The sequence below is a fragment of the Streptomyces sp. NPDC018000 genome (assembly GCF_044328025.1).
Taxonomy (GTDB): Bacteria; Actinomycetota; Actinomycetes; order Streptomycetales; family Streptomycetaceae; genus Streptomyces.
Map to the genome: position 1 here is coordinate 1 of NZ_JBIRGM010000010.1, position 56,190 is coordinate 56,190.

Annotated in this window: 51 protein-coding genes and 3 pseudogenes (1 of these 54 only partly in view); 23 read left to right on the forward strand and 31 right to left on the reverse strand. The window is 69.5% G+C overall.

Going from position 1 to position 56,190, the window contains the following annotated elements:
- Positions 1-111: pseudogene (locus tag ACH4EW_RS20835) on the forward strand (RNA-guided endonuclease TnpB family protein); the annotation flags it as partial.
- Between the two features lie 190 nt (positions 112-301).
- Positions 302-1,213, forward strand: a complete 912-nt coding sequence (locus tag ACH4EW_RS20840) for a Gfo/Idh/MocA family protein (protein WP_398258913.1) — start codon at positions 302-304, stop codon at positions 1,211-1,213.
- 94 nt (positions 1,214-1,307) lie between these two features.
- On the opposite strand, the gene ACH4EW_RS20845 is transcribed toward ACH4EW_RS20840, so the two are convergent.
- Positions 1,308-1,667 carry an arsenate reductase family protein gene (locus ACH4EW_RS20845; RefSeq protein ID WP_398258915.1) on the reverse strand — a complete coding sequence of 120 codons (360 nt, stop codon included), beginning with the start codon at positions 1,665-1,667 and terminating at the stop codon, positions 1,308-1,310.
- Positions 1,668-1,787: 120 nt separating this feature from the next.
- Between ACH4EW_RS20845 and ACH4EW_RS20850 the strand changes: the two genes are divergently transcribed.
- The 3 genes from ACH4EW_RS20850 (at position 1,788) to ACH4EW_RS20860 (ending at position 4,178) form a co-directional block, all read left to right on the forward strand.
- Positions 1,788-2,057 (forward strand): hypothetical protein, encoded by a 270-nt coding sequence (locus ACH4EW_RS20850; protein WP_398258917.1) that lies wholly within the window; start codon positions 1,788-1,790, stop codon positions 2,055-2,057.
- A gap of 210 nt (positions 2,058-2,267) precedes the next feature.
- Positions 2,268-2,753: a hypothetical protein gene (locus tag ACH4EW_RS20855; RefSeq protein WP_398258919.1), complete on the forward strand. Its 486-nt coding sequence runs from the start codon at positions 2,268-2,270 to the stop codon at positions 2,751-2,753.
- A gap of 225 nt (positions 2,754-2,978) precedes the next feature.
- Positions 2,979-4,178, forward strand: a complete 1,200-nt coding sequence (locus tag ACH4EW_RS20860) for a hypothetical protein (RefSeq protein WP_398258921.1) — start codon at positions 2,979-2,981, stop codon at positions 4,176-4,178.
- On the opposite strand, the gene ACH4EW_RS20865 is transcribed toward ACH4EW_RS20860, so the two are convergent.
- The 5 genes from ACH4EW_RS20865 to glnA all read right to left on the reverse strand — a co-directional run bounded on the left by ACH4EW_RS20865 (position 4,162) and on the right by glnA (position 10,369).
- Complete coding sequence (locus tag ACH4EW_RS20865; protein ID WP_398258923.1) at positions 4,162-5,979, reverse strand: asparagine synthase-related protein; 1,818 nt, start codon at positions 5,977-5,979, stop codon at positions 4,162-4,164. The genes ACH4EW_RS20860 and ACH4EW_RS20865 overlap by 17 nt on opposite strands.
- A 1-nt stretch (position 5,980) precedes the next feature.
- Entirely contained in the window at positions 5,981-6,604 is a 624-nt protein-coding gene (locus tag ACH4EW_RS20870) for a lasso peptide biosynthesis B2 protein (RefSeq protein WP_398258925.1), read from the reverse strand.
- 275 nt (positions 6,605-6,879) lie between these two features.
- Positions 6,880-7,146 carry a hypothetical protein gene (locus ACH4EW_RS20875; protein ID WP_398258927.1) on the reverse strand — a complete coding sequence of 89 codons (267 nt, stop codon included), beginning with the start codon at positions 7,144-7,146 and terminating at the stop codon, positions 6,880-6,882.
- Between the two features lie 22 nt (positions 7,147-7,168).
- A complete protein-coding gene (locus ACH4EW_RS20880) occupies positions 7,169-8,578 on the reverse strand; it encodes a hypothetical protein (protein WP_398258929.1) in 1,410 nt (469 codons plus the stop codon).
- Positions 8,579-8,959: 381 nt separating this feature from the next.
- A complete protein-coding gene (glnA, locus tag ACH4EW_RS20885; protein ID WP_398258931.1) occupies positions 8,960-10,369 on the reverse strand; it encodes a type I glutamate--ammonia ligase in 1,410 nt (469 codons plus the stop codon).
- A 255-nt stretch (positions 10,370-10,624) separates the two neighbouring features.
- Here glnA and ACH4EW_RS20890 point away from each other — a divergent pair, with 255 nt between their 5' ends.
- Positions 10,625-11,092 carry an RDD family protein gene (locus ACH4EW_RS20890; protein ID WP_398258933.1) on the forward strand — a complete coding sequence of 156 codons (468 nt, stop codon included), beginning with the start codon at positions 10,625-10,627 and terminating at the stop codon, positions 11,090-11,092.
- A gap of 123 nt (positions 11,093-11,215) precedes the next feature.
- Here the strand turns inward: ACH4EW_RS20890 and ACH4EW_RS20895 are convergent, their stop codons facing one another.
- The 4 genes from ACH4EW_RS20895 to lipB form a co-directional block, all read right to left on the reverse strand.
- On the reverse strand, positions 11,216-11,923 hold the full coding sequence (locus ACH4EW_RS20895; RefSeq protein WP_398258935.1) for a DUF4191 domain-containing protein: 708 nt from the start codon (positions 11,921-11,923) through the stop codon (positions 11,216-11,218).
- A 19-nt stretch (positions 11,924-11,942) separates the two neighbouring features.
- On the reverse strand, positions 11,943-12,143 hold the full coding sequence (locus ACH4EW_RS20900; protein WP_398258937.1) for a hypothetical protein: 201 nt from the start codon (positions 12,141-12,143) through the stop codon (positions 11,943-11,945).
- Positions 12,144-12,473: 330 nt separating this feature from the next.
- A complete protein-coding gene (lipA, locus tag ACH4EW_RS20905) occupies positions 12,474-13,439 on the reverse strand; it encodes a lipoyl synthase (protein ID WP_398258939.1) in 966 nt (321 codons plus the stop codon).
- Between the two features lie 132 nt (positions 13,440-13,571).
- Complete coding sequence (gene lipB, locus ACH4EW_RS20910; protein WP_398258941.1) at positions 13,572-14,384, reverse strand: lipoyl(octanoyl) transferase LipB; 813 nt, start codon at positions 14,382-14,384, stop codon at positions 13,572-13,574.
- Between the two features lie 263 nt (positions 14,385-14,647).
- On the opposite strand from lipB, the gene ACH4EW_RS20915 reads away from it, so the two are divergent.
- A complete protein-coding gene (locus tag ACH4EW_RS20915) occupies positions 14,648-16,354 on the forward strand; it encodes a regulator (RefSeq protein ID WP_398258943.1) in 1,707 nt (568 codons plus the stop codon).
- 37 nt (positions 16,355-16,391) lie between these two features.
- On the opposite strand, the gene ACH4EW_RS20920 is transcribed toward ACH4EW_RS20915, so the two are convergent.
- On the reverse strand, positions 16,392-17,699 hold the full coding sequence (locus ACH4EW_RS20920) for an NAD(P)/FAD-dependent oxidoreductase (protein WP_398258944.1): 1,308 nt from the start codon (positions 17,697-17,699) through the stop codon (positions 16,392-16,394).
- A gap of 218 nt (positions 17,700-17,917) precedes the next feature.
- Entirely contained in the window at positions 17,918-18,817 is a 900-nt protein-coding gene (locus ACH4EW_RS20925) for a TIGR01777 family oxidoreductase (RefSeq protein ID WP_398258946.1), read from the reverse strand.
- 156 nt (positions 18,818-18,973) lie between these two features.
- Between ACH4EW_RS20925 and ACH4EW_RS20930 the strand changes: the two genes are divergently transcribed.
- Entirely contained in the window at positions 18,974-19,501 is a 528-nt protein-coding gene (locus ACH4EW_RS20930) for a GNAT family N-acetyltransferase (protein WP_398258948.1), read from the forward strand.
- 67 nt (positions 19,502-19,568) lie between these two features.
- On the opposite strand, the gene ACH4EW_RS20935 is transcribed toward ACH4EW_RS20930, so the two are convergent.
- The 7 genes from ACH4EW_RS20935 to ACH4EW_RS20965 all read right to left on the reverse strand — a co-directional run bounded on the left by ACH4EW_RS20935 (position 19,569) and on the right by ACH4EW_RS20965 (position 30,412).
- Complete coding sequence (locus ACH4EW_RS20935) at positions 19,569-20,090, reverse strand: DUF4240 domain-containing protein (protein ID WP_398259245.1); 522 nt, start codon at positions 20,088-20,090, stop codon at positions 19,569-19,571.
- 61 nt (positions 20,091-20,151) lie between these two features.
- Positions 20,152-21,123, reverse strand: coding sequence for a helix-turn-helix transcriptional regulator (locus ACH4EW_RS20940; RefSeq protein WP_398258950.1), 972 nt, complete (start codon positions 21,121-21,123; stop codon positions 20,152-20,154).
- Between the two features lie 313 nt (positions 21,124-21,436).
- Positions 21,437-24,106, reverse strand: a complete 2,670-nt coding sequence (gene aceE, locus ACH4EW_RS20945; RefSeq protein WP_398258952.1) for a pyruvate dehydrogenase (acetyl-transferring), homodimeric type — start codon at positions 24,104-24,106, stop codon at positions 21,437-21,439.
- Positions 24,107-24,381: 275 nt separating this feature from the next.
- Positions 24,382-25,005, reverse strand: coding sequence for a GntR family transcriptional regulator (locus ACH4EW_RS20950; RefSeq protein WP_398258954.1), 624 nt, complete (start codon positions 25,003-25,005; stop codon positions 24,382-24,384).
- A 147-nt stretch (positions 25,006-25,152) separates the two neighbouring features.
- On the reverse strand, positions 25,153-27,030 hold the full coding sequence (sucB, locus tag ACH4EW_RS20955) for a 2-oxoglutarate dehydrogenase, E2 component, dihydrolipoamide succinyltransferase (RefSeq protein WP_398258956.1): 1,878 nt from the start codon (positions 27,028-27,030) through the stop codon (positions 25,153-25,155).
- 61 nt (positions 27,031-27,091) lie between these two features.
- The gene (lpdA, locus tag ACH4EW_RS20960; protein WP_093893552.1) at positions 27,092-28,480 is read right to left on the reverse strand and encodes a dihydrolipoyl dehydrogenase; all 1,389 of its coding nucleotides are present in this window, start codon (positions 28,478-28,480) and stop codon (positions 27,092-27,094) included.
- Between the two features lie 387 nt (positions 28,481-28,867).
- The gene (locus tag ACH4EW_RS20965) at positions 28,868-30,412 is read right to left on the reverse strand and encodes a leucyl aminopeptidase (RefSeq protein WP_398258958.1); all 1,545 of its coding nucleotides are present in this window, start codon (positions 30,410-30,412) and stop codon (positions 28,868-28,870) included.
- 273 nt (positions 30,413-30,685) lie between these two features.
- Here ACH4EW_RS20965 and ACH4EW_RS20970 point away from each other — a divergent pair, with 273 nt between their 5' ends.
- Complete coding sequence (locus ACH4EW_RS20970) at positions 30,686-31,516, forward strand: endo alpha-1,4 polygalactosaminidase (RefSeq protein WP_398258960.1); 831 nt, start codon at positions 30,686-30,688, stop codon at positions 31,514-31,516.
- Positions 31,517-31,713: 197 nt separating this feature from the next.
- Here the strand turns inward: ACH4EW_RS20970 and ACH4EW_RS20975 are convergent, their stop codons facing one another.
- Positions 31,714-32,493 (reverse strand): adenosylcobinamide-GDP ribazoletransferase, encoded by a 780-nt coding sequence (locus tag ACH4EW_RS20975; RefSeq protein ID WP_398258962.1) that lies wholly within the window; start codon positions 32,491-32,493, stop codon positions 31,714-31,716.
- A gap of 88 nt (positions 32,494-32,581) precedes the next feature.
- On the opposite strand from ACH4EW_RS20975, the gene ACH4EW_RS20980 reads away from it, so the two are divergent.
- Positions 32,582-33,343, forward strand: a complete 762-nt coding sequence (locus tag ACH4EW_RS20980) for a hypothetical protein (RefSeq protein ID WP_398258964.1) — start codon at positions 32,582-32,584, stop codon at positions 33,341-33,343.
- On the opposite strand, the gene ACH4EW_RS20985 is transcribed toward ACH4EW_RS20980, so the two are convergent.
- The 5 genes from ACH4EW_RS20985 to ACH4EW_RS21005 all read right to left on the reverse strand — a co-directional run bounded on the left by ACH4EW_RS20985 (position 33,244) and on the right by ACH4EW_RS21005 (position 39,241).
- The gene (locus tag ACH4EW_RS20985; protein WP_398258966.1) at positions 33,244-34,020 is read right to left on the reverse strand and encodes a hypothetical protein; all 777 of its coding nucleotides are present in this window, start codon (positions 34,018-34,020) and stop codon (positions 33,244-33,246) included. The two genes, ACH4EW_RS20980 and ACH4EW_RS20985, sit on opposite strands and share 100 nt — an antisense overlap.
- The gene (locus ACH4EW_RS20990; RefSeq protein WP_398258968.1) at positions 34,017-35,822 is read right to left on the reverse strand and encodes a phosphatidylglycerol lysyltransferase domain-containing protein; all 1,806 of its coding nucleotides are present in this window, start codon (positions 35,820-35,822) and stop codon (positions 34,017-34,019) included. The genes ACH4EW_RS20985 and ACH4EW_RS20990 overlap by 4 nt, the downstream gene beginning before the upstream one ends.
- Before the next feature lie 84 nt (positions 35,823-35,906).
- A complete protein-coding gene (gene cobT / locus ACH4EW_RS20995; RefSeq protein ID WP_398258970.1) occupies positions 35,907-37,019 on the reverse strand; it encodes a nicotinate-nucleotide--dimethylbenzimidazole phosphoribosyltransferase in 1,113 nt (370 codons plus the stop codon).
- A gap of 95 nt (positions 37,020-37,114) precedes the next feature.
- The gene (locus ACH4EW_RS21000) at positions 37,115-37,954 is read right to left on the reverse strand and encodes a class I SAM-dependent methyltransferase (RefSeq protein ID WP_398258972.1); all 840 of its coding nucleotides are present in this window, start codon (positions 37,952-37,954) and stop codon (positions 37,115-37,117) included.
- A gap of 84 nt (positions 37,955-38,038) precedes the next feature.
- Positions 38,039-39,241: a bifunctional adenosylcobinamide kinase/adenosylcobinamide-phosphate guanylyltransferase gene (locus tag ACH4EW_RS21005; RefSeq protein ID WP_398258974.1), complete on the reverse strand. Its 1,203-nt coding sequence runs from the start codon at positions 39,239-39,241 to the stop codon at positions 38,039-38,041.
- 224 nt (positions 39,242-39,465) lie between these two features.
- Between ACH4EW_RS21005 and ACH4EW_RS21010 the strand changes: the two are divergent.
- Positions 39,466-39,898 (forward strand): annotated as a pseudogene (locus tag ACH4EW_RS21010) (IS200/IS605 family accessory protein TnpB-related protein); the annotation flags it as partial.
- Between the two features lie 66 nt (positions 39,899-39,964).
- A complete protein-coding gene (locus ACH4EW_RS21015) occupies positions 39,965-40,174 on the forward strand; it encodes a hypothetical protein (protein WP_398258976.1) in 210 nt (69 codons plus the stop codon).
- A 237-nt stretch (positions 40,175-40,411) separates the two neighbouring features.
- Here ACH4EW_RS21015 and ACH4EW_RS21020 read toward each other — a convergent pair whose 3' ends face one another.
- The 3 genes from ACH4EW_RS21020 to ACH4EW_RS21030 all read right to left on the reverse strand — a co-directional run bounded on the left by ACH4EW_RS21020 (position 40,412) and on the right by ACH4EW_RS21030 (position 43,292).
- On the reverse strand, positions 40,412-41,494 hold the full coding sequence (locus ACH4EW_RS21020) for a S1C family serine protease (protein ID WP_398258978.1): 1,083 nt from the start codon (positions 41,492-41,494) through the stop codon (positions 40,412-40,414).
- Positions 41,495-41,838: 344 nt separating this feature from the next.
- Complete coding sequence (locus ACH4EW_RS21025; RefSeq protein ID WP_398259247.1) at positions 41,839-42,591, reverse strand: class I SAM-dependent methyltransferase; 753 nt, start codon at positions 42,589-42,591, stop codon at positions 41,839-41,841.
- A 101-nt stretch (positions 42,592-42,692) separates the two neighbouring features.
- Complete coding sequence (locus tag ACH4EW_RS21030) at positions 42,693-43,292, reverse strand: DUF3043 domain-containing protein (protein WP_398258980.1); 600 nt, start codon at positions 43,290-43,292, stop codon at positions 42,693-42,695.
- Positions 43,293-43,588: 296 nt separating this feature from the next.
- Between ACH4EW_RS21030 and ACH4EW_RS21035 the strand changes: the two genes are divergently transcribed.
- From ACH4EW_RS21035 to ACH4EW_RS21055, 5 genes are all read left to right on the forward strand, one after another.
- Positions 43,589-44,371 (forward strand): PspA/IM30 family protein, encoded by a 783-nt coding sequence (locus ACH4EW_RS21035; RefSeq protein WP_093893567.1) that lies wholly within the window; start codon positions 43,589-43,591, stop codon positions 44,369-44,371.
- Positions 44,372-44,380: 9 nt separating this feature from the next.
- A complete protein-coding gene (locus tag ACH4EW_RS21040; protein WP_398258982.1) occupies positions 44,381-44,659 on the forward strand; it encodes a hypothetical protein in 279 nt (92 codons plus the stop codon).
- Between the two features lie 148 nt (positions 44,660-44,807).
- Entirely contained in the window at positions 44,808-46,067 is a 1,260-nt protein-coding gene (locus ACH4EW_RS21045; protein ID WP_398258984.1) for a sensor histidine kinase, read from the forward strand.
- Entirely contained in the window at positions 46,064-46,762 is a 699-nt protein-coding gene (locus ACH4EW_RS21050) for a response regulator (RefSeq protein WP_398258986.1), read from the forward strand. Before ACH4EW_RS21045 ends, ACH4EW_RS21050 begins: the two co-directional genes overlap by 4 nt.
- A 164-nt stretch (positions 46,763-46,926) precedes the next feature.
- A complete protein-coding gene (locus ACH4EW_RS21055) occupies positions 46,927-50,070 on the forward strand; it encodes an efflux RND transporter permease subunit (protein WP_398258988.1) in 3,144 nt (1,047 codons plus the stop codon).
- Positions 50,071-50,159: 89 nt separating this feature from the next.
- Here the strand turns inward: ACH4EW_RS21055 and ACH4EW_RS21060 are convergent, their stop codons facing one another.
- Complete coding sequence (locus ACH4EW_RS21060; RefSeq protein ID WP_398258990.1) at positions 50,160-51,050, reverse strand: Scr1 family TA system antitoxin-like transcriptional regulator; 891 nt, start codon at positions 51,048-51,050, stop codon at positions 50,160-50,162.
- Between the two features lie 150 nt (positions 51,051-51,200).
- Here ACH4EW_RS21060 and ACH4EW_RS21065 point away from each other — a divergent pair, with 150 nt between their 5' ends.
- Positions 51,201-51,566: a hypothetical protein gene (locus ACH4EW_RS21065; protein WP_398258992.1), complete on the forward strand. Its 366-nt coding sequence runs from the start codon at positions 51,201-51,203 to the stop codon at positions 51,564-51,566.
- Between the two features lie 144 nt (positions 51,567-51,710).
- Here ACH4EW_RS21065 and ACH4EW_RS21070 read toward each other — a convergent pair whose 3' ends face one another.
- Entirely contained in the window at positions 51,711-52,106 is a 396-nt protein-coding gene (locus tag ACH4EW_RS21070) for a hypothetical protein (protein ID WP_398258994.1), read from the reverse strand.
- A gap of 241 nt (positions 52,107-52,347) precedes the next feature.
- Entirely contained in the window at positions 52,348-52,980 is a 633-nt protein-coding gene (locus tag ACH4EW_RS21075; protein WP_398258996.1) for a DUF6368 family protein, read from the reverse strand.
- On the opposite strand from ACH4EW_RS21075, the pseudogene ACH4EW_RS21080 reads away from it, so the two are divergent.
- The 5 genes and pseudogenes from ACH4EW_RS21080 to ACH4EW_RS21100 all read left to right on the forward strand — a co-directional run.
- Positions 52,956-53,783, forward strand: a pseudogene (locus ACH4EW_RS21080) (IS701 family transposase); the annotation flags it as partial. The gene ACH4EW_RS21075 and the pseudogene ACH4EW_RS21080 sit on opposite strands and share 25 nt — an antisense overlap.
- Positions 53,784-54,055: 272 nt before the next feature.
- Positions 54,056-54,955, forward strand: a complete 900-nt coding sequence (locus ACH4EW_RS21085) for a GNAT family N-acetyltransferase (RefSeq protein ID WP_398258998.1) — start codon at positions 54,056-54,058, stop codon at positions 54,953-54,955.
- A gap of 140 nt (positions 54,956-55,095) precedes the next feature.
- Positions 55,096-55,224 carry a hypothetical protein gene (locus ACH4EW_RS21090; protein ID WP_398259000.1) on the forward strand — a complete coding sequence of 43 codons (129 nt, stop codon included), beginning with the start codon at positions 55,096-55,098 and terminating at the stop codon, positions 55,222-55,224.
- 256 nt (positions 55,225-55,480) lie between these two features.
- Positions 55,481-55,699: a reverse transcriptase domain-containing protein gene (locus ACH4EW_RS21095; protein WP_398259002.1), complete on the forward strand. Its 219-nt coding sequence runs from the start codon at positions 55,481-55,483 to the stop codon at positions 55,697-55,699.
- Positions 55,700-55,734: 35 nt separating this feature from the next.
- Positions 55,735-56,190, forward strand: partial view of a reverse transcriptase domain-containing protein gene (locus tag ACH4EW_RS21100; RefSeq protein ID WP_398259249.1) — the 5' portion only. Its footprint extends 312 nt past the window's final position; 456 of the gene's 768 nt are visible here — the first part of the coding sequence; it begins with the start codon at positions 55,735-55,737; its stop codon lies off the right edge, out of view.

Here is a 56,190-nt window from a genome sequence, read left to right on the forward strand (position 1 = left end):
TCCCCGAGGGACAAGAACTCCGCAGGTGTGATGCTTGTCCGGGCTGGTCTGGACCCGGCTGGTGCTGATCGTGGAAGACCTGACCAGGCGCTGCCCGGCCAGGCAGCGTGAGCTAGAAATCCCCACTCAGCCCCGAAGGAGGGAATCCCCTTCCTTCAGGGAGGGGAGCAGTCAATGCTTTATAGGCAAGTCCCGGAAGTCGCGCCGGAGTCCCGCGGCCGACACCGCAAACGTAGCCAGGAAGCTCACTCCGCGCCAACTCAATACGGGAGCGGGCCGGCGGACCCGGCAGACTTGCCCCATGACGACACTTCACCCGAGCCCCCTGCGCATCGGCCTCGTCGGTACGGGCCCCTGGGCCCGGAACACCCAGGCCCCCGCCCTCGCCGCCCACCCCGGTGTCGCACTGAGCGGCGTATGGGGCCGACGCCCCGAGGCGGCGAACGCGCTGGCCGCCGCCCACGGCACCACGGCGTACACCGATGAGGAGGGCATCGACGAGCTCTTCGCGGCCAGTGACGCCATCGCGTTCGCCGTGCCGCCGGACGTCCAGGCCCCGCTCGCCGCCCGCGCCGCGGCCACCGGCCGCCATCTGCTGATGGACAAGCCCGTAGCGACCACCGTCGCCGGAGCCCGCGAGGTCGCCCGCGCCGTCGAGCAGAACGGGGTCGCGTCCATCGTCTTCTGCACCCTGCGATTCGCGACGGAGACATCCGCCTGGATCACCGAACAGGCCGCCCTGGAAGGCTGGTTCACCGCCCGCGCCGAGTGGATCGGAGCGCTGTTCGCCCCCGGCGCGATCAGCGAGTACGCCGCCTCGCCCTGGCGCCGTGAGAAGGGAGGCCTGTGGGACATCGGCCCGCACGTCCTGTCGGTCCTGATCCCGGTCCTGGGCGACGTGACGCAACTGACCGCGGCCTGCGGCCCGTCCGACACCACCCACCTGATCCTCCGTCACACCTCCGGCGCATCCAGCACGGTGACGCTCGCCCTGGATGCCCCGTTGGGCGCGGTAGGCACGCAGATCGAACTCAAAGGCGAACAGGGAACCGCCACACTGCCGCGGTGGAGCGACGCGGTCGGTTCCTTCCGGGCAGCGGTGGACGCGCTGATCGACTCGGTACGCACGGGGGAGCCGCACCCCTGCGACGTCCGGTTCGGCCTGCGCCTGACAGAACTGCTGGCCGAGGCGGAGAAGCAGGCGGGGGAGTAGGGGAGCGGGGCATGGGGGCGGGGCTCGGACGGGGAGGGCCGCCGGTACGCCTACGTGCGGCTTGATGACCCGGTAGCTCCTGCCGTGCGGGTGCTCAGCGCCCCATGGCGTCCCGTACAGCCTCGTCCGTGCGGGCCACGACGGCGGTCCCGTCGTCCGCCGTGATGATCGGCCGCTGGATCAGCTTCGGATGCCCGGCGAGCGCCGAGATCCACCGCTCCCGCGAACCGGCCTCGCGCGGCCACTCCTTGAGCCCGAGCTCCTTCGCGTCCGCTTCCTGCGTCCGCGTGATGTCCCACGGCTCCAGCCCGAGCCGGTCGAGCACGGCCCGGATCTCCTCCGGCGACGGCACATCCTCCAGATAGCGGCGGACGGTGTACTCGGCACCCTCCATGTCGAGCAGCTGCACCGCGCTGCGGCACTTGGAACAGGCGGGATTGATCCAGATCTCCATGGGGGCAACGGTACGGGAGGGACGCTGCGAAAGCCCGTCTGGCCAGCGCCGATTGTCAGTGGTGGGCCGTAAAATGGAGGTAGTTCGTGAGGGTTTCACGACCGTGCCAGGAGGTTGCCCATGGCCGTTGCCGCAGTCACGACCAAGCCGCTCCACAAGCCCCTGCAGAAGAAGCCGCTCCCCGCGGGGCGGCCCCGCGAGTGGTACGTCTCCCACAACCGCCGCCTGAAGGCCATGCGCCTGGCGATCGCCCTGCTCGACACGGGCGTCTACTATCCGTCGACCGCGACCAACGACAAGATACGTACGACTGCCGAGCATGTCGGCATCCACCCGCCGTCCGACACGACCTGCCGCATGGTCCGCGCCCTGATCCGCTACGGCCGCTGACGGCCGACGGCCTACGACCGACTGCTCGCGCACCCGAAGCCTGTGCCCCCGGTGCCCCCGGGGGCACAGGCGCCTACGACCGCACCCGGTGTTCCGCCGCTGCTTGACGCGCGACCTCCGCTCCGGCCCCTCACCCGTCCGGCGCGCACGGCATGCGGCCCCGGCCGCCGTCCGTTTGACTGAGGCGATGGGCCAGTACCGGGAGGCACGATGACGAGGAAGGCCGCGCGAGGTGTGTGGGCCGCACTGCTGACGGCGGCCGTGATGTCGTCGGCCGCCGCCTGTTCCCACGGCGGGGGCAACGCCTCCAGCACGGCTTCCAAAGCCGCGTCCGCCGCGGCGTCGGCGGCATCCAGGGGTTCTGAGGTGGTGGCCTCGGCGACAGCCGCCGCAGGCGAGAAGCTGAAGGGCTTCAAGAACGGCGTGAACGCCAGGAGCGACGTCAAGCTGGGCACACCGAGCACCGGCCACGACGGCCGCGCCACCACGAAGGTCACCGTGACGAACAGCGCCGACTCGGCGAAGTCGTACGCCGTGCAGGTCAACTTCCGCGACCCGAGCGGCAATCTCCTCGACACGGTGGTGGTAACGATCGACGACGTCGGTCCGAAGGCGTCCAAGGACGCCACCGCCCGCAGCAACCGCAAGCTGTCGGGCCATGTCAAGGCCGAGGTGGGAACTGCCCTGCGACACTGACGGCCGAAGGAGACACCTTGTGGGTCAGGTCCTGTTGGGGGACGGGGGTGCCGACCGGCGGGACTCTTCCCGGCCGGCTTTGGGCGTGTCCGGTCGCAGTCACCGTCGGTGCATCGCGCACGGTTTACGACGCCAAGAGGTGATCATGTGAGGACTCCGCCCAGGCCGGGTGCCGGCTCGCACCCACGGGCGCGACGGGTACCAACGAGAAGCAGACGGTCACGGGTGGCCGCGGTATTGATCCTGCTGGTCCTTCTCCTGACGACGCTGGTGCTGGGTTCGTTCGGCATCGAAGACCTCGGGAAGGCCCTGACTTTCCCGGGACGCGTCACCGGTGCCGTTCTCCTCGTGGTCTCGCTCAGCACGTTGTCGGGCGCTGCCGCGGTCGTGGACCACTGGTTCTGGAACAGCTTTGCCTACTCCGGCGTGGTCGCGCTGATCGGCGCGGTCGCGGCATTCCTGACCAACGCCATGCTCCTGGTCGAGACATGGAAGAACGGCGATTCCCTGTTCTACTCGGTGGTGCTGGGCGTGCTCACGGCGGGTTCGGCATGGGCTGTCTTCGCGGTGTGGCGGACATCGGTCGTGATTCCCGCTCCGAAGCGGGTGGCCGCGGCACTGATCGTCTCGTCGGTTATCGCGATCGCCAATTTCGGCTACCAGAACCTCTATCAGCCGTCCCATCGCGGGGCCAGGCCTCTCATCAGGTTGACCGTGGGGACGCCTGTGCTGAGTCAGGACCGTAAGGCATTCGCCGTTCCGGTCGACATCAGGCTCGAGAACCACAACGATGTGGGTTTCTACGTGCTCGGTACCGAAATCCACGCCATGGGGGAACAGGTGCGGCTGAGCGCGAAGGACCGGCTCCGCCGGCAGTGGCGTGCTGATGCTGAGCAATGGACCAAGTTCGGGGAGATGAACCCGCTCTCCCGCAGGGAGATCCACCAGCCGGGCGAGTTGGTGGAGGCGCAACCATGGATGCAATACGGAGGGTGGATCGAGGCAAACGACGCCTTCGCCACCCGAGTGGTTGTGCAAATGCCCATGGACACGCCGTACGACCAGGTGGCGTTTTACGCCACGGCCAGCTTCGCGCGCAAGGACCGGCTCGGCCTGGAGTCGCTCAAATTCCATGGGTACTCCTGGGATGGCGGCAAGGTGCCCCGATGGAATCAGAAGGACGTCGACTTCATCATCTACCGTGCCAGGGTGCACGAGAACAATGCGATCGACGAGCGTACGAGGGCCCCCCGCTACGTGACTGTCTATTGGAATTTCGGCACGCATGGCGCATACGTGGCGCCAGTCATTGCGCGAATGGGCGAGGAAGACACCTCGTCAGAGTCGGTGGGCCGGTACGGTCTTGTCGACGCCGTAACGGGCCCGATCGAACGGACGCTGTGGGACGTCAAGAGCCGGCGATGACCCGCATGTCCGCACCGCGCGGGCGCAAGCGCTGGTCCAGTTGCTCCAGCCACACCACGAGGGCGAGAGAGCTGTTCATACGATCCCAGGAGTAGGGGTCCCCGATGCCGAACTGCGCCTCCCTCACCGCCCGGCACAGTGTCTCGACGTCGAACATCTCCGCAATCAGCGGATGCGTCGCGGAGCGGCAGAGATCGATGAGTTCGTTGCCGTGTGTCCGCAGGCCGCGGGCATAGAGCTGATTGAAGGGGATCTTGACCGCTCGGCTGCGGATCCTGGACGGAAGCAGATCTGCCATGGCCTCGCGCAGAACGGCCTTCGGACGCCCCGGATGGAACGTGGTTCCGGCGGGGAGGCGGCGCATCGTGGCGATGACCTCCGGGTCGAGGAAGGGGTGCGAGAGGAAGAATCCGTCCTGCCGTGCGCGGCGCCAGGACAGCGGGTCGGGAGCGGCGATGTAGTTGGCCGCGTCGTAGAGGGACTGTTCCGGCCTGCGCCCGAACATGAAGCGGCTTTCCTCGATGCCGGCCTCACGGTAGCCGTGAGCCCGCGCGAATCCTGATCGCAGCCATTGGGGGCGAGCGAAGTTGCCGAGGCCGCCGAGCACCGTTCCACGGCGGCGGAGCGCTGTGATCCGTTCGGCTGTCAGCGGAAGAGTCGGCCGCACTACGCAGGCGGAGATGACGTCCCACAAGCCCCGCTCGCTGCCCGCGGCCCAGGCACGCGCCTGCTTCGTCATCTGCCGGAGCTGTCCTTGGCGTGCCAGCCTGTGCAGGTGAAACGGGTTGGCGTCCGCGATCGGATCCGCCCCGCAGCCGGTCATGAGGATGTCACAGCCCAGTTCCGCCGCAGCGGCATGAAGCCTGCTCCAGAACGGGGCGCGGAAGGCATGCGCATGAGGCTCGTCCGCGTCACTCGCATGGTGCTGGAAGTCGTCGAAGTCGGCCACGTCGTCGGCATCGACGATCACCGGGCGGGCTGCGGGTGCGTGACGGCGGATCTCCCCCATCGCTTCGTCGAGGTACGACTGCTCTCCAGCCAGTTCTCCCGTGCTGAAGCGCCCGGCGAGGAGGACAAGGTCCCCTGGGTGGTTCCGTCCTGCGGCCAGCAGACGTGCTGCGAGCAACGCGATGCTGGTGGAGTCGGTTCCGCCGGAGACGTGGCATGCCGTCATCCTGCCCATACGACGACCGACAGCGTTCTCCAGTGCGAGGCGCAGGTCCTTCGCGGCGCCGCTGAGGCGGAGGCCGTCTGCTGCCGGTACCGACGGGTCGTGGGCCTGGCGGACGTGTCGCACTACCCGACCACGCATCTGCCCAGTGACCGAAAGTTCCACCACCTCGCCGCCAAGGATCCGGTGTACCCCGGCGAAAGGGGTGAGCTCCGAGTGCTGTTGCGCCATGTTCCCGGTCAGGTACCGGCAGAAGTAGCGACGTTCCAGCTCTGCTGCACCGCCCAGGCGGTGCGCCGAGGTACTCACCGCGCTCACACGGCCACCGGACTTCCTGAAGAACAGGGGGATGCGCGCATGCTCGTCCCGCATCAGCAGGATACGGTCGCGGCACACCAGGACAGCGGCAAAGTCGCCGGTCGGCAGGCGCGGTGTGGCTCCCGGTCGGCTGAAATCCTCGAGGAGGCTGCGCGCGCCCGCCACGCGGTCACGGACCGAGCCGACCCAGCCGACGACCGCCGCGGTGCCGGCTCGTGAGGAGACCGTTGTCACGAGTCCTTGCTGCGCCATGGCCCCGGCCGCCGAGAGCCTCGGCGTGCCCCCGGCCCACTCAAGGCGGAGTGCTTCCACGTCACTGCCCTCCCCCGTTGATCGAGAGAACCGGCGCGAACGCGTGCCCGCGCGGATCGGCGTCAGGGATGCACAGGCCGGCGGAAGACGTCCAGGCGTGCAAGGCGAACGGGTGCTCGCGCACACCGACGTGCAGAACGGCCTCCAGGCCACACCGTCGCAGCAGGACGAAAGCCGTCACGGCCTCGGCCTTGCAGTCGTCGTTGACGAACCAGCTTCTGCGGCTGTGTGATTGCACCGCTCGTTTAAGCCGTGCGACGTCCTGCGCGGAAGGCGGGTCTGCACGAATGTAATCCGGGACTGCCAAAGACAGGAGCCGCAGGACACGCCCGAATCCCATGGCCCGGATGAGCAGGTGCACTGCGCGCAGCCAGAGTCCGACCTCGACGTTCGAATGCTGCTTTCGGCGGGCTGTCGCGCACCCGGCACGGATGAGACCGGTGACGAGTTCGGCGCGTTTCTCGGAGCTTCCGTCAGCGAACTCCTGGATGTCTGCCTTCGCCATTCCAAGAAAACGCGTCCGCCTCCAGTCGGCAATCAGTGCTCCGCTGGACATCCTGATGACACGGCAGTGCGGTGACAGGATCCGCGTCATGGCTACCAGGGCATCGGCTTCCTCTGCCACCGCGCGTCCTCCAAAGTCGGCCTGCCGCAGCGACTCTGCGGCAGGCCCGGTTCGACTTGTGGACGGTGTCAGGACATGTACCCGTGACCGTCGTACTGGCCGCCGCTGAAGCCCCGGATCAGACGGCTGTTGCCGAGAAGGACAAGCCCATGCGGCATACGGCGCCGAAACAGTCGGAGAAACATTTCCTACCTCCAGGATCAGGCAGCGTCGGTCAATTTCAGGCTACTCCGGCCCGAATGCCCCGCAACCGGACTGCCACCGAACCGCGCGTGTCACTCCTTGCTCGGTGGGTGGTGCCCGGCGAAGCGCACACGGCGTACGGTTCGCCGGCCTTCCTCGTCGTAGCTGATGACGTGTGTGGCGCGGGGTGGGAGCTCCTCGCCTTCGGGAACGGCCGCTCCGCACGCGATGAGGTCGTCGATGAAGTGCTCTTCGGCCTGCCTCGCGTACTCCGCCTCGTCGGTGCCGGGGGGCTTCTGGCGGGCGCCCTCGTCGTCGCCGGAGGCTGTGGGTTTCTCGTCGTGATCTTCCGTGGCCATCGCAGGAGCCTGTCCGCTCTGGTCAGATGAAGAGCAGCCGGTCGAGGACCAGGGCGCCGGAGGATTCGCGGGTGATCGCGTGGGTCCGTGTCCTGGTGGTGTCGACCACGGCGGCGTTCGGGGTGAGCAATTCTTCGGCCACGGCCACACGGCCCTGCCGGAAGAGGTCCTCGACGAAGGTCTCCGCGGCCCGCTCGGGATCCACCGGGGTCAGTGAGCCGATGGCAGGATCGGCGCCGGCCACGGCGAACCGCGGTTGCTCCGCCGGTGTGCTCACCGCGAAGGACTCGGTGAGTCCGTAGCGTTCGGCGGGCACCGTGATGGTGGCGAGTTGTGCGCCGCGCCCGGGGGTCGCGCCGGTGATTGCTGCCATGTGCTGCGGCGCCGCCTCGGCGGCAGTGACCGCGTCCGAGGGCGAGAGGATCCCGTGCCGGATGAACGCCGAGCGCAGTGCCATGCCGTAGGCCCCGTCGTAGTCGGCCTTGTCGGCGGCGAGTGTGTGAGCGGCTACTTGCGCGTACATGGCGGGTACCACGGGGGTGGCGAGCAGGGCGTCCACGAGGAGCCTGCCCATGATGTGGCCGGCCTCCACCAGTGCTTTGCCGTCGCGGCTCGGCTGCTGGAAGAAGATTCCTGCCAGCGCTTCGAGGAATGCTCCGGTGAACACCCTTGAGAAGGAGTGCACTTCGCTTGACAGCAGGCTCGCGGGTTCGTTGGGCCGCAGGGTGACCGGATCGCGGTAGAAGTAGTTGTTGGCTGCGTTGCGCAGGCAGTCCGGATCAACGGCGGTCGGAGCGATTTGGCGGATCGCCCATCCCAACTGCTCAGCCAGCCGAGACAGCCGCGAGGAGCGCGTCGGGTTGCCCTGGGTCTCGATGAGCACCTCGTCCGCCAGGGCCCCCACGCTGAGCGAGGCCAGGATGGCGCTCATGTCTCCGAACGACTCATGGAGCGCGCCGACTTCCGCGCTCAGCACACCCCAGAACTGCGGTCGGAGCGCGTCGAGGACGGCGTGGCCCACCTCGTGGCAGACCACGTCGGGGCTCTCGCCGGAGTGCACGGTCACGCCCGCGACGGTCTGCTTGAAGAAGCGAACCCCTTGCCCGTCATAGTAGGCGTTGAGATCGTCACCACTGTCCAGCTGTGCCGTCAGAACCTTGTCGACGTTGCGGTTCCAGGTGGTGCCGGCCGGCATCAGCGGGCCCCAGAATTCGGAGGCTCGGCTCATGGCGTCCGCGGCCACCCAGTAGCGGAACTCGGTGCTGCCAGGGTAGTCCCCGCTCTCTGCGGGCACTTCTCCTGCGACGGCGACAGGCAGTGGTGGCCGGCCCATCTCGGGTGTCTGCCGCTGGATCGGGGTGCGCTCGATCGGCGGCTCGCCGGGATCTTCCTGCCACGTTTGGACATTGGCCAGTTTGGTCTTCAATTTCATGGTGACTCCATCGGACCCTGCCTCCGGCCGTCGGGTGTCCTGGATGCTTCCCGCCGGTTTGAGTTGTGCCGCTTTCGGCGATGCGGGAGGGGCGATTCGGGAGCCGGGGTGGTCGCCGGAGGCTTCGGCCTGATTGCGGCCCGAGGCGTCATGACTGTCCCTCATTCCGCCGGCACGCCTGCCAGCGGTCCGCTCCGTCGGCGGGCCTTGGGGGGAGAAGGCCCGGTGCGCTGTTGTCCAGGCCTTCTTCCAGTACGCGCCGCTGCGCAGGGCCTGTCAAACCGGGCGGTGCTCCGACGGAGCGGCAGCATGACGAGGGCCGCTGCCCCCAGGTACGGGGCAGCGGCCCTCACTGCTGTTTGCGTTGTGAGACCAAGCTTCCTAGAGGTCGAAGTACAGCTCGAACTCGTGCGGGTGCGGGCGCAGCTGGATCGGGGCGATCTCGTTGGTGCGCTTGAAGTCGATCCACGTCTCGATCAGGTCGGACGTGAAGACGCCACCGGCCTGCAGGTACTCGTTGTCCGCTTCCAGCGCATCCAGGACGGCCGGGAGGGAGGTCGGGACCTGCTGGACGTTCGCGTGCTCCTCGGGAGCCAGCTCGTACAGGTCCTTGTCGATCGGCTCGGCCGGCTCGATCTTGTTCTTGATGCCGTCGAGGCCTGCCATCAGCAGAGCGGAGAAGGCGAGGTACGGGTTCGACGACGGGTCCGGGGCGCGGAACTCGACGCGCTTGGCCTTCGGGTTCGAGCCCGTGATCGGGATACGCATCGCGGCCGAGCGGTTGCGCTGCGAGTACACCATGTTGACCGGGGCCTCGAAGCCGGGGACCAGGCGGTGGTACGAGTTCACCGTCGGGTTGGTGAAGGCCAGCAGCGACGGGGCGTGCTTGAGGATGCCGCCGATGTAGTAGCGGGCGAGGTCCGAGAGGCCCGCGTAGCCCTGCTCGTCGTAGAACAGCGGGTCGCCGCCCGCCCACAGGGACTGGTGGACGTGCATGCCCGAGCCGTTGTCGCCGAAGATCGGCTTCGGCATGAAGGTCGCGGTCTTGCCGTTGCGCCAGGCGACGTTCTTCACGATGTACTTGAAGAGCATCAGGTCGTCGGCCGCGGCGAGCAGCGTGTTGAACTTGTAGTTGATCTCGGCCTGGCCGGCGGTGCCGACCTCGTGGTGCTGGCGCTCGATCTGGAGGCCGCTCTTCTCCAGCTCGAGGGACATCTCGGCACGCAGGTCGGCGAAGTGGTCGACCGGCGGGACCGGGAAGTAGCCGCCCTTGTAGCGGACCTTGTAGCCGCGGTTGTTCACCTCCGACCCGGTGTTCCAGGCGCCGGCCTCGGAGTCGATGTGGTAGAAGCTCTCGTTCGCCGACGTCTGGAAGCGGACGTTGTCGAAGACGTAGAACTCGGCCTCGGGGCCGAAGTACGCGGTGTCGGCGATGCCGGTGGAGGCGAGGTACGCCTCGGCCTTCCTGGCCACGTTCCGCGGGTCACGGCTGTACTGCTCGCCGGTGATCGGGTCGTGGATGAAGAAGTTGATGTTGACGGTCTTGTCGCGGCGGAACGGGTCGACGCGGGCGGTCGACAGGTCCGCGCGCAGCGCCATGTCGGACTCGTGGATGGCCTGGAAGCCGCGGATCGACGAGCCGTCGAAGGCAAGCTCGTCGGCCGGGTCGAAGGTCGCTGCCGGGACGGTGACGTGCTGCATCACACCGGGCAGGTCGCAGAACCGGACATCGATGAACTTGACGTCTTCGTCGGCGATGTACTTCTTCGCGTCGTCGGCGTTCTGGAACATCCAATTCCTCCTACTCCCGGCCCGGGAGGGACGGGGTTGTAGCTCGTGGTGCGGCCAGTGCGGTGGCCCACGCTGGACCCGACCATAGGCAGACCGGATTTCTCAAGCATGACCCATTTGTTTCGCAGAAGTTAACCGGGCCGGGTGTGAGCGGCACCTCATGGCCGGTTCGGGGGCCTCGTCCCTGCTGGGCGGGGAGCCCGCAGCGGCCCCCCGCCCGGCAGGGCGCGCGGGCGGGCGCAGTACCGTGGTCGGGTGGACAACAGGGAAGCAATCGGATCGTGGCTCTCCGGGCCACGCGCGGCCGCCGAGGAGATGGGGGTCGATTTCGGCCACCGGGGCAAGCGGCTCGGTCTGCCCGAGCACGGGCCGGGATCCGTGGCGCCGCTCGGCTGGCGCTTCGGTGCGCTCTTCATCGACTGGGCCCTGTGCCTGCTGATCGCATACGGGCTGTTCGCCCACGGTGACCAGCAGACGGCCGGGAACTGGGCGCTCGGCATCTTTTTCGTGCTGAGTGTGCTCACCGTCGGGACCATCGGCTGCACGCCGGGCAAGCGCATCCTGGGCATCAGGGTCATCGCCGAGAACGGTGGCCGGCTCACTTTCGGGCGGGTGATCGTCCGTAGTGTTCTGCTGTGCCTGGCGATTCCGGCCCTGGTCTGGGACCGCGACGGCCGCGGCCTGCACGACAGGCTGGCCCGCGCAGTCCAGGTCCGTATCTGAGCCGAGGACGGACGCCGGAGACGGGTATGAGACCGGAGACGGTATGAGAAGAGGGCGGGTTGCGAACCGGTTCGGTTCGCAACCCGCCCTCTTCGTACGTGCAGCGGATGCTTACGGCGAAGGTCAACGCATCTTTCCGCCGCGCGGCATCCGCATGCCCTTCGGCATCGGGCCCTTGGGCAGCGGCATGTTGCTCATCAGGTCGCCCATCGCGCGCAGCCGGTCGTTGGCGGCCGTCACCTGCGGGCCGGTCAGGATGCGCGGCAGCTTCAGCATCTTGGTGCGCACCTTCTTGAGCGGCACCTGGCCCTCGTCGTTGCCGATGATGATGTCGTGCACCGGTACGTCGATCAGGATGCGCGCCATCTTCTTCTTCTCGGCCGCGAGCAGCATCTTCACCCGGTTCGGGTTGCCCTCGCCGACCAGCACGATGCCCGCCTTGCTCACGGCGCGGTGGACGACGTCCTGGCTGCGGTTCATCGCGACCGCGGGGGTCGTGGTCCAGCCACGGCCCACCCGGTCCAGCACTGCCGCCGCGGCGCCCGGCTGTCCTTCCATCTGCCCGAAGGCCGCGCGCTCGGCACGCCGTCCGAAGATGATCGCCATCGCGAGGAGGGCCAGCACGAAGCCGAGGATGCCCAGGTAGACCGCGTGGCCGATCAGGAAACCGACCCCGAGGAGGACACCGAAGGTGACGATTCCCACACCCGCGACGACAAGACCGATCTTGGGGTCGGTCCGCCGGGTCATCTTGTAGGTCAGGGCGATCTGCTTGAGCCGCCCCGCGTTCTCGGCGCTGTTCGCGCCTTCAGTGTTTGCCTTCCTCGCCATGCGCAGAAGTTTACGTGGCCTAGGAACGGTGGTCGGCCGCGGCCTCCAGTACGTACTGGGTCTCGACCCGGTCCTTGGCCCGGCGCCGGTCCTCCAGGACGGCAGTCCAGGCGTTGCGGCGGGCGGTGCGCTGGCCGCTGCTCAGCAGCAGCGACTCGACGGCGCGGAGGGCATCGGTGACGGAAGGGATGGCGGTGGCGCGTACCGGCACGGCCTGCATCGTGGAAATCTCCTCGGAGCGGATGTGCGGACTGAGCTGCGTGGACTCAGTTGCCCGGGCCGGTCTGCCCGGGACTGCGTTGCGCGAAGTAGCTGGCGTGCGCTGGGTGCGGGAAGCAGGTGTGGCAGCCGCCCGCAGAGTCGCAGCGCCGTATGCACCCAGCGTCATTGCTTGGTGTTACCAGCGCATGACCGGTCGGTCAAACACCAATGAAACCTTGATATGGACGCCGCGCACGTCGACGCGGCCCATACGCGCCCCCGACCTGCGGGGAGCGTACGGGCCGCGTCGACTCGGTTATTACTGTTCGGTAGCCTCTTGTGCTCGGATTCACACGGCGGGCGCCGCCGTGGCGGCGCCGCGACGCTCGATCGCCTGCTGGAAAAGACGGCCCGCGCGGTACGAGGAACGGACCAGCGGCCCGGACATCACGCCGGAGTAGCCGATCTCGTCGGCCTCCTCCTTCAGCTCCACGAACTCCTGCGGCTTCACCCAGCGCTCGACCGGGTGGTGGCGCACGGACGGTCGCAGGTACTGCGTGATCGTGATGAGCTCGCAACCCGCGTCGTACAGATCCTGGAGCGCCTCGCTGACTTCCTCGCGGGTCTCGCCCATGCCGAGGATCAGATTGGACTTGGTCACCATGCCGGCCTCGCGGGCCCGCGTGATGACCTCCAGGGAGCGTTCGTAACGGAAACCGGGGCGGATCCGCTTGAAGATCCGAGGCACCGTCTCGACGTTGTGGGCGAGCACCTCGGGGCGCGAGGAGAAGACCTCGGCGAGCTGCTCGGGCACCGCGTTGAAGTCGGGGATCAGCAGCTCGACCTTGGTGCGGCCGGCCTCCCGCTCCGCGGTCAGCGTGTGGATCCGGCGCACGGTCTCCGCGTAGAGCCAGGCACCGCCGTCCTCCAGGTCGTCGCGTGCGACGCCGGTGATGGTGGCGTAGTTCAGGTCCATCGTGACCACGGACTCGCCGACCCTGCGGGGCTCGTCCCGGTCCAGTGCCTGCGGCTTGCCCGTGTCGATCTGGCAGAAGTCGCAGCGCCGGGTGCACTGGTCGCCGCCGATGAGGAACGTGGCCTCGCGGTCCTCCCAGCACTCGAAGATGTTGGGGCAGCCGGCTTCCTGGCACACCGTGTGCAGACCCTCGCTCTTCACGAGCTTCTGCAGCTGGTTGTACTCGGGGCCCATCTTCGCCCGGGTCTTGATCCACTCGGGCTTGCGCTCGATGGGGGTCTGGCTGTTCCGGACCTCAAGGCGCAGCATCTTGCGCCCGTCGGGTGCGACAGCGGACACTCCGGCACTCCCCTTTGCTTTCACTGCATTGGATTCTTCGGCGAACACCAGGGTACGCCCGTAGTTCAAACGGCTTTACGTCTGGCCAACCTGTGGCCGGCAGGGCCTATTCCCCGCCGGATGTCAAGGCTGTCATGCCGTGGCCACGGCATCGGCCGGGCGCTCGATGGTGCGCGGGGCGAGCTCCGCGTTCTCCAGGACGTCCCTGAGGTGCTTCTCGACGACCGGGAGCACGTCCGCGATCCCGATGTCGCGACCCAGTTCGTACGCGAGTGACGTGACGCCCGCGTCCCGGATGCCGCACGGCACGATGCGGTCGAACCAGGTGTTGTCCGGGTTCACATTGAGCGCGAAGCCGTGCATGGTCACACCCTTGGCGACCCGGATGCCGATCGCGGCCAGCTTGCGGTCCTCGCGGCGCTGCCCGGCGTTGGACGGGGCGTACTCGGGGCCGTTCAGCCGCGGGTCGAACTCCTCGTCCTGCAGGCGCGGGTCGAAGTCGAGACTGAGGCCGCCTATCGAGGGACGGTCCTCGACCGGGTCGCCGAGGACCCAGACCCCGCTGCGGCCCTCGACCCTGGAGGTCTCCAGACCGAATTCGGCGGCGGTACGGATCAGCGCGTCCTCCAGCCGGCGGACATGCGCGACGACATCCACCGGGCGGGGCAGCTTCTGGATCGGGTAGCCGACCAGCTGTCCGGGACCGTGCCAGGTGATCTTGCCACCGCGGTCCACATCGATGACCGGGGTGCCGTCCAGCGGGCGCTCGCTTTCGGTCGTGCGCCGCCCCGCCGTGTAGACGGGCGGGTGCTCCAGCAGCAGACAGGTGTCCGGGACGGTGTCCTCGAACCTGGCCGCGTGCACCTCGCGCTGCTTCTGCCAGGCCTCCTGGTAGTCGACGGCTTCCTCGCCGAATCCCAGCCGGACGAACCGAAGCTCAGCCACGACAGATGCCTCCCTACTCGCGGTGCCGGGAGCCCGGGGGGCCCGGAACCACGTCACCATGCACTGAATCAGCCCCGAGCCACTGTACGACCGGACCCCGGGCGGTGGCCCAGCAGGTCATTCCCGTCAGCGCCACCATCAATCCTCACACGATCGGATGAAAGTGAAGCAAAGGTGACTGTGACCGCCGCAGAGGCCGCTAAATTCACGCCGTCCCATGAGGGCTGCCCGCCCGGCCCCGAAGGCAGGAGACCGTACAGCTGATGTCGGAACGACCTCCGCAGCGCACCCCCAACCGCCGACTCGCCTCGCTCATCACCGAGGCCGGCTTCTCCAACGCCGGCCTCGCCCGCAGGGTGGACCAACTCGGTCTGGAACACGGCCTCGACCTGCGGTACGACAAGACCTCCGTGACCCGCTGGCTGCGCGGCCAGCAGCCGCGCGGAACCACCCCCGCGCTGATTGCCGAGGTCTTCACCCGGCGGCTCGGGCGCCGTCTCTCCGCGCAGGATCTGGGCCTCGACGCATGCGCCCCTGTCTACGCGGGCCTGGAGTTCGCGGCCACACCCGCCGAGGCGGTCGACATTGTCAGCGGACTGTGGCGCAAGGACTCGGGCAACCACGCGGAGCTGCGCAAGATCGCTTTCACCCCGGCCGGGCTCGTCGTCCCCAGCAGGGACTGGCTGATCGGCCGGGCCGACGAGTGGGTGGGACGGGGGAGCGAGTCCTCGCCCCCGGTTCCGGGCGGGGCGGGTGGTGCCGGTGCGGCCGGCGGGCCCGGCAGGTCCGTCGGGGCCGGTGGTCCGGCGCGGCCCGGTGGTCTCGGCGGGGCGCGCGGGATCGGAGCGCAGGGGGTGCACGGGTCGCACTGGCCCGGCGGCCGCGGGCACGGTGTGACGGGGGCGTCCGGCGTCAGCGGCCGCAGCGCAGCCCGTGGGCCCGTGCCGTCCCGGACTTCCGGACCGTCCGCGCCACCCGCACCCCCGACCGCCTCAGCCTCCCCGGGAGCAGGGCTGCCGGGCGCCCCCGGCGTCCCCCGGCAACGTCAGAGCGACCGCGGCCCCGACCAGCGGGTCAGCAGCGGTGATGTCGCCGCCCTGCGGTCGGTCGGCGAGCTCTTCCGGACCCTCGACAACGCCTACGGCGGCGGCCACGCCCGGCAGGCCCTCGTCCGGTATCTGGAGCACGAGACGGAACCGATGCTTCGCGGGAGCTACGGGGAGGCCACCGGGCGCAGGCTCTTCTCCGCCGCCGCCGATCTGACCCGGCTGGCGGGCTGGACCGCGTACGACATCGCGGCCCACGGCCTGGCCCAGCGGTACTTCGTCCAGGCGCTGCGGCTCGCCCAGGCCGCGGGAGACCGTGCGTACGGCAGCTACGTCCTGATCACCATGAGCCGGCAGGCGGTCTACCTCGGGCACGGCAGGGAAGCCGTACAGCTGGCCCGCGTTGCCCAGCAGGGCATCGGTTCATCGGCGCCGCTCGTCGTCCAGGCCCTGCTGCATGCCGTGGAGGCGCGCGGTCACGGGGCGCTCGGCGAGGCCAGGCCCTGCACCGCCTCGCTGGCGCGGGCGGAACGCGCGCTGGAGACAGCCCGCTCGGGGGACGAGGTGCCGTACTGGGCGCGGTACTTCGACGAGGCCCAGCTCGCCGACGAGTTCGGCCACTGCCACCGGGACCTGCAGCAGTACCGGGCGGCGGCGCAGTACGCCGAGCGCTCCCTCCAGCTGCGCGCCCCGGCGTACGCCCGCAGCCGGCTGTTCTGCCGAGTGGTGCTGGCCTCCGCACGGCTCGGGCTCGGTGAGCTGGACCAGGCGTGCGCGCTCGGCGCCGAGGCCGCCCAGCAGGCGGCGGAGATGCGGTCGGTAAGGGCGACGGAGTACGTACGGGACTTCGAGTGCCGCCTGGAGCCATACCGGGACGCGGCCGCGGTACGCGAATACCGCGAACGGGTTGCCGCGCTGGGGTGAGTCCGGGCAGACGGGACTTTCGGAACACGCCCTGGTCCTACGCCGCTTCGGGCAGCACCGCCCCGCTCCCGTACCCCGGCCGTACACCCAGGTCGGTGAGGATCGCCTCGGCCGCGCGACGGCCCGAGAACAGGGCGCCCTGGACCGAACTCGTGTCGCGGTGGTCGCCGCACACGTACAGACCGGTGAGCAGCCGGACCGGGCGGCGCAGATCGTGCGGGGCCGGCATCGCGGGCACCGCCTCGGGGTCGTGGTGGGCAGCCAGCAGCTCCCAGTCGTCGGTGGGGGTGCCGTACAGGGCGGCGAGATGGGTGCGGACCGTGCGGTCCAGGTCGGGCGGCGGGGTGCCCAGCACCGTCGAGCTGATCAGGGTCCGGCCGTGCGGCGCGCGCGAGGGATCGACGGCGCTCATCACCGCGGTGTGTGCGACCGGCCCCGAACGGTCGGCGTCCAGCAGCAGCGAGGTACCGGTCGGCGGGGGAGCGGGGGCGGTGTGGTGAAGGACCGTCACGGGGTGGAAGGGCGGCACCCGCAGACCGGGCAGCAGTTCGGCGGCGGCACCCGCCCCGGTCGCCAACAGCAGGGAACGACAGCCCAGTTCGCCGTGCTCCTTGGTGCGCACCGAGGTGATGTCGGCAGCCGTGACATGCACACCTGTTCGTACGGTGCCGGGCGGCAGCGCGGCCGCGAGCAGTTCGGGCAGCCTTCCCGAACCGCCGGCCGGTACGCACAGCCTGCCGCGCGCATAGCTGCGCAGGGCGAGATCGGCGCACCGGCTGGACGTAGTGAGTTCCGGATCGCTGAGCAGCGCGGAGAGCAGCGGGCGAAGGAAGCCGTTGACCGTACGGGAGGTCAGGCCACGGTGGGACAGGGCGGCGAGCGCGGTCTGTTCGGGCCGGGCCAGGATGCGGGCGGCCGGGGTGGCGGCGAGCCGGGACAGGGCGGCGCCCAGCCGGGCCTGGTCGATAGGCCCGCCCATCGGCGGACGGGGGGCGCTTGCCAGGGCGCGCACCACCTTGAATGCGCCCCGCGCGCCCCGTACATCGCCGGTCCGGTACTGGCGGCCCTCGCTGTGGACGAGCACCCCCGGGGCGAAGTTGCGCAGCACGAGCCCTCGAAGGGCGGGCGTCCGTCGGAGCTCCGGGTACGAGGTGCTGAGCAGCGGGCCGACGTGGTCGAGCCGGAAGCCGTCCACGTCGGCGGTGGTCATCCGGCCGCCGACCCGGGGGCCGGCCTCCAGGACGCTGACACTTGCCCCTGCGCTGGTCAGTTGGTGAGCGGCTGACAGACCGGCGATCCCGGCCCCGATGATGACGACGTCCGCGTGGTGTGCCGAGCTGAGCATGTGCCCCTCCCCGAGTCGGCGCAACTACTGGGAGGCTCTTGCCCCCAACAGGCCCCCGGAATGCCCGAGTTCGCAAGGAGGCTAGAAGGGCGGGCCGGTGCCGGCGCAGTCGCGCGCACCGGGGGCACCGTTGCACGGGGTCGCATGTCCGTCCGAATCTGCGGAGGATGTGCGGGTCGGGGCCGTGCCCGGCGCGGTCCGGCGCGTGTTCGGTGCGCTCAGCGCAGCGCCGCGCGGATCGCCCCGTCGATTCCCGGGAAGGCGAACACGAAGCCCGAGTCCAGCAGCCTGCCCGGCAGTACCCGCTGGCTGCCCAGCACATCCTTCGCGAAGTCCCCCAGGACGAGCCGCAGTGCCGGTGCCGGAGCGGTCAGGAGCGTGGGGCGGCGCAGCACACGCCCCATCGCGGCCGTCACCTCGGCGTTGGTGACGGGGTCGGGGCCGGTCAGATTCACCGGACCCGACAGCGACTCCGTGTCCAGGATGTGCCGCAGCGCCGCGACCTCGTCGTGCAGCGCGATGAAGCTCCAGTACTGGCGCCCGTTGCCCAGCCGCCCGCCGAGCCCCGCCCGGAACAGAGGGAACATCCGGCCCCAGGCACCGCCCTCACGGCCGACGACCAGGCCGGTGCGCGCGTGCACCGTCCGTACGCCCGCCTCCTGAGCGGCGGCCGTGGCCGCCTCCCACTCCACGCACACGGACGGCAGGAAGCCCTCGCCGGCCGGGGCGCTCTCGTCGACCGCACGGTCTCCGGTGTCGCCGTAGTAGCCGATGGCCGACCCGGACAGCAGTACCTTCGGCGGGACGTCCAGCGAGGCGACGGCCTCGGCGACGGCCGTCGTCCCGAGCACCCGGCTGTCCCGGATCTCCTTCTTGTACGCCGGTGTCCAGCGGTGGTCACCGACGCCGGCCCCGGCGAGATGGACGACGGCGTCGCAGCCCACCAGGCCCGCCACGTCGACATACTGGCGTTTGGGATCCCACTCCACCTCGTCGCCGGCCCGCGCGGGATGTCGCACCAGGCGTACGACCTCGTGTCCGTCGGCCCGCAGCGAGCGCACCAGCGCCGCTCCGATGAGTCCTGATGCTCCGGTGACAGCGATACGGGAGTGCAGCATGGGGCCCATCCTGCCGCAGTGGCCCCGGTGCGCCTCACTCGCCGGGCCGAAGGCCCTTCGTGCGTCACCGGTCTGCGCCCACCGGGGGTTACGGGACAGCCCTGAGCCGCGAAATCGGGCTGACCGGGCTGTGAGCGGCGTGGCACAGTGGCGGGCATGCCCGAGATCCACATACACCCGGTCCGCCCCGTCCGCTCCGCTGTCCTCTCCGACGAAGCCGCTCTCGGTGAACTCGACCGCGCCACCTGGTCGACGCTGCACGCCGTGACACCGAGGCCGCAGCCCCCGTACGAGCCGTTCTTCGACGACCACCACAAGCCCGAGGACTTCCTCGTGGCCGAGGCGGAGAACGCGGCGGGAGAGGTGTGTCTCGCCGGGTACACCAGGCTGGTCCCGCCCACCCCGCTGGCCTGCAACACCCATGTACGGCAGATACAGGGCCTCGCCGTGGCCGACTGGGCGCGCGGCCGCGGTATCGCCAGGGCCCTGCTGCGGGCCGCGTTCGCGGCGGCGCGCAGTGACGGGGCGAACCGGATGACGCTGCGGGTGCTCGGGCACAACGCGCCCGCGCGGGCCCTGTACGAGTCGGAGGGGTTCGTCGTCGAGGGTGTGCTGCCCGGTGAGTTCTTCCTGCACGGGCGTTACGTCGACGACGTCATGATGGGCCGCTCGCTCGCCCCCTGACACCTCATGTCCTTTGCCGTGGTGCCGTCGGCGGGCCCGCGCCCGGGGGCCCAGCCGCCGGGCGCGCTCAGCCGGCCCCGAACCGCTCCCAGAGCGCGGGGAAGCGTTCCGCCAGGGCCGTGTCGTCCTCGAAACTGAAGGGGGTGCCCTCCGGCTCGGAGGTCTGGGGCGGCAGGCCGAGGTCCGGGGTGACCACGCCGGTGAGCTGTTCGTACGCCTCGTCGGCGGCGTAGCCGAGATCCTCGGCCTCCCCGTCGACCTCCTCGTCGAAGTCGTCCAGCAGATCGGCGAGACTGTCCGGATTGTGCAGAGCGCCCTCGAAGATCTCCCGGCCCTGCCCGATCAGCCAGCAGCGGAAGAAGTCGAAGGCGTCGTCGCTCGCGCCGCCGAGCAGTACGGCGGCGGCGCCCCACAGCTCCCAGCGGTAGGCACGGTTGTAACGGGCCTCGAAGTGCCTGGCGAAATCCAGCACGGCTTCGGGATCGAGCCGCACCAGCCGTTCGACGAGCAGGTCGGCCTGGTCCTCGGGGTCGCCTTCGGCGGCCTCGCGGGTGCTGTCGATGATCTCCCAGAACTCCGTCTCGTCCATCACGGGACAAGCATCGGCCTTGACGGCAGGCGATGCACGTGGACGCGGCGAAAAGAAGCCTTCAGGGATAGAGGCTGCGCAGGCGTTCGGCGGCCGCGGTGAAACGCGCCCGCAGAGCCGTCGGTTGGAGAACCTCCAACTCCGGCCCCAGGGACATTAGTTGGCTGTACGCGACATCGAGGGACTCGACCGGCAGGGTGATGGTGAGCCACCCCTGTGCGTCGGGCGGGCCGGCCGTTTCCAGCGCGTCGTGGACCGCCGAACGGTCCATGGCGTACGGCAGTCGGCGTACACCGTCCTCCGTCACCCGTACCGTCACCGCGGTACGCAGGAGCGAGCGGGCGAACTGGGCGGCCCGCTCGTCCCAGAAGCCCGGAAGATCGAACGTCTCGTCGCGTTCGAACCGCTCGTCCGACACCGCTACGGCCGAGAACCGGTCGATCCGGTACACCCGGAAATCGTCCTCCACGCGGGCGCAGAGATACCAGACCCCGGCCTTCAGGACGAGTCCGTACGGGGCCAGCACCCGCTCCACCTCGCCGTCCCGGCCGCTGCGGCGGTAGCGGGCGTGGACGATCCGGTCGTCCCAGACCGCCTCCGCGACGGCGGGCAGCAGTTCGGGGGTGACCGGCTCCTGGTACCAGCCGGGAGCGTCCAGATGGAAGCGCCGGGCGGCGCTGTCCGAAGCGCCTCGCAGGGACGGGAGCAAGGCCGCCGACACCTTGAGCCGGGCGGCGGACGCGGCGTCCTCCAGGCCCATCTGGCGCAGGGCGGAGGGCAGCCCGGAGAGGAAGAGCGCCTCGGCTTCGTTACGGGCGAGCCCGGTGAGACGCGTGCGGTACCCGCCGACCAGCCGGTAGCCCCCGGCCCGGCCACGGTCCGCGTACACCGGGACACCCGCTTCGGAGAGTGCCTGCGCGTCCCGGGTGACGGTCCGTTCGGACACCTCGAGTTCCTGGGCGAGCTCGGCGGCGGTCATGGTGGGGCGGGACTGCAGGAGCAGCACCATTTTGATGAGACGGGCGGCACGCATGGGGCCATTGTGGCCGCGGTGTGCGGGTTGCGGCCCGCAGGGTCGGAGACGGCCTCAATCGCCGGCCCGGCTCAAAGGCTGCCCTTGGGCCGACCGGCGCATGGAAGGCGCGGCGGCGGCCGGGTGTACCCCGGCCGCCTTCACGCGTCAGAGCCTGTCGGGTGACCTTCGATCGGAGAGCGGACGCGGCATGGTACGTGCGATTCCAAGGCGCCGGGATGTCCTCGTAGCGGAGCTACTAGGGCATTTCGGCAACGCCGGAAGCGTGCGTGCCATGCCGCGTCCGCCCGATCAGAGGTCGCCCGACAGGCTCTCAGAGCGCGTACCGCTCCCGGGCCTCCTTGACCGCGGACGCGGCCACCTCGCCGCGGCGGGCCAGCTGGGCCAGGGCCGCGACCGTGATCGACCGGGCGTCGACACCGAAGTGGCGGCGGGCCGCATCGCGGGTGTCGGAGAGCCCGAAGCCGTCCGTGCCGAGCGAGGACCAGTCCTGCTGCACCCACTGGCTGATCTGATCCGGGACCTGCCGCATCCAGTCGCTGACCGCGAGGACCGGACCCGGTGCGCCCTCCAGCGCCTGGGTCACGTACGGCACCCGCTGCTCACCGCGGAGCAGCGCCTCGTCGCACTCCAGCGCCTCGCGGCGCAGCTCGCCCCACGAGGTGGCGGACCAGACATCGGCCGTGACACCCCAGTCCGCGGCCAGCAGCTCCTGGGCCTCCAGGGCCCAGTGGATCGCCGTGCCGGAGGCCAGCAGCTGGACGCGCGGTGCGTCCGCAGTCGCGGGCGTGCCCTCCTTGAAGCGGTACAGGCCCTTGACGATGCCCTCCTCGACGCCTTCCGGCATCGCGGGCTGCGGCTTCGGCTCGTTGTAGACCGTCAGGTAGTAGAAGACGTTCTCGGCCTCGGGGCCGTACATCCGGCGCAGACCGTCCTTGACGATCACCGCGATCTCGTACGCGAACGCCGGGTCGTAGTTGAGCGACGCGGGGTTCGTGGACGCGATCAGGTGCGAATGGCCGTCCGCGTGCTGGAGGCCCTCACCGGTCAGCGTCGTCCGGCCGGCCGTGGCGCCGACGATGAAGCCCTTGCCGAGCTGGTCGGCGAGCTGCCACATCTGGTCGCCGGTCCGCTGCCAGCCGAACATCGAGTAGAAGATGTAGAAGGGGATCATCGTCTCGCCGTGCGTCGCGTACGACGTGGCGGCGGCGATGAAGTCGGCCATGGCCCCGGCCTCGGTGATCCCCTCGTTGAGGATCTGGCCGTCCTTGGCCTCCTTGTAGTACATCAGCTGGTCGCGGTCGACCGGCTCGTACGTCTGGCCCAGCGGCGAGTAGATCCCGGCCGACGGGAACAGCGACTCCATGCCGAAGGTACGGGCCTCGTCCGGGACGATCGGCACCCAGCGCTTGCCGGTCTCCTTGTCCCGCATCAGGTCCTTGACCAGGCGCACGAAGGCCATGGTGGTGGCCATCTCCTGGTTGCCGGACCCCTTCTTCAGCGCGGCGAACGCCCGCTCCTGCGGCTCGGGCAGTGCCACCGCGTGCACCCGGCGGGCCGGGGCGGGGCCGCCGAGCGCGGCGCGGCGCTCCTGGAGGTAGCGGACCTCGGGGGAGTCCGCGCCCGGGTGGCCGTAGGGCACCTGGCCATCGGTGAAGGCGCTGTCCGGGATCGGGAGGCCGAGCAGCTCGCGCATGCCCTTGAACTCGTCGATCGACAGCTTCTTCATCTGGTGGTTGGCGTTCTTGGACTCGAAGCCCTTGCCGAGCGTGTAGCCCTTCACCGTCTGCGCGAGGATCACGGTCGGCGCGCCCTTGTGCTCGACGGCCGCCCTGTATGCCGCGTACACCTTGCGGGCCTCATGGCCGCCGCGCGAGGTGTAGAAGCACTCGGCGATCTTCGCGTCGGTGAGCAGCTTCGCCAGCTCGGCGAGCGCGGGATCGGCGCCGAAGAAGTGCTCGCGGATGTACGCGACGTCGCGGGTGGCATACGTCTGGAACTGCGCGTCCGGGACCTCCCGGAGCCGTCGGACCAGCGCACCGGTGGTGTCCAGCTGGAACAGCTCGTCCCAGGCGTTGCCCCAGAGCGTCTTGATGACGTTCCAGCCGGCCCCGCGGAACGCGCCCTCCAGCTCCTGGACCACCCGGAAGTTGGCGCGGACCGGGCCGTCGAGGCGCTGCAGGTTGCAGTTGATGACGAAGGTCAGGTTGTCGAGCCGCTCACGCGCCGCGAGGGCGAGGGCGGCAGTCGACTCGGGCTCGTCCATCTCGCCGTCGCCCAGGAAGGCCCAGACGTGCGAGTTGGACGTGTCCTTGATGTTGCGGTTGGCCAGATAGCGGTTGAAGCGTGCCTGGTAGATCGCCGAGAGCGGGCCGAGGCCCATCGACACGGTGGGGAACTCCCACAGCCAGGGCAGCCGCCGCGGGTGCGGGTAGGACGGCAGACCGTCGCCGCCCGCCTCCTGGCGGAAGTTGTCGAGCTGCTGCTCGCTGAGCCGGCCGTCGAGGAAGGCGCGGGCGTAGATGCCGGGGGAGGCGTGGCCCTGAATGTAGAGCTGGTCGCCGGAGCCGTCCCCCTCCTTACCGCGGAAGAAGTGGTTGAAGCCGGTCTCGTACAGCCAGGCCGCCGAGGCGAAGGTGGCGATGTGGCCGCCGACCCCGAGCCGGGCGCCACGGGTGACCATCGCGGCCGCGTTCCAGCGGTTCCAGGCGGTGATCCGGGACTCCATCTCCAGGTCGCCGTCGAACGCGGGCTCGGCGGCGGTCGGGATGGAGTTGACGTAGTCGGTCTCCAGCAGCTTGGGCAGCGCAAGACCGGCGCCCTCGGCGTGCTGGAGCGAGCGACGCATCAGGTACGCGGCGCGGTGCGGGCCCGCGGCCTTGGTGACGGCATCCAGGGAGGCCGCCCATTCGGCGGTCTCCTCGGGGTCGCGGTCCGGGAGCTGATCGAGCTCGCTCGGAAGCTTTCCTACGGGGTCGGTCATGATCGCCGCCTTCCGGAGTGGAGGGGGGTGGAGAAAGGCCCTGACTGGCAGGACAGGGCGATGGGGCCGGTGGGCCCGCGGAGTGAACTGTAGGGCCCCGATCGATGATCGATCAAAGGGTGAAGCGCAAAACTTCTCGATATGAAGAAATTGGCATTCGGTGCCGCGAAACGGGGCACGGAGTGACGGGATTTAGTACACAAAAAGGGCGCTCGCCTGCACGGGCGAGCGCCCCTCACGACAGATGCGTACGCGCCTGAGAACCCGACAGGCTCTCAGGCGCGCGGTGCGCAGCCGAGCACATGCGCCTTGACCAGCGTCCCGATGTCCGGGTCCTTCCGCAGGAACGCCTCGATGAGCGCCTCGTGCTCCTCGGCATACGACTTCTGGACCGTGCCCAGCCACCGGATCGACAGGGCCGTGAACACCTCGATGCCCAGCCCTTCCCAGGTGTGCAGCAGCACGGCGTTCCCGGCGGCCCGCACCATCTCGCGGTGGAACCCCACGGTGTGCCGTACCTGCGCCTCGCCGTCGGCCAGCCGGTCCGCCTCGTAGAGCGCCGTCACATGCGGTGCGAGGCGCGAGCAGTCCTCGCCGAGGACCGGAGCCGCCAGCTCCGCCGCTATCTGCTCCAGACCGGCCCGTACCGGATAGCTCTCCTCCAGATCGGCCGCGGTGAGATTGCGGACCCGTACGCCCTTGTTGGGCGCCGACTCGATCAGCCGGAGCGTCTCCAGCTCCCGCAGCGCCTCGCGTACGGGTGTCTGGCTGACCTCCAGCTCGGTCGCGATCCGGCGCTCCACGATCCGCTCGCCCGGTTTCCAGCGCCCGCTGACGATCCCGTCCACGATGTGCTCGCGGATCTGTTCGCGCAGCGAGTGGACGACGGGCGGGGTCATGAGGGGCTCCTTCGGGGCGAACCGGTGCTGTCTGCGTCATTACGGCTGCCGGGGCGACCGGTGGTGTCTAGACAATACGGCGGCGCCCCCGCCCGGAAGTGATCCGGACGGGGGCGCCGCTGGTGAGGCTGGTTACAACCGTGGTGCTCAGAGGCCGAGCTCGACCTCGAACTCACCGGCCTCCAGGATCGCCTTGACCTCGGTCAGGTAACGGGCGGCGTCGGCGCCGTCCACCAGACGGTGGTCGTAGGAGAGCGCGAGGTACGTCATGTCGCGCACCGCGATCGTCTCGCCGAGGTCCGGGTGGTTGATGACCACCGGGCGGCGGACCGTGGCACCGATGCCCAGGATGGCTGCCTGGTTCGGGGGCACGATGACGGTGTCGAACAGCGCACCGCGCGAGCCGGTGTTGCTGACGGTGAAGGTGGCACCGGACATGTCGTCCGGCGTCAGGCCGCCACCGCGGGCCTTGCCGGCCAGCTCGGCGGTCTTCTTCGAGATACCGGCGATGTTCAGGTCGCCCGCACCCTTGATGACCGGGGTCATCAGACCCTTCTCGGCGTCCACGGCGATGCCGATGTTCTCCGATTCGAAGTACGTGATGGTGCCCTCGTCCTCGTTGATCCGGGCGTTGATGACCGGGTGGGCCTTCAGCGCCTGGGCCGCCGCCTTCACGAAGAACGGCATCGGGGACAGCTTCACGCCCTCACGGGCGGCGAACGCGGCCTTCGCCTGGTTGCGCAGCTTCATCAGCTTCGTGATGTCGACCTCGACGACCGAGGTCAGCTGGGCCTGCGAGTGCAGCGCCTTCATCATGTTGTCGCCGATGACCTTGCGCATGCGGGTCATCTTGACCGTCTGACCGCGCAGCGGGGAGGCCGCCGGCTTCGGCGCCTTCGAGACTGCCGGGGCAGCGGCGGCGGACGGAGCCGGGGCAGCGGCGGCGGCCCTGGCGGCCTCCGCGGCGGCGACGACGTCCTGCTTGCGGATACGGCCACCGACGCCGGTGCCCGTGACCGAGCCCAGGTCCACGGCGTTCTCGGCGGCGAGCTTGCGGACCAGCGGCGTGACGTACGCGCCGTCGTCCACGGAGGTCGCGGCCGGGGCGACCGGAGCCGGAGCGGCGACGGGCGCCGGGGCGGCTGCCGGGGCCACCGGAGCCGGAGCGGCGGGCGCCACCGGAGCGGCAGGCGCCGGGGCGGCGGGTGCCACCGGGGCCGGAGCCGGTGCGGGGGCGGCCGGAGCGACCGGAGCCGGCGCGGGGGCAGCCGGAGCGACCGGAGCCGGCGCGGGGGCAGCCGGAGCGACCGGAGCCGGCGCGGGGGCAGCCGGAGCGACCGGGGCCGGAGCCGGGGCGGCGACGGGCGCCGGGGCGGCCGGGGCCGGAGCAGCCGCCGGAGCGGCACCTGCGGCACCGATGACGGCGAGCTTGGCGCCGACCTCGGCGGTCTCGTCCTCGGCGACGACGATCTCCAGCAGCACACCGGAAACCGGGGCCGGGATCTCGGTGTCGACCTTGTCCGTGGAGACCTCCAGGAGGGGCTCGTCCTCCGTGACCTCCTCGCCGACCTCCTTCAGCCAGCGGGTGACGGTGCCCTCGGTGACGCTCTCGCCGAGCGCCGGGAGGGTGACATCGGTACCGGTGGCGCCACCGGCCGGTGCGGCGGCGGCCGGGGCCTCGGCGACGGGGGCCGGGGCAGCAGCAGCGGGGGCCTCGGCGACGGGGGCCGGGGCCGGGGCGGCCACGGGCTCGGCGGCCGGGGCCGCGGCGGCGACGGGCGCACCCGTGCCGTCGTCGATGACGGCCAGCTCGGCGCCGACCTCGACGGTCTCGTCCTCGGCGACCTTGATGCTGGAGAGGATGCCGGCCGCGGGGGCCGGGATCTCGGTGTCGACCTTGTCGGTCGAAACCTCGAGCAGCGGCTCGTCGGCCTCGACGCGCTCGCCCTCGGCCTTCAGCCAGCGGGTGACAGTGCCCTCGGTGACGCTCTCGCCGAGCGCCGGAAGGGTTACGGAAACCGACATGGTTTCAGTTGCTCCTTACGAAAGTGCGGAAGTAGGTCGGTCGTCGCGCCCGGTCGACTGATCAGTCGTGGGAGTGCAGGGGCTTGCCGGCGAGGGCCAGGTGGGCCTCGCCCATCGCCTCGTTCTGCGTCGGGTGGGCGTGGATGAGCTGCGCGACCTCGGCGGGCAGCGCCTCCCAGTTGTAGATCAGCTGGGCTTCGCCGACCTGCTCGCCCATACGGTCACCGACCATGTGGACGCCGACCACGGCACCGTCCTTGACCTGGACGAGCTTGATCTCGCCCGCGGTCTTGAGGATCTTGCTCTTGCCGTTGCCCGCGAGGTTGTACTTCAGAGCGACGACCTTGTCCGCGCCGTAGAGCTCCTTGGCCTTGGCCTCGGTGATGCCCACGGAGGCGACCTCGGGGTGGCAGTACGTCACCCGCGGGACACCGTCGTAGTCGATCGGAACGGTCTTCAGTCCGGCCAGCCGCTCCGCCACCAGGATGCCCTCGGCGAAGCCGACGTGCGCGAGCTGGAGCGTCGGGGCCAGGTCACCCACGGCCGAGATGGTGGGCACGTTGGTCTGCATGTACTCGTCGACGAGGACGTAGCCGCGGTCCATCGCGACGCCGGCCTCCTCGTAGCCCAGACCCTGCGAGACCGGGCCGCGGCCGATGGCGACGAGCAGCACCTCCGCCTCGAACGTCTTGCCGTCGGCGAGGGTCACGCGGACGCCGTCCTGCGTGTACTCGGCGCTCTGGAAGAACGTACCGAGGTTGAACTTGATGCCGCGCTTGCGGAAGGCGCGCTCGAGAAGCTTCGAGCTGTTCTCGTCCTCGACCGGGACGAGGTGCTTCAGGCCCTCGATGATCGTGACGTCGGTGCCGAAGGACGTCCACGCCGAGGCGAACTCGACGCCGATGACGCCGCCGCCCAGCACGATCGCGGACTTCGGAACACGGTCCAGCTTCAGCGCGTGGTCCGAGGAGATGATGCGGTTGCCGTCGATCTCCAGGCCCGGCAGCGACTTCGGCACGGAGCCGGTCGCGAGCAGCACGTGGCGGCCCTGGACGCGCTGGCCGTTCACATCCACCGAGGTGGGGGAGGAGAGCCGTCCCTCGCCCTCGATGTAGGTGACCTTGCGCGAGGCGATGAGACCCTGAAGACCCTTGTACAGGCCCGAGATCACGTCGTCCTTGTACTTGTGGACGGCCTCGATGTCGATGCCCTCGAAGGTGGCCTTGACGCCGAACTGATCGGCCTCGCGCGCCTGATCGGCGATCTCACCGGCGTGCAGCAGGGCCTTCGTGGGGATGCAGCCGTTGTGCAGGCAGGTACCGCCGACCTTGCCCTTCTCGATCAGAGCGACGTCCAGGCCCAGCTGCGCTCCGCGCAGGGCCGCGGCGTAACCGCCGCTACCACCGCCGAGGATCACTAGGTCGAAAACGGTGCTGGCGTCGTTCGCCACGTCACGTCCTCCATGCATGTGCGCCGTACGCCGGGCCCCGTCGCTGGGGGATGACCGGCCGGTCGGCTGGTGTTCGGCCGCTTTTGTTTTCGGCCCTGTGGTGGGGGCCCTGTCCTGCCGAGAACCCATCTTCGCACTTGTTGACGGTGGGCGGGACGCGGGGCCCGGGTCCGAGACGGATGATCATCCGTCTCGGGCGATTACCGCTGCGTAGAAACAAAAAGGACTAAGAGCGTAGCGCGGCCTTGGAAGGGTGGTGGCGGGAGACGGGAGGGCGTGCTGATTTCGTTGAGAGCGAAACCTGCCGGATCCGTGCCGCGATGCCGACGCGGGAAAACCTACGGCCCCGGACGTATGCCCGGGGCCGTAAGTCGGTCAGCTACTACCTCAGCCGAGGTCTCCGGCAGCGGTGCGCTCCGCCAGCTTCACCAGTGTGCGGACCGCGGAACCGGTGCCGCCCTTCGGCGTGTAGCCGTACGGTGCGCCCTCGTGGAAGGCCGGGCCTGCGATGTCCAGGTGCGCCCAGGCGATGCCCTCGCCCACGAACTCCTTCAGGAACAGACCGGCGACCAGGCCGCCGCCCATCCGCTCGCCCATGTTGGCGATGTCGGCGGTCGGGGAGTCCATGCCCTTGCGCAGGTCGGCGGGGAGCGGCATCGGCCAGGAGGCCTCGCCGACCTCCTCGGCGATCTCGTGGACGGAGGTACGGAAGGCGTCGTCGTTCGCCATGATGCCGAAGGTGCGGTTGCCCAGCGCCACCATCATCGCGCCGGTCAGGGTCGCCACGTCGACGATCGCGTCCGGGTTCTCCTCACTGGCGCGGGTGAGTGCGTCGGCGAGGACGAGTCGGCCCTCGGCGTCCGTGTTGAGCACCTCGACGGTCTTGCCGCTGTACATGCGCAGGACGTCACCGGGGCGGGTGGCGTTGCCCGACGGCATGTTCTCGGCGAGCGCCAGCCAGCCGGTGACATTGACCTGGAGACCCAGACGGGCGGCCGCGACGACGCTCGCGAACACGGCGGCGGCGCCGCTCATGTCGCACTTCATCGTCTCGTTGTGGCCGGCCGGCTTCAGCGAGATGCCGCCCGAGTCGTAGGTGATGCCCTTGCCGACCAGGGCCAGGGTCTTCTCCGCCTTCGGGTGCGTGTAGGCGAGCTTCACCAGACGCGGGCCGTGGGCCGAGCCCCGGCCGACGCCCAGCAGACCGCCGAAGCCGCCCTTGACGAGCGCCTTCTCGTCGAGGACCTGCACCTTGATGCCGTGCTCCTTGCCCGCGGCGGTGGCCACGGCGGCGAAGGACTCGGGGTACAGGTCGTTGGGCGGGGTGTTGATCAGGTCGCGGGCACGGTTGATCTCCTCGACGACCGCGACGGCACGCTCGGCGGCCGCCTTGAACGCCTTGTCGCGCGGCTTGGTGCCGAGCAGGGCGACCTCGCCGAGCGGCAGCTTCGTGCCGTTGCCGTTCTTCTTGCCCTTGGGCGCCAGCTTGTTCTCGCCGCCCTGGTACGCGGTGAAGGCGTACGCGCCGAGGAGCGCGCCCTCGGCGACCGCCTCGGCGTCCTCGGCGGATGCGATGGGCAGCGCGAAGCCGGCCTTCTTCGAACCGCTCAGGGCGCGGGCGGCCGAGCCTGCGGCCCGGCGCAGCGCCTCGGCGTCGTACGCGTCGTCCTTCTCCGGGACGGAACCGAGTCCGGCCGCGATGACGACCGGGACCTTGAGACCGGCGGGTGCGGGGAGCTTGGTCACCTCGCCCTCGGCACCTGCGGCGCCCAGGGCTTCCAGGACGGTGGCGAGCTTTCCGTCGAACGCCTTGTCCACGGCCTCGGCGCCCGGTGCGAGGACCGGCCCCTTGGCGCCCTTGGCGACGCCGACGACAAGTGCGTCGGCGCGCAGCGTCGCCGCACCGGCAGTGCTGAGAGTGAGAGCAGTCACGGTGGTGAAATCTCGCTTCCGTTGAGTTCGGTGTCGGTCGAGGGGTGGGCCGACCGTGCCCGGCGCATCGTAGACGCCGTCGCAATGTGCCGGGAATGAGCCTACGCGCGCCTTTGCAGCGGGATCACGGCGGCGGGCGCTCCGTCGGCGCCCCGCCGACGCCACGTTGTTGCGTCGTTGCCCCGGTTCCGGGCGGCCGGGCCGGGGCCGTGCGGCTGGAACGGGCGGTGGAAGTAGGGTTGTTGGTGGTGCCGGACCGACGGGGGGAGAAACATGCGCGCCCAGGGGACTGCACGTGTCAGCGCGCCGGGACCGGCGCTGCCGGTCACCGTGCTGATTCTGCTGGCCCTGCTGACGGGCTGCACCTCGGCACCGGAGCCCGATGCCACGGCCCACTGGCGCCCGGAGCCGGGCATCGGCTGGCAGTGGCAGCTCTCCGGCCGACTGGACCCCACGGTGGACGTCCCGGTGTACGACATCGACGGCTTCGAGCACACGGCTTCGGAGGTCGCCGATCTGCACCGCCGGGGCCGCAAGGTGATCTGCTACCTCTCCACCGGCGCCTGGGAGGATTTCCGCCCGGACGCGGGGAAGTTCCCCGCCTCGGTACGGGGAAAGGGCAACGGCTGGGAGGGGGAGCGGTGGCTCGACATCCGCCGCACGGACGTCCTGGAGCCGCTGATGGAGGAGCGGATCGCGATGTGCGCGAAGAAGGGCTTCGACGCGGTGGAGCCCGACAACATGGACGGTTACCGCAACCGTACGGGCTTCCCGCTGACCGCCGCGGACCAGTTGCGCTACAACCGGCTCATCGCCCGTATCGCCCACCGCCATGGACTCGCCGTCGGCCTGAAGAACGACCTCGGCCAGATTCCGGAGCTGGAGCCGGACTTCGACTTCGCGGTCAATGAGCAGTGCGCGCAGTACGGGGAGTGCGATGCTCTCACCCCGTTCGTGAAGGCGGGCAAGGCCGTCTTCCACGCGGAGTACGAGCTGCCGGTCACCCGGTTCTGCGCCGAATCGAAGCGGCTCGGGCTCAGCTCGCTGCGCAAGAAGTACGAGCTGGGCGTGTGGCGCCAGGAGTGCCCGAAGGCCGGCCCTTAGACCGACCGGCACATAGGGGGGCGGCGTCGCGTGGCTGGGCACGCACATCTGCCGCGTTGTCGTCAATCACCAAAGCTCCTTCCCCAAGCTCTCGGCTGCGCGCGAGCAGGGGAGACCCCATCTGGCTCACTCCTCCGTCTTGCAGCTGCACGCACCCAGCCACGCTCCTTCTCCCACCCCCCATGTGCCGGTCGGTCTTAACCGATCGCCAGGACCACCAGGGCCGTCGTCGCCGCAGTCTCCGCCAGTGCGCCGAAGACATCGCCGGTCACCCCGCCGAAGCGCCGCAGGCAGTGCCGCAGCAGGAGTTGGGCGACGCCGAGGGCGGCCGGCACGGCGAGGGCATGGTGCAGCGCCCCGTATCCGCCGAAGAGCGCGCCGGCACCCGCGCAGGCCGCGACCGTGACGGCCCCGACCGCCACCGCGGACCGGGCAGTTACTGTCCCCGCCACTGCCGCACCCAGCCCTTCCGGCCGGGCCGCCGGCACGCCCTGACGGGAAGCCAGGGTGAGCGCCAGCCGGGCGGTGACCGCGCAGACGGCCACCGCCACCGCTCCGTGCGCCCAGCTCTGCCCGTACAGCTGGTAGAGGACCGCGACTTGGGCCAGCAGCACGAACAGCAGGGTGATGACACCGAACGGCCCGATGTCCGACTGCTTCATGATCCGCAGGGCGTCGTCGGCGGGCTTGCCGCTGCCCAGGCCGTCCGCGGTGTCGGCGAGACCGTCCAGATGCAGGCCCCGGGTCAGCACCGCCGGCACGGCGGTGGAGGCGACCGCGGCGAGCAGCGGACCGGAGCCGAGCAGCAGCAAGAGACAGCCGGGCACCGCCGCGAGCAGCCCCACTACGAGACCGGCGAGCGGGGCGCACAGCATCCCGGCGCGGGCGGTGCCGCGGTCCCAGCGGGTGATGCGGACGGGGAGCACGGTCAGGGTGCCGAAGGCGAAACGCAAGCCATGGCTATTCAAGGAGGTCACGGCGCGCAGGCTAATCGGTGCGCCGGGCCGATAGATTGCACAGAGCGCAACAGACAATGGCAAAAGCGACTTATCGGGAGTGGGTGGCATGGGTCACTGGTTCGATCGGAACATCGTCGAGCCGGGAAAGCTGCCGCTGCTGCTTGCGCTGGCCGCCTTCGTACTCACCTTCGTCGTCACCCGGGTCATCACGCGGATGATTCGGGCGGGGAAGGGGCCGTTCCACAACATCACGCCCGGCGGAATGCATGTCCACCATGTGGTGCCCGGTGTGGTGCTGACCGTCATCGGCGGCTTCGGGGCGGTCGCCAGCGGGCGCCATGGCATCGCCGCGGGGGCCTGCGCGGTGATCTTCGGCATGGGTGCGGGCCTGGTGCTGGACGAGTTCGCCCTGATCCTCCACCTCCACGATGTCTACTGGACCGAGGAGGGCCGCCAGAGCGTGGAGGTCGTGGTCCTCACCGCGGCGCTGGTGCTGCTGCTCCTGGCCGGATTCTCACCGCTCGGCGTGAATGAGCTGAGCAGTGACCAGCAGCAGGGCCGGCTCGAGGTCATCCTGACCCTGGTCGTCAACTTCTGCTTTGTGCTGATCGCCCTGTTCAAAGGCAAGGCGCGGCTCGCGGTCGTCGGAACCCTCGTCCCGTTCCTCGCGGTGATCGGGGCGATCCGGCTGGCCCGGCCGACCTCGATGTGGGCGAAGCGCTTCTACCGCAACCGCCACCGTGCCCGCGCCAGGGCGGTGCTGCGTGCCTACCACCACGATGTGCGCTGGGCAGGCCCGCGCCGCAGATTCCAGGATCTGATCGGCGGCGCACCGGACCGGGTTTCGGCTCCCGAACGCAAGCCCTGATCACGGCGGCGCAGAGACCGGCGCCGCTCCCGGCCGACCGAGACGGCGCACAGCACGAGCACAGCGGCGATCGCCGCCAGATGCTCCTTGCCGGCCAGATTGTTCTTGAGGATCACCTCGACCACCATCGCCACGACCACCAGCGCCCCGGTGAACCAGGCCTGGTAGACACAGCACACATAGACGGCGAGAGCGACCACCGCCGCCGACGGGCCGGTGTCGACGACCTGGGCGTCGGAGTAGGGCAGTCCGAACAGCCCGTCAGGACCGACCGCTACACCGATCCGCGCGTACAGCGTCCCGGCCAGCGTCGCGGCGTACCCGATCAGGAGCGTGGGCCACCGGCCCAGACAGATCTCGGCGATCCCGAACACCACCAGGATCTGTGCCAGCGCCCCCCACACCGGCAGATCCAGCGCCGGGACGAACAGCGACAACGGGGTACGCAGCAGGGCCTCCCACAACGGATCCTCGGCCCGCACCGTCCCGAGACCATGCACTGCCCCGAAGCCCCAGGGCTGGTTGTGCACCGCGTGGAGCAGCGCCGTCAGGCAGACCGCGGCGAGCGTCATCGGGACCGCCCGAAGCCGTGCGGCGGTGAGTCCTGCGCGTACGGTCCCCGCGAGCGGAGCCCACTCGCGGCGAGCCGCTCCGCGCAGCGCGGATACGGGTCTCATTCACCAGCCCCGAGATGCGAGCGGTGCATCCACTTGGGCAGACCGGGAGCCTCCAGGAACCCTTCGGCACGGCCCGCGGCGAGGCCGATGCGCAGGAGGTCGGCGCTCTTCTCGAAGAGCATGAAGCGCGGCTCCCAGATCGGTCGGTACTTGGCGTTGGCGCGGTAGAGCGACTCGATCTGCCACCAGCGCGAGAAGAAGCTGAGCATGGAGCGCCACAGCCTCAGCACCGGTCCGGCGCCGAGCCGTGAACCCCGCTCGAAGACGGACCGGAACATTGCGAAGTTCAGTGAGACCTGTGTGATCCCGATCTCTTGGGCACGCTGCAGGAGTTCGATGACCATGAACTCCATCAGGCCGTTCTCGGCGTCCCGGTCGCGGCGCATCAGGTCCAGCGAGAGGCCGTTCGGTCCCCACGGCACAAAGCTCAGTACGGCGTGCAACTCACCGGGCCCGCCGCCCTCTTCGGTGGGCGAGTTGCGGCATTCGAGCATCATGCACTGCCCGTCGGCCGGATCGCCGAGCCGGCCCAGCGCCATCGAGAAGCCGCGCTCGGTCGCCCCGTCGCGCCAGTCGTCGGCGCGCCGCACCAGTTCGGCCATCTCGTCGGCGGGGATGTCGGCGTGCCGGCGCACGGTCACCTCGTACCCGGCCCGCCTGATCCGGTTGTACGCCTGGCGGACGGTCCGCATCGCCCGTCCTTCGAGGGTGAACTCGGCGGTCTCCACGATCGCTTCGTCGCCCAGCTCCAGGGCGTCGAGGCCGTGTCGCGCGTAGACGGTGCCGCCCTCCTCGCTCACGCCCATCACCGCCGGGATCCAGCCGTGCTCGCGGGCCTCGGCCAGCCACGGAACGATCGCTCCGGGCCAGGCCTCCGGGTCGCCGATGGGATCACCGGAGGCGAGCGAGACCCCGCCGACCACCCGGTAGGCGATGGCGGCCTTCCCGGTCGGCGACCAGACGACACTCTTCTCCCGGCGCAGTGCGAAGTAGCCGAGCGAGTCGCGGTCGCCGTGCTTGTCGAGCAGTGCACGCAGCCGGGCCTCGTCCTCGGGGGTGATCGGGTCGACGGCCCGACGGGACCGGAACGCCGCGTACACGACGGCGATCAGCAGCAGCGTGGAGAGGATGTTGATGGTGACATTGACCCAGCCGGGCGTGGTGATTCCGGGGAAATCGATGTCGTCGGCGGCGACCGAGACCAGCCGCATGGCGCCGTAGCGCCAGCGGTCCAGGAAGGACGAGAGGTATTCGTTGTGCGCGGTGTTGGTGACGGTGACCAGACCCGCGGCGATCAGTGAGGTGACCAGCAGCCCGCCGACCGCGACGACGGCGGCCAGCTTCGGGTTCGACCGGTCGCCCTTCGCGTAGAACTCGCGCCGGCCGAGGGCGAGCGCCAGGACGAAGACGGCGGTCAGCGTCAGCGAGATCCAGTTCTGCGGGTACTGCCGGACCTCCGGGAACGGGATCACCAGGACGAAGAGCAGCAGCAGAAGACTGCTCACCACCGTGTTCACGATCCAGGCCGCCCGCTTGCGACGGCGCATGGTGACCGCGAGGAAGAGCGCGACCACCCCTGAGGAGAAGCCCGCGGTGAGCAGGTACGGGGTGAAGTAGTTCGCGGTGTTGTGACGGCGCAGATCGTTGCCGAGAGTGACCCAGACGGCGCTCAGGAAGTTGATGAACGACACAACGCGCAGGTACCAGATGGTGAACGCCGCGCTGCGGCGTGACCGGACGGTGCTCGGTGGCCGAGCACTGACCCGTCCGGATTCCTCGGTGGCCATTCGGACCTCTCCCATGAAAAGCGATCATATGGTGCATCGCACTGCATGAGGGGACTGGGTTGCGGCCGGTGCTCGGCGGCCGCAGCTCTGCCGGGTCCGTCAGCCGCCGGTCGCGTCGCCGTCCGCGTCGCTTCCGTCGGCCCCTTCGCCGGCACCGCCCTTCTCGTCGGTGACGGGTGCACGCTCGGGCAGCTCCGCCGCCAGCGCGGCCGCGGCCCGAACAAGCGGAAGTGCCAGCAACGCCCCACTTCCTTCGCCCACGATGACGCCGTGGTCCAGCAACGGGTTGAGTGCCATCCGGTCCAGCGCCTTGCTCTGCGCCGGTTCACCGCTCGCCTGACCCGCCAGCCACCAGTCCGGCGCCCGGAAGGCCGCCCGCTGACCCACCAGCGCACAGGCCGACGAGACCACACCGTCCAGAATCACCGGCAACCTGCGCACGGCGCACTGCAGCAGGAACCCGGTCGTCGCCGCCAGATCCGCACCGCCCACCGTGGCCAGCAGCTCCAGCTGATCCCCGAGGACCGGCCGGGCCCGCCGCAGCGCGTCCCGGATCGCCGCACACTTGCGCATCCACGCCAGGTCGTCGATGCCCGCACCGCCGCGCCCGGTGACCACCGAGGCGTCCGTGCCGCACAGCGCCGCGATCAGCGTGGACGCGGCCGTCGTACCGCCGACGCTCAGATCGCCGAGCACCACCAGGTCCGTACCCGAGTCGGCCTCCTCGTCGGCGATCGCCATGCCGAGATGTACCGCCTGCTCGGCCTCCTCGGCCGTCAGCGCGTCCTCGATGTCGATCCGGCCGCTGCCGCGCCGCACCCGGTGACGTACCACCGATTCGGGCAGCAGCCCGGGGTCGCAGTCCAGAGCGGCGTCGACGATCCGTACCGGTACGGAGAACTGGCGCGCCAGCACGGCGAGCGGAGTCGCACCCTCCAGCGTGGCGCGTACCAGTTCGTACGCAGTCCCGGCCGCTCGCCCGGAGACACCCAGTTCGGCAACCCCGTGGTCACCGGCGAAGAGCACCACGCGCGGCTGCTCGATCACCTTGACCGGTACGGACTGCTGGGCGGCCGAGAGCCATTCGCCCAGCTCGTCCAGGCGGCCGAGGGCGCCCGGGGGAACGACCAGGCGCTCCCGGCGTTCCTCGGCATCGCGCCGTACGCCGCCGTCGGGGCGTTCGATCAGGTCGGAGAAATCGTCCAGATTCACGGGGGTCTGCCTCGCGGGTCGATACGTGGAGTGGGCCGGCGAGCCCGGCGGCGGGCTCACTGCGGAACAGTACCCGCCACGTTTTTGACACCTGGTCAGTACGGAGTTCCGCCCCCGAACCGCAGCTGCGTCATCGCGGGCGTGAGAGTCCGCAGCCCCGGGAGCAGCGACTGGATCCGGATCAGCTCGCCCATCGCGCCCCGTCCTCGCGGCAGCCGCAGAGCGCGCACCTCGGTGATCCCCCGGTGCGCGCCGCGCAGCTTGTGCCGCTCGCCGGGGTTCATCGCCCAGCGCATCGGTGGAACGGTCATCCCGCCGGCCTTCGACGTGCCGGCCACCGTGCACCTGGCCAGCCAGCGCGCCATCGTGTCCAGCACCAGGATGCCGCCGGGCAGCCGTTCGGCGCAGGCCGCCAGGATCCTCCGTACCTCCTTGGGGGGCAGATACATCAGCAGACCCTGCGTCGTGACGACAACACCGCGGCTCTCCGGGTCCTCGATCTCGTCCAGCCAGGACAGATCGGTGGCCGAACAGGAGAGGGTGCGCAGCCGGTCCGAGGCGGGCAGCAGCGCCCGGCGCAGCTCGGCGACCTCCGGCAGTTCCACGCTCAGCCAGTGCAGCCGGCCGTTGTCGACCCGCCAGAAGCCGGTCTCCAGTCCGTCGCCGAGTGCCACCACGGTCGCCTGCGGCCGGTCGGCGAGGTACCTCTGTACGGCCAGGTCGAAGCAGCGTGAGCGCAGGCCCTGGGCCTGTGAGTGGAACGCGTTCGGCCGCCCGAACCGTTCCTCGAAGGGGTAATCCAGATCCTTCAGCAACCGCAGTGCCATCGGATCATCCAGCACGGGATAGGGCTGCCCCGCCTCGTATGCCCGGTTGTAGAGCGTCCACAACAAGGGCTCCGGAACCCCGCTCAGCATCGGTTGGGCACGTGCCATGTCCGCTCCTCCTGTTCTCGCGTTCCGTTCCTGCTGTTCTCGCGTTCCGGTGCGGTGTTCCGTGTTCCGTTCCCCGCGTTCCGGTCAGCCACGCAGCGTCAGCACCTGTCCGGCCACCACCATCAGCACCTGTTCGCACTCGTCGGCGAACGCGACGTTCAGCCGGCCCAGCTCGTCCCGGAACCGCCGCCCGGCAGCCGTCGCCGGCACCACGCCCGAGCCGGTCTCATTGGTCACGGCGACGACCGTGCGCCGCGTTCCGCGCACCGCCGCGACCAGCTCGGCGGTCCGCTCCCGCAGCGCTTTCTCGCCGCCGTTCGACCACGCCGCGTCGTCCCAGGCAGCCACCCGGTCCATCGCATCCGTCAGCCACAGCGACAGGCAGTCGATCAACAGCGGAGGCCCGTCCGACTCCAGCAGCTCCACCAGCTCACATGTCTCCTCGGTGCGCCAGGCGGCCGGTCTGCGCTCCCGGTGCAGCCCGATCCGGGCCGCCCACTCCGCGTCCCCTTCCCTGCCTCCACCGGTCGCCACGTACACCACCTCGGGGAACGTCTCCAGACGCCGCTCGGCCTCCACCGACTTCCCCGATCTGGCCCCGCCCGTCACCAGCGTGCGCCTCGGTACCTCCGGCACCGAGTGGTACTCGCCCACCACCAGCGTCGTCCCGTCCGGCACGGCCCGCGCGCCGGCTGCCGCGAGCCGCCGGTCCAGCTCGGCGCCGGGCGGTGCGTCATGGTCCAGATGGACGGCGATGATCTCGGTCGTCGGCCCGATCGCCTCGACGGCCCGCAGCCGCGCCACCGTGTCCGGCCGCCCGACCACATCGCCGACCACCATGTCGTAAGGCTGCGCCACCCGGTCCGTGAGACCGGAGGGCGCGGCGCCCGGCGGCAGGTAGAGCAGCCGTGCGCCCTCCGAAGCCGTCACCTCGTAACCCGTCCCCGGCGCGTCCATCGGCACCGCCCGCACCCGGTGACCACTGATCAGCGTCAGCTCCCGCCCGTCCGGCACCCGTCCCGCCGGAGGCAGTCCGGCGGGCAGCTCCATGGCGGGCCCGTCGTGCGGATGGGTGAGCAGCACCTGCCGTACGCCGGTGAGCGAGTGCCCCGCGCGGGCTGCGGCGAACACGGCCCCCGGGGTGAGGTCGAGCAGCAGCGCGTCGTCGACCAGCAGCGCGGTCGCGGCCCGCGAGCGCGTACCGCGGGCGGTGGCGCAGGCGGCGCAAGGACATTCGGGCCGCGGCAGCCCGTCGGGGGCTCCGGTGCCGAGCAGAGTCAGTTCCACATCTTCGATCCTCCCGCGTCCGCGCAGCGGGTGCGCGACTTGGGGGGTTGTGAGCTGCTGCCGGTTTGCTGCGCTGAAGTGAGTTGTGGTGAGCGGGAGTGGGTCCTTGCGGTGGGTGTGTGGGGGTGGGAACGGGGGTTCTGGGGCCGAATGGGTGACCTTGGCGGTTGCTGCTCGTTGGGCCTGGTGGCAGGTGTCCGGGGTCGGTGGGAGGGGGTGGTGTGGTGGGTGGTGTGCGGGAGTTGGCCGGGTCCTTCGTGGTGCCCAGGCCTTGCGGGGTGGCGGTCCGGGACCGTCTGAAGCACCTCACGCCCCGGGACGAGAACGTGCTCCGCTTGGTCGGTGAGCATCAGGGGCGTCTGGCTTCGTGTGATCTCAAAGCTCGCTGTGCGGGTGGTCTGGAGCACGGTGCGGGCACCTGGGCGTCGCGTAAGCGGGATCTGACGCCGCTGTCGTCGTCGCGGATTGCGGGTGCGGTCACCAAGGCCACGCGATCAGTGGGCACTGGCCCGCCGTGGCCAGGCCGCACACATCCAGACACTGGAAGCCGGGATCAGGACGCTGCGCCACCGCCTGTCCCTCCCGATCGGTGAGCGGGGGACGAAGCACGCTGCGGGCGGCTACCGCTCCCGCAGAGAGTGGTTATACAAGTCCCGGGAACGGTGTCCGGGCAGGTGCAGCGGGCACTAGGCTGCGGGCAGCAAAGCGACCCAGGAGGCGGACATGGCGTGGACGTGGCGGTTCGAGAAGTCCGACGGTACGGAGACGGAGCCGGTCCTGCAGCCGGAGGAATTCACTACGCAGGGCGATGCGGAATCCTGGATCGGTGAGTACTGGAAGGAACTCCTCGACGGCGGGGCGGACCAGGTGACACTCTTCGACGACACGACAAAGATCTACGGCCCCATGAGCCTCCAGGCCGACCAGGGCTGATCCGCCCCCGTGGCATGAGCAGCCGTGCGGGCTCGGGCCTGTCTCCGAGCCCGTACGGCTGACAACCGGGCCGGACGCAGGCGGCCGGTCTCGGTCAGGAGTATTACGGTGGGGCACGAGGGCCTTTCGGTCGGTGAAGACGTCGCAATCCACACCGAACCTGGAAGGCCCTTATCCGTTCAAGATCCCTCAGCCGAGATTTCGCTCACCTGTCCAAAACCTCCCGGGACAGTACACCTAGATCTCGCCCAGGGTGACCTTCGCCGTCTTCTCCGCCCCGTTGCGCAGATACGTCACCGTGACCTTCTCACCCGGCTTGTCCGAGGCCAGCGCCTCCGACAGGGACGTGATCGTCGTGACCGGCAGATCTTCGATCCTGGTGATGATGTCGCCGACCCGCAGCCCCGCCTTGTCCGCGGCGCCGCCCCTCGTCACGCTGACCACCGCGACCCCGGCGGGCTGGTAGTTGGTGTCGACGACCGTACGTCCGGTGATGTTCAGCGCTGCCCGGCCCGAGTCGGTGACCTTGCCGCTCTTGATGATCTGATCGGCGACCGTCTTCACCATCGACACGGGGATCGCGAACCCGATCCCCGGCGCCGCGCTGTTGGCCATCTCCGGATCGACCGCGGCCAGTGTCGGGATGCCGATCACCTCGCTGTTCAGATTGACCAGCGCACCGCCGCTGTTGCCCGGGTTGATCGCCGCCGAGGTCTGCACCATGTTCGCGATCGTCGCGCCGGTGCCACCGCCCACGCGGCTCTCGCTGACGGTCCGCCCGAGCGCCGAGACGATGCCCTGGGTCACGCTGGAGGACAGCCCGAGCGGCGAGCCCATCGCCAACACGATCTGTCCCACCTCGACCTTCTTCGAGTCGCCGAACTTCGCGGGCTTCAGCCCTTTCGGAACGCTGTCGAGCTTGATGACGGCCAGATCCTGTTCCGGATAGGTGGCGACCAGCGAGGCCGGAAGTACCTTCTCGCCGGTGGCGACGGTGACCTTGAACGTCCTCTCGTGGCCGACCACGTGGGCGTTGGTGACGATATGGCCCTTGGAGTCGTAGACGACGCCGGAGCCCAGGCTGTTGGAGGCTTGGATCTGCACGACCGACGGCAGCACGTTCTTGATCACGGCCTGGTATTCGCTCTGCAGATCACCAGCGGCCTGGGGCGCCGAGGACGGCTTGGTGGTCTCGGCCGCCGGCGAACCGGAGTTCGTGTCCGAGCAGCCGCTCACCAGGGCGACCGCGCAGAGACCTGCGGTCAGCGGCAGCAGCAGACGGCGACGGCGCACACGGCTGCGGGAGTGAGATGCATCCATGTCCGAATTATTGCTTTTGACCCTATTGATGGCCTGTTGGGTTCAGCCGACCGGGCATGCCGCACGGCTCCGCCGACGTGCGTGAACGCACTGGCTTGATCTGCAACTCCCGAGGTTGAAGATCAAGCCAGTGTTGAAGATCAAGCCAGTGCCGCGACCGGCACCAGCCGCTAGGGCGTGTTTCGAAAGTCCCGTCTGGCCGGGGACGTCCGGCACGCACGTTCGCTGCGTTGTCGGTCGTCGGCGCAGCCCGCTGCGCTCTCCTCCCTCCGCCTTGCGATCGCACGCACCAGACGCCCCCGGCCCCGCCCTGCGGGCGGACGACGCCACTTTCGAAACACGCCCTAGCCGCGCACCCCGCAGAGATGCAGCAGTGCGGCCACCCGGCGGTACGGATCCGTACGTCCGGCCCGGTCCTCCGCGGCCAGTACCCGCTCCAGCTCGTCGGCGGCCGGCAGTTCCACGTCGTTGCTCACGTTGTCCGTGAAGACACGCACCCCGTACCAGGCGTGCAGGGGCGCCGCGATCCCGGCGAGCGTGGCCGTCAACGCGTCCAGCCGGTCGGCCCTCACCGCAAGGCCCAGCCGATTGGTGTACGCATCCGTGTCGAAGGCGGCCAGCGCCGCGTTCCAGTCCCCGGCGGTCCCGGGCCGCATCGCCAGCGCGTCGCCGTTCCGTACGAGCAGCGAAAGCAGTCCGCCCGGGGCCAGCATCCGGGCAAGTCCGGCCAGCATCGCGTCCGGCTCCTGGACATACATCAGCACGCCGTGGCAGAGCACCACGTCGAAGCTGCCGGGCAGGAAGTGCACCCCGGTCTCCAGGCCGTCACCCTCGATGAGCCGGACCCGTTCGCGGATGCCCGCGGGCTCGCCGCCGAGCGCCTCACGGGCCACCCGCAGCATCTCGGCGTCGGACTCCAGGCCCGTCACGGTGTGACCGGCCCTGGCCAGGCGCAGTGCCTGAGTGCCCTGACCCATGCCGACATCGAGGATGCGCAGCCGCTGCCCGACGGGGAAACGGGCCGCTATCTGCTCGTCGATCTGCCGGGCGACGAGCTCCTGGCGGACGGTGTTGCGCAGCCCGCCGAGCCCTTTCAGCCACGCCGAGGAGGCTCTCGAGAATCCGGAGACGGGGACTGGGACGGGGACGGCCGTCGGGTCGGCGGACGGACCGCCGGCCGAGCCGGAGGTATCCGTACTCAGGGCCGCTCTCCACGCTTGACCTGCGGCTTCGGCAGCCGGAGCCGACGCATCTGAAGCGTACGCATCAGACCGTACGCGACCGCGCCACGCTTCGGCGTGTCCGGGAAGCGCTCATTCAGCTGCTTCCTCAGGCGGAACGCGAGCCCGAACGAGTCGATGACGATCAGCACGATCACGAGAAGCCAGAGCAGCAGCGAGATGGCCTGGATGTTCGGCACCTGGATCACGCTGAGGATCAGAATGATCACGGCGAGCGGCAGGAAGAACTCCGCGATGCAGAAACGCGAGTCCACGTAGTCGCGGACGAAGCGCCGCACCGGGCCCTTGTCGCGAACCGGCAGATAGCGCTCGTCGCCACTGGCGAGCGCCTCACGCTGCTTGGCCAGGTCCACACGGCGCGCTTCGCGCTGCCGCCTCGCGGCCTCCTTGCGGTCGAGCGGCGTGCCACTGGAGGCACGACGGCGCTGCGACTGGGCATCGCTGCGCTTGGGGGTGGGGCGACCCTTGGGGGCCTGCGGGTCGCGGGGCTGCTTGGAGAGGTCCGCCGTCACCTTGCCGGTGGGCGCCTTCTCTTCCTTCGAACGGCTACGGAACACAAGGCCCAAGGGTACGGGTTCGATCGCCGCGACCCCAGGCCGGTCGGGAACGATCCGGCAACGGCCCGCGTCTGTGCAGGTGGTCCCCATCGGTTCGCCGCGGACGTCTCCACCCGTTCCTCTGCCCCCGCCTACTCCCTGGGCCGGAGCGATGACCGGGTGCAGTCGTCCTTGGGGAGGAGCACATCTGTGCTCGAACAGTGCGGTAATAGAGGCAGGGCCCGTACTGTGGGTTCTGTTGGAGTGCTGGAGCTCAGTCCGTCAGAAGGGGGCGCGCGAAGCCCATGAGCGGTGTGATGAAGCGTATGGGGATGATCTTCCGCGCGAAGGCAAACAAGGCCCTTGACCGGGCCGAGGATCCGCGCGAGACCCTCGATTACTCGTACCAGAAGCAGCTGGAGCTGCTTCAGAAGGTACGCCGCGGTGTCGCCGATGTGGCGACCTCGCGCAAGCGGCTGGAGTTGCAGCTGAATCAGCTGCAGGGGCAGTCGTCCAAGCTGGAGGACCAGGGCCGCAAGGCGCTCGCGCTCGGCCGCGAGGACCTGGCCCGCGAGGCGCTGTCCCGGCGCGCCGCACTCCAGCAGCAGGTCACCGACCTGGAGACGCAGCACACCACGCTGCAGGGCGAGGAGGAGAAGCTCACTCTCGCGGCCCAGCGGCTGCAGGCCAAGGTCGATGCCTTCCGTACCAAGAAGGAGACCATCAAGGCCACCTACACCGCAGCCCAGGCGCAGACCCGGATCGGCGAGGCCTTCTCCGGGATCTCCGAGGAGATGGGCGATGTCGGCCTTGCGATCCAGCGGGCCGAGGACAAGACCCAGCAACTGCAGGCCCGGGCCGGTGCGATCGACGAGCTGCTCGCCTCCGGCGCCCTGGACGACCCGACCGGGACGGCGAAGGACGACATCGCCGCCGAGCTGGACCGGATCTCCGGTGGTACGGATGTGGAGCTGGAGCTGCAGCGCATGAAGGCCGAGCTGGCCGGCGGCTCCACCCAGCAGCAGGCGATCGAGGGCGGCCCGCAGGATGCGGCGCAGCAGCAGTCGTCGCAGTCTCCGCACAGGTTCGACAAGAGTTAAGGCAGCGTCATGATCGTACGGATCATGGGGGAGGGCCAGGTCGCACTGGCCGACAGCCATCTCGCCGAGCTCAACAGGCTCGACGACGAACTGCTCGCCGAGGTGGAGAGCGGCGACGGCCCCGGCTTTCGCTCCACTCTGCACGCACTCCTCACCAGGGTGCGCGAGCTCGGCACACCCTTGCCGGACGACTCCCTGGAGCCGTCCGAGCTGATCCTGCCGTCGTCCGACGCGACTCTTGAAGAAGTGCGCGCCATGCTCCGGGACGACGGTCTGATCCCCGGCTGACGCCGGTCGCTCTCCAGCACTCGGACAAGTCCGTGCCCCGTGTCCGGTCCGCCGGACACGGGGCACGGCTGCGTCCGCGGCACGGCGCTCCGGGGGTTCGGCATGCTCCGTGCCGATCCATGCGCGACACGCCGTAACGTAGCCTGCCGTGACCACCCTCGGAACCGGGGTTCTGCGCGTTCGGCGCTGGCTGCGCGACCATCCCCTCGCGCTGGACGCCGCGCTCGCCCTGGCCGTATTCATGGCCATGATCACCGTGTCGTTCATCGACACGTACGCACCGAACGGGCCCACTTTCGGCGCCCGTGGGCCCGAGTCGAGCAGCGTGTTCGTGATGGTGCTCGGTGCCGTCGCGCTGATCTGGCGGCGGCCCAGGCCCATGCTGGTGCTCGCGGCCACCGCCGGTCTGACCTTCGTCGAGCTGGTCCGGTTCGAACCGCCCACCCCCGTGGTGATGAGCACCGTCATCGCGCTGTACACCGTCGCCGCCCGTACCGACCGGCCCACCACCTCGCGGGTCGGGCTGCTGACGATGGCCGCGCTGACGGCCACCGCGATGCTCTTCGGCTCGGCGCCCTGGTACAGCCAGGCGAACCTCGGTGTCTTCGCCTGGACCGGCATGGCCTGCGCCGTGGGGGACGCCGTCCGTTCCAGGCGCGCCTTCGTCGACGCGATCAGAGAGCGTGCCGAACGGGCCGAACGCACCCGCGACGAGGAGGCCCGGCGCCGGGTCGCCGAGGAGCGGCTACGCATCGCCCGCGATCTGCACGATGTCGTCGCCCACCACATCGCCCTCGTCAACGTCCAGGCAGGGGTGGCCGCCCACGTCATGGACAAGCGTCCCGACCAGGCCAAGGAGGCGCTGGCCCACGTCCGGGAGGCCAGCCGCTCCGCGCTCAACGAACTGCGGGCCACCGTCGGGCTGTTGCGTCAGTCCGGCGACCCGGAGGCGCCGACCGAACCGGCGCCGGGGCTCGCGGTCCTCGGGGATCTGGTGGACACCGTCCGGCGGGCCGGGCTCCCGGTCGAGGTGGCCTGCGCCGACCGGCGGCCCCCGCTGCCCTCGGCCGTCGACCTGGCCGCGTACCGGGTGATCCAGGAGGCGCTGACCAATGTGCGCAAGCACGCGGGCCCCGGGGCGAAGGCCGAGGTGAGCGTCGTGCGGGTCGGAGCCACGGCCGAGATCACCGTCATCGACAACGGTTCGGGCGGGGGCTGTTGCAACGGGGACGGCGGCGGCCACGGCCTCCTCGGCATGCGCGAACGCGTCACCGCACTCGGCGGCTCCCTCACCGCGGGGCCCCGCTACGGCGGCGGATTCCGGGTCCATGCGATCCTGCCCGTCGAGGCCCGTACGGCAGAGCCGGGGGAGCCGGGCACGGCGGGCCGGACGGGGGAGAACGCATGACACCGCCCATCAAGGTGCTGCTCGTCGACGACCAGGCGCTGCTGCGCAGCGCGTTCCGGGTGCTGGTCGACTCGGAGTCCGACATGGAGGTGGTCGGAGAGGCGGCGGACGGCGCGCAGGCCGTCGAGCTCGCCCGCTCGACCCGCGCCGACGTGGTGTTGATGGACATCCGGATGCCCGGTACGGACGGACTCGCCGCGACCCGGATGATCAGTGCCGATCCGGAGCTGGCGGACATACGGGTCGTCATGCTCACCACCTTCGAGGTGGACGAGTACGTGGTGCAGTCGCTGCAGGCCGGGGCGTCCGGCTTCCTCGGCAAAGGGGCGGAACCGGATGAACTCCTCAACGCCATCCGTGTCGCAGCGGCCGGCGAGGCGCTGCTCTCGCCGGCCGCGACCAAGGGGCTGATCGCCACCTTCCTTGCGCAGGGCGGAAGTTCGGGAAGCGGTGACGCGTCGAGCGCCGCGCAGTACTCCGAACGGCTCGCCGCACTCACCGGACGCGAACGCGAGGTGCTGGTCCTGGTCGCGGGCGGCCACTCCAACGACGAGATCGCCGAGCGGCTCGTCGTCAGCCCGCTCACCGTCAAGACCCATGTGAACCGGGCGATGGCGAAACTGGGCGCCAGGGACCGGGCTCAATTGGTGGTAACTGCGTACGAATCGGGCCTGGTGCGCCCCAAGTCGGAGTGAGGGGTGGAGATTCGGCGTACTCCACCTGCGGTATGCGCGGCACAAGAAAGCGACCCTGGGGCCGACGTCTCGGCTTCGCGGGTGGGTGACCGTATAGGTGGGCCGGGTCTGTCCCACAGCTACCCGCCCATCTGCCGCGTAAGCCACAGAAGAGAGACCCACCCATGTCCTGGCTGTCCAGATTCAGCCTCGCGCAACGGGCCCTGATCGGACTGATCTCGATCGTCGCCCTTGTATTCGGAGCGATCTCGATCCCGCAGCTCAAGCAGCAGCTGCTGCCCACCATCGAACTCCCGATGGTGTCGGTGCTCGCCCCCTATCAGGGTGCGTCCCCCGATGTGGTCGAGAAGCAGGTCGTCGAACCACTCGAGAATTCCATCAAGGCCGTCGACGGTGTCACCGGCATCACCTCGACGGCCAGCGAGGGCAACGCCGTCATCATGGCGACCTTCGACTTCGGCAGCGAGGGCACCAAGCAGCTCGTCGCCGACATCCAGCAGGCGGTGAACCGCGCCCGCGTCCAGCTTCCCGACGACGTGGACCCGCAGGTCATCGCCGGCTCGACGGACGACATACCGACCGTCGTCCTCGCCGTCACCTCCGACAAGGACCAGCAGGCGCTCGCCGACCAGCTGGACCGCACCGTCGTCCCCGCGCTGGAGGACATCGACGGCGTCGGCCAGGTCACCATCGACGGTGTGCAGGACCTCCAGGTCTCCATCACCCCCGACGACAAGAAGCTCAGCTCCGCCGGCCTGAACGCCGCGACGCTCTCCCAGGCGCTCCAGGCGGGCGGCGCGACCGTCCCCGCCGGTTCCTTCTCCGAGTCGGGCAAGAGCCGCACCGTCCAGGTGGGCGGCGCCTTCACCTCCATGAAGCAGATCGAGGACCTGCGCGTCACCGGCCAGGACCCGGCAACCGGCAAGCCCGGCAAGTCGGTTCGCGTCGGTGACATCGCCACGGTGAAGCAGGAGCCGGCCGGCGCCGTCTCCATCACCCGTACCAACGGCAAGCCGAGCCTCGCCGTGATGGCCACGATGGACAAGGACGGCAGCGCCGTCGCCATCTCGGACGCGGTCAAGGACAAGCTCCCCGACCTGCGCAAGGACCTCGGCGCCGACGCCGAGCTGACTGTCGTCTCCGACCAGGGCCCCGCCGTCTCCAAGGCGATCTCCGGTCTGACCACCGAGGGCGCGCTCGGTCTGCTCTTCGCGGTCGTCGTGATCCTGGTCTTCCTCGCGTCGCTGCGCTCGACCCTGGTCACCGCGGTCTCCATCCCGCTCTCCGTGGTCCTCGCACTGATCGTGCTCTGGACCCGCGACCTGTCCCTCAACATGCTCACGCTCGGCGCGCTGACCATCGCGATCGGCCGCGTCGTCGACGACTCGATCGTGGTCCTGGAGAACATCAAGCGTCACCTCGGCTACGGCGAGGAGCGCCAGTCGGCGATCATCACCGCGGTCAAGGAAGTGGCCGGCGCGGTCACCTCATCGACCCTCACCACGGTCGCCGTCTTCCTGCCGATCGGTCTCGTCGGCGGCATGGTCGGCGAGCTCTTCGGCTCGTTCTCGCTGACCGTCACCGCAGCCCTGCTGGCCTCCCTGCTGGTCTCGCTGACCGTGGTCCCCGTCCTGTCGTACTGGTTCCTGCGCGCCCCCAAGGGCAGCACCGAGAACCCGGACGAGGCCCGTCGCAAGGCCGAGGAGAAGGAAGCCCGCAGCCGGCTCCAGCGGCTGTACGTCCCGGTGCTGCGCTTCGCGACCCGGCGCCGTATCACCAGCATCGCCATCGCCGTCGTGGTCCTGCTCGGCACCTTCGGCATGGCCCCGCTGCTGAAGACCAACTTCTTCGACCCGGGCGAGCAGGAAGTCCTCTCCATCAAACAGGAGCTGACCCCCGGCACCAGCCTGGCGGCCGCCGACGAGGCGGCCAAGAAGGTCGAGAAGGTCCTCGCCGGCGACAAGGGCGTCGAGGACTACCAGGTCACCGTCGGCTCCTCCGGCTTCATGGCGGCCTTCGGCGGCGGTACGGGCTCCAACCAGGCCTCGTACCAGATCACCCTGAAGGACGCGGGCGACTCCGAGGCCGTGCAGAAGCGCCTCGACACGGAACTCGGCAAGCTCGACGGCATCGGTGACACCACCATCTCCGCGGGCGACGGCTTCGGCAGCCAGGACCTCAGCGTCGTGGTCAAGGCCGCCGACGCGGACGTCCTGAAGAAGGCATCCGAAGAGGTCCGGGCCGAGGTGGCGAAGCTCAAGGACGTCACCGACGTCCAGAGCGACCTGGCGCAGAGCGTCCCGCGGATCTCGGTCAAGGCCAACGCCAAGGCCGCGGACGCCGGCTTCAACCAGACCACGCTCGGCGCGGCCGTCGCAGGAGCGGTGCGCGGCACCCCGTCCGGCAAGGTGATCATGGACGACACCGAGCGTGACGTCGTCATCAAGTCCGCCCACCCGGCCACCACCATGGCCGAGCTGAAGAACCTCGCGCTCGGCCCGGTCGAGCTCGGACAGATCGCCGACGTCGAGCTGGTCCCCGGCCCGGTCTCGATGACCCGGATCGACGGCCAGCGCGCCGCGACCATCACCGCCAAGCCCGTCGGCGACAACACCGGTGCGGTCAGCGCCTCGCTCCAGACGAAGATCAACGCCCTGAAGCTCCCGGACGGCGCCACCGCCACCATCGGCGGTGTCTCCGAAGACCAGAACGACGCGTTCCTGAAGCTCGGCCTCGCCATGCTGGCCGCGATCGCGATCGTCTTCATGCTGCTGGTCGCGACCTTCAAGTCCCTGATCCAGCCGCTGATCCTGCTGGTCTCCATCCCGTTCGCGGCAACCGGCGCGCTCGGCCTGCTCGTCATGACCGGCACCCCGATGGGCGTACCGGCGATGATCGGCATGCTGATGCTGATCGGCATCGTGGTCACCAACGCGATCGTGCTGATCGACCTGATCAACCAGTACCGGGCGCAGGGCATGGGCGTCGTCGAGGCAGTCATCGAGGGCGGCCGTCACCGGCTCCGCCCGATCCTGATGACGGCACTCGCGACGATCTTCGCCCTGCTCCCGATGGCGCTCGGCGTCACCGGCGAGGGCGGCTTCATCTCGCAGCCGCTCGCGGTCGTGGTGATCGGCGGTCTGGTCACGTCGACCCTGCTGACGCTGCTCCTGGTGCCGACGCTCTACGCGATGGTCGAACTCCGCAAGGAGCGCCGCGCGGAGAAGAAGGCGATCAAGCGGGCGAAGAAGGCGGGCGTTGCGGCGCCGGCCGAGGAAGCCCGCCAGACGGAGCCGTCGGGCGTGTAGTAGACCCTGAAAAGGTGAACGGCCTGTCCCACGCGGGAGTGTGGGACAGGCCGTTCACCCTTTCAGCAGTTTCTTTTCTTTCTCGCAACCTACTTGAGGGAGGAGACGAAGTCGTTCCAGGCCGGGGTGGGGATGAAGAGTGCGGGGCCGGTGGGGTTCTTGCTGTCGCGTACGGGGATGATGCCGGGGTGCGCCGACTCGGGCAGTGAGAGTGCATTGGCTCGCAGTACCTCGTACTGTCTCCGCCACTTCTCCACACTGTTCGGGTCCTCGTAGAGGTGACCGGCCTGGATGCCCTCCTCGTAGGCCACCCGCGTGCCGTCGGCGAGCGTCAGCAAAGTCAGCGCGCCGCCCATGAGCGAGTGGAGCCCCGCGCTGAACGGCATCACTTGAATATTACTGTCGGGAGTATCCACTTGGGCGAGCAATGAAGCCAGCTGCTCGCGCATGGCTGCAGGGCTGCCCATCTGCCTCCGCAGCGCGGCCTCGTCGATGATTGCCCACCGGAAAGGTGGCGCATCCGAGCGCTGTCTTTCCTGTCGAGACATCCGTGCCGCGACTCGTTGCTCAACTTGATCCTGGCTCAAGTCTTTTTGACAGCGGAGGAATTCGCGTGCGTATGCCTCGGTCTGGAGCAACCCGGGCAGGGCCTGAGCCCCGTACTGTTCTATAATTTCGGCTTTGGACTCGAAGTCCATGTACCGGCGGTACTGATCCGGGTGGATCTCCTTCTTGGCGAGCTCGTACAGCCCGTGGAAGTGCTTGTCCGTGCCGAACGCCGCGTCGAGCCGCCCTGGGATGTCCGGCGGCGGCATCAGCTCCGCCGTTTCGATCCGGGCGAGCGTGCTCTTGCTGGAGTTCAAGATGTCCGCCAGCTGTACGAGGGAGAGATCGGCGCGCTCGCGGTGGCGGCGCTGCTCGGAGCCGAAGTAGTGGCGGGCGGAGAGGTACGAGGTCAGGGGCTGAGGTTTGAACGTCATGGTGCGTGCCTTCCATTTGTCCCGCTCTCAACACCGGGACAGGGAGACTCTGTTGGTGCGATGCGTCGTAGCGCGACGATTGCGGCACACACGGTAACCAGCGTGTGCGGCCGGGCGCCAGGGCGCCCCTCGAACGGAGGTAGTGACGACATGATGTTCGACGCGAAGGGGCGAGCCATGCGGTTGCTCCCGTGGGTCAACCAGAGCGGGGCGCCGTGCTACCTGAGCACTGACGACCCGAAAAGCCGGATGTCGCGACTGGCCGACGAGGTGGAGGCGGATCTGCTCGACTCCGCCGAGTATGTACTGGCCGAGGCGCGGGCGTTGTTGGCGGAGACCGCGGTGGGGGAGCGGGAGTTGCGGTTCGCCGGAGTACGGCTCGCAGAGTCGCTGCGGGACACCCTGCGGATCGCCACGAGCCGGGGAGAGCGGCTGGAAGCAGGGCTCACGCTTGCGGAGGACGACGAAACCGGGGCTTACGCAACCGGGCACTGCTCTCGCACCAGCGGGGCTTGAGCGGCAAGCCCGGCCGGTATGCCGCTCACCACTGAGCGGTCGCCGCCGCCCGCGCCCTACGCACGCCGTAGCCACCGCGTACCCGTACGAAACAGGCCGGTGGGCCGCACCCCTGGAGAGGGTGCGGCCCACCGATGTTGTCACCTACGGTGTCGTCGCTTCGTCGACAGCCGTGACGATGCTCAACGCCATGGCGTCGAAGTTCTCCCTGAAGAAGCTGGTCTTGTCGTAGAACCCCTCCTCGGAGAACCCGCGGTTCGAGATGAACGTCGTGGCCACCGCGGTCAGCGCCGAGTGGATGACGTGCAGTTCGTGCGCCGTCAGGGTGAAGTCGCGGGTGGTCTTGTGATCACCCGTGAGCCTTTCGGCCAGGCGGTCGATCTCCTCCCGGTCCGCGTTCAGCTGTACGGCGACGGCCTCGTCGGAGTAACCCCACCCCTGGAGCGTCAGCAGTGCCTCGAGCATCAGGTCGGTCTGGGTCGACGTGAGGCGTGTCCTGAACGACCCGTCGGCCTCGGTCATCTTGATCTGCGTTCTCATGCCGGCCTGTTCTCCTCAGCTGGACGGAAGTGGATCGAACTTCGTCTGATGCAGGGGAGGCAGACTACGGGCGGACGCGGTCGGATCGAGACCCAGTGGGCCGACCCGGTACCGCGTGCCGTTGACCAGGTACAACGGGGCGTCCATCGCTGGGGCGGCCGACCCTCTCTCGCCGCATGATCAGGCAACCCGGCGAACGTTCCCGGTCACAGCACCACCTCCGCCGGGGATCTATCGTGGGCTACTTGACCAGCCGGAAGGCGGGGTGCCCGACCCAGGCCCGCAGGAACTCCGCCGTTCCCAGCGCCATCCAGTCGTCGTCCGCGATCCCCAACACCCCTGGAAGGTCAGCGACGACCGACGCCTGTCCGTCCAGCAGTTCGGCTTTGGTCACGCCCCCGATGACGTCCATGACAGCGGCGGTCAGCAGGGCCGTGGCCACGTGGTCGATCTCGCGATTGCAGCCGGCGCTGACATTGACGGCATGGGTCGGCCTGAAGCCGAGGATGGCCTCCACCTCGGGCTCGTCCGCATGCTCAGCCTCGAAGAGGCTCTCATCGCCGGCACCCGGCCCCATCAAGTAGACCAGGAAGGGCCGACGCCAGTCCTCGCGCTGCGGATTGAATCCCACCAGGGCCGTGAGCTCCTCGTCCGCTGAGGTGTTGCCGAGGAGTGGAAGCGAGAACGGCCTTCGCCAGTCCTCCTCTCGCCTGTCCTCGACGCCCAGTTGCTCTGCGGGCACGTTGACGTCGAAGAACCCGGGCCGCTTCTCGTCGAAGTGGGAGGAGAGCCCCACCATCAACGCGCGGAACTCCCGCAGCGCAGCCGGCGAGAGCGGCTCCGCCAACTCGATCACCAACGTCGGACCAGACATGCTGCCGGGCGGCCGGGCTCGGCGAGGACACCGACTTCGCGACCAAGCCGGAGCTGGCCCGCACGATGATCGAGCGGTTCCTGGACGCCGGACACCAGGTGGGCTGGGTCACGGGTGACGAGGTCTACGGCGGCAACCCGAAACTACGGTCCGCTCTGGAGGAACGCGGTATCGGCTATGTCCTCGCGGTGGCCTGCTCGGCCGCAGTGACCACCGGCGCGGGCACGTTCCGCGCCGACGCCCTGGCTGCGAAAGTGCCGAAGCGGGCCTGGCAGAAGCTCTCGGCCGGACGCGGTGCGAAGGGGCAGCGGTTCTACGACTGGGCCGTCATCGATCTCACCGAACCGGCACCGGGCGAGCACCGGCTCCTGGTCCGCCGCAACCGCACCACTGGCGAACTCGCCTACTACCGCTGTCATTCCACCGAGCCGGTGCCACTGGTCACCCTGGTCAGGGTCGCCGGCTCCAGGTGGCGCGTGGAGGAGACCTTCCAGACCGAGAAGGGGCTGACGGGGCTCGATGAGCACCAGGTCCGCCGCTATTCCTCCTGGGCCCGCTGGGTCACCCTCGCCATGCTCGCCCACGCCTTCCTCGCGGTGGTCCGCGCCGATGAACACGCCCGCCGTCCGGGACCGGCCGACCTGATCCCGCTGTCCTGCAACGAGATCCAGCGCCTGTTCATCACCGTCGCCCAGCCTCTCCACGACATGGCCCACCGACTCGGCTGGTCCGACTGGCGACGCCGCCATCAGCAGCGATCACGCACCAGCCACTACCAGCGACAAGTCGCATCCAGGACATGAAGATCACGATCTGCTGGAGTACTAAGGGCTCGCAGGCCATTGAGAGCGCTCTACATCGTCCCGCGAACGCCCTTCCCTTCCAAGGGTCGCAGAAATCCGTGGACGGACCCGCGGAAGATCACGTACCGTGTGGCTCCACGCCCTGAGATGAATGGAAGGAGGCGAGTGCCGTGCGGTTCACACCTTTCCAGCGCTCCCTTTTCCGCTATCCCGGCGTGGTTCGCGAGTTCTGACCGGGAGCGCTCCAAGCAGCCTGTATCCCGGAGGAATCCATGACCGATCCGGTCATCCGCGCGCTCTCCGCGAGCGACGCTCATCTCTTCGACGCACTCCCCGACCCACTGGGCGCCCGTGAAGGCCATCGGCGTACCCAGTTCCGCCCCGACTGGAAGCGCATCGTCCTGCGCGACGGCGAGGCCGTCGCACGCGGCGCGTGGTGGGGCGGCCCCGACGACTCGGAGCCCGTAAACATCAACTGGTTCGACGTGGCCGAGGGCGAGGAGGAGGCCGGAGCCGAGCTCCTGCGCTCCGCTCCCTGGCAGGTCGAACTCGAGATCAACCTGCCCGGCGGCTGGCGGGACAAGCCCGACCTGCGCGCCGGCGCCGAGACGCGCTTCGCCGCCGCACGAGCCGCCGGGTACGAACTCCTGGTGGAACGCTTCCTGTACCGCTGGACCCCGGAGCGAGGTCTGCCCGAGCGGCCCGGACGCCTGCGCTTCAGCGCCGAACCCGACGACACCGTGTTCTTCGACGCGTTGCGCCGCATCCACTCCGCCACCCTGGACGCCCACGCGCTCAGGGCCATCGAGGAAGGCGGCCTCGACCAGGCCGCCCAGGAGGAACTCGACTTCTTCCACTGGTGCCCCTCCCCGCGGGAGTGGTGGCAGATCGCGCACACGCCGGAGGGCGACCTGGCCGGCATCCACATCCCGGCCCACAACCCCTCCGGCCCGACCATCGGCTTCATCGGAGTCGTCCCGGAACAGCGCGGTCACGGCTACGCCTACGACCTCCTCGCGGAGTGCACCCACCTCCTCGTCGAGCAGGGCGCGGAGTTCATCAACGGAGCGACGGACCAGGCCAACTTCCCCATGGCCGCGAACTTCGCCAAGGCCGGCTTCCCCGTCATCAGGGAACGCATCAACTTCCACCCGGCGGGCCAAGCGGCCTAGCGAGGAGTAGCACGCGGTGCGAGCGGTCCGGTCCGAGGGCAGGCCCGGACCGCTTGCCAGTGCCCAGTGGCAGGCTGGCTGACCGTGGACCGACAGCGGGCGAAGCAGGCGCAGTTGGGGGCGACGGAAAGGTGTGGCACGTGCACGGCGACGGCGAGCCGGTCGGGGAGATCCTGATCGACGACGCCGACTTCCCGTGGCTGTCGGGCCGGCCGGGACCACACGAGCAAGATCACGATCTACGGCTGGAGGTGTGCCACGAACGCTGAGAGTGAGGTTGATGTAGGTAGAGACCCTGCTTGATGCGGTGCTGTGCGGAAGATGAAGGTTTGTGGTCCTTCGGCGTCGCCCTGCGGTGGGAGGCGTCAAAACGCCCCGAGCTGCGTTGGTTGAAGACCGTCGTGGTGAGCGTCCGGGGAAAAGGCGCTGATCAGGGGTCAGGGCCCGTCCTCCGGCACGTACTTCCCGCCGGATGTCAAAGCGGTGCCGATCCCCAAGGGCGGGGGTGGCACCAGGGTTTTGGGGGTGCCGACCGTCGCTGACAGGGTCGCGCAGACGGTGGTGGCCGCGTACCTGGCGGAGCGGGTGGAGCAGGTGTTCCACCCGGATTCCTTCGGGTATCGGCCGGGCAAGTCGGCGCTGGATGCGGTCAGGGTCTGCCGGGAGCGGTGTTGGCGGTTCGACTGGGTGGTCGAGTTCGACATCCGGAAGTTCTTCGAACCGTTCCGTGGGACAAGGTCGTAGCTGCGGTCGAGGTGCACACCGACGCCGGTTGGGTGGTGCTGTATGTCAAGCGGTGGCTGGCCGCTGGGCTGCGACTGCCCGATGGGTCCACAACTGAACGGGTAGAGGGCACGCCGCAGGGTTCTGCGGTGTCGCCCGTTTTGGCGAACCTGTTTCTGCATTATGCGTTCGACGCGTGGATGGTCCGGAAGTACCCGGGCTGCCCGTTCGAACGCTTCGCCGACGACGGGGTGGTCCACTGCCGTACGTCGGCGGAGGCAGAACGGGTTCTGGCCGCGCTGCGGTCCAGGATGGCCGAGGTCGGTCTGGAGTTGCATCCGGACAAGACCCGGATCGTGTACTGCAAGGACGACAACCGACGGGGCCGGTTTCCGGTCTGCGAGTTCACGTTCCTGGGGTTCACGTTCCGGCCGCGAGGAGCTAAGGACAAGCACGGGGTGATGTTCACCGCGTTCCTGCCCGCGATCAGTAAGCAAGCCCTGAAGAAGCTG

Bases quoted from the DNA above. Each gene is read 5' to 3' on its own strand.
- ACH4EW_RS20840 (WP_398258913.1), top strand. From the start codon at position 302: ATGACGACACTTCACCCGAGCCCCCTGCGCATCGGCCTCGTCGGTACG.
- ACH4EW_RS20845 (WP_398258915.1), bottom strand. From the start codon at position 1,667: ATGGAGATCTGGATCAATCCCGCCTGTTCCAAGTGCCGCAGCGCGGTG.
- ACH4EW_RS20850 (WP_398258917.1), top strand. From the start codon at position 1,788: ATGGCCGTTGCCGCAGTCACGACCAAGCCGCTCCACAAGCCCCTGCAG.
- ACH4EW_RS20855 (WP_398258919.1), top strand. From the start codon at position 2,268: ATGACGAGGAAGGCCGCGCGAGGTGTGTGGGCCGCACTGCTGACGGCG.
- ACH4EW_RS20875 (WP_398258927.1), bottom strand. From the start codon at position 7,146: ATGGCCACGGAAGATCACGACGAGAAACCCACAGCCTCCGGCGACGAC.
- ACH4EW_RS20880 (WP_398258929.1), bottom strand. From the start codon at position 8,578: ATGAAATTGAAGACCAAACTGGCCAATGTCCAAACGTGGCAGGAAGAT.
- glnA (WP_398258931.1), bottom strand. From the start codon at position 10,369: ATGTTCCAGAACGCCGACGACGCGAAGAAGTACATCGCCGACGAAGAC.
- ACH4EW_RS20895 (WP_398258935.1), bottom strand. From the start codon at position 11,923: ATGGCGAGGAAGGCAAACACTGAAGGCGCGAACAGCGCCGAGAACGCG.
- ACH4EW_RS20900 (WP_398258937.1), bottom strand. From the start codon at position 12,143: ATGCAGGCCGTGCCGGTACGCGCCACCGCCATCCCTTCCGTCACCGAT.
- ACH4EW_RS20915 (WP_398258943.1), top strand. From the start codon at position 14,648: ATGTCGGAACGACCTCCGCAGCGCACCCCCAACCGCCGACTCGCCTCG.
- ACH4EW_RS20920 (WP_398258944.1), bottom strand. From the start codon at position 17,699: ATGCTCAGCTCGGCACACCACGCGGACGTCGTCATCATCGGGGCCGGG.
- ACH4EW_RS20925 (WP_398258946.1), bottom strand. From the start codon at position 18,817: ATGCTGCACTCCCGTATCGCTGTCACCGGAGCATCAGGACTCATCGGA.
- ACH4EW_RS20930 (WP_398258948.1), top strand. From the start codon at position 18,974: ATGCCCGAGATCCACATACACCCGGTCCGCCCCGTCCGCTCCGCTGTC.
- ACH4EW_RS20935 (WP_398259245.1), bottom strand. From the start codon at position 20,090: ATGGACGAGACGGAGTTCTGGGAGATCATCGACAGCACCCGCGAGGCC.
- ACH4EW_RS20940 (WP_398258950.1), bottom strand. From the start codon at position 21,123: ATGCGTGCCGCCCGTCTCATCAAAATGGTGCTGCTCCTGCAGTCCCGC.
- aceE (WP_398258952.1), bottom strand. From the start codon at position 24,106: ATGACCGACCCCGTAGGAAAGCTTCCGAGCGAGCTCGATCAGCTCCCG.
- ACH4EW_RS20950 (WP_398258954.1), bottom strand. From the start codon at position 25,005: ATGACCCCGCCCGTCGTCCACTCGCTGCGCGAACAGATCCGCGAGCAC.
- sucB (WP_398258956.1), bottom strand. From the start codon at position 27,030: ATGTCGGTTTCCGTAACCCTTCCGGCGCTCGGCGAGAGCGTCACCGAG.
- ACH4EW_RS20970 (WP_398258960.1), top strand. From the start codon at position 30,686: ATGCGCGCCCAGGGGACTGCACGTGTCAGCGCGCCGGGACCGGCGCTG.
- ACH4EW_RS20980 (WP_398258964.1), top strand. From the start codon at position 32,582: ATGGGTCACTGGTTCGATCGGAACATCGTCGAGCCGGGAAAGCTGCCG.
- ACH4EW_RS20985 (WP_398258966.1), bottom strand. From the start codon at position 34,020: ATGAGACCCGTATCCGCGCTGCGCGGAGCGGCTCGCCGCGAGTGGGCT.
- ACH4EW_RS20990 (WP_398258968.1), bottom strand. From the start codon at position 35,822: ATGGGAGAGGTCCGAATGGCCACCGAGGAATCCGGACGGGTCAGTGCT.
- ACH4EW_RS21000 (WP_398258972.1), bottom strand. From the start codon at position 37,954: ATGGCACGTGCCCAACCGATGCTGAGCGGGGTTCCGGAGCCCTTGTTG.
- ACH4EW_RS21015 (WP_398258976.1), top strand. From the start codon at position 39,965: ATGGCGTGGACGTGGCGGTTCGAGAAGTCCGACGGTACGGAGACGGAG.
- ACH4EW_RS21020 (WP_398258978.1), bottom strand. From the start codon at position 41,494: ATGGATGCATCTCACTCCCGCAGCCGTGTGCGCCGTCGCCGTCTGCTG.
- ACH4EW_RS21035 (WP_093893567.1), top strand. From the start codon at position 43,589: ATGAAGCGTATGGGGATGATCTTCCGCGCGAAGGCAAACAAGGCCCTT.
- ACH4EW_RS21040 (WP_398258982.1), top strand. From the start codon at position 44,381: ATGATCGTACGGATCATGGGGGAGGGCCAGGTCGCACTGGCCGACAGC.
- ACH4EW_RS21050 (WP_398258986.1), top strand. From the start codon at position 46,064: ATGACACCGCCCATCAAGGTGCTGCTCGTCGACGACCAGGCGCTGCTG.
- ACH4EW_RS21055 (WP_398258988.1), top strand. From the start codon at position 46,927: ATGTCCTGGCTGTCCAGATTCAGCCTCGCGCAACGGGCCCTGATCGGA.
- ACH4EW_RS21060 (WP_398258990.1), bottom strand. From the start codon at position 51,050: ATGACGTTCAAACCTCAGCCCCTGACCTCGTACCTCTCCGCCCGCCAC.
- ACH4EW_RS21065 (WP_398258992.1), top strand. From the start codon at position 51,201: ATGATGTTCGACGCGAAGGGGCGAGCCATGCGGTTGCTCCCGTGGGTC.
- ACH4EW_RS21070 (WP_398258994.1), bottom strand. From the start codon at position 52,106: ATGAGAACGCAGATCAAGATGACCGAGGCCGACGGGTCGTTCAGGACA.
- ACH4EW_RS21075 (WP_398258996.1), bottom strand. From the start codon at position 52,980: ATGTCTGGTCCGACGTTGGTGATCGAGTTGGCGGAGCCGCTCTCGCCG.
- ACH4EW_RS21085 (WP_398258998.1), top strand. From the start codon at position 54,056: ATGACCGATCCGGTCATCCGCGCGCTCTCCGCGAGCGACGCTCATCTC.